Source organism: Alishewanella sp. HH-ZS, from assembly GCF_001704375.1.
GTDB classification, from domain to species: domain Bacteria; phylum Pseudomonadota; class Gammaproteobacteria; order Enterobacterales; family Alteromonadaceae; genus Alishewanella; species Alishewanella aestuarii.
The window spans coordinates 1-57,671 of sequence record NZ_LZEJ01000027.1; the positions used below are offsets into that span (position 1 = coordinate 1).

At 50.3% G+C, this 57,671-nt stretch carries 46 protein-coding genes and 4 tRNA genes (1 of these 50 running past the window's edge); 30 read left to right on the forward strand and 20 right to left on the reverse strand.

Features of this window, described 5'->3' with window-relative positions:
* Positions 1-367: 367 nt before the first annotated feature.
* A complete protein-coding gene (gene ltrA / locus A9165_RS11405; protein ID WP_176714623.1) occupies positions 368-1,729 on the forward strand; it encodes a group II intron reverse transcriptase/maturase in 1,362 nt (453 codons plus the stop codon).
* 101 nt (positions 1,730-1,830) lie between these two features.
* Here the strand turns inward: ltrA and A9165_RS17140 are convergent, their stop codons facing one another.
* Together A9165_RS17140 and prsT are read right to left on the reverse strand one after the other, a co-directional pair.
* Complete coding sequence (locus A9165_RS17140; RefSeq protein WP_065955960.1) at positions 1,831-2,634, reverse strand: PEP-CTERM sorting domain-containing protein; 804 nt, start codon at positions 2,632-2,634, stop codon at positions 1,831-1,833.
* A gap of 174 nt (positions 2,635-2,808) precedes the next feature.
* Positions 2,809-5,568 carry an XrtA/PEP-CTERM system TPR-repeat protein PrsT gene (gene prsT, locus A9165_RS11415; RefSeq protein WP_065955961.1) on the reverse strand — a complete coding sequence of 920 codons (2,760 nt, stop codon included), beginning with the start codon at positions 5,566-5,568 and terminating at the stop codon, positions 2,809-2,811.
* Between the two features lie 157 nt (positions 5,569-5,725).
* On the opposite strand from prsT, the gene A9165_RS11420 reads away from it, so the two are divergent.
* The 10 genes from A9165_RS11420 (at position 5,726) to A9165_RS11465 (ending at position 19,641) form a co-directional block, all read left to right on the forward strand.
* Positions 5,726-6,940, forward strand: a complete 1,215-nt coding sequence (locus A9165_RS11420; protein WP_083216271.1) for a GNAT family N-acetyltransferase — start codon at positions 5,726-5,728, stop codon at positions 6,938-6,940.
* Between the two features lie 13 nt (positions 6,941-6,953).
* Positions 6,954-8,006, forward strand: coding sequence for a GNAT family N-acetyltransferase (locus A9165_RS11425; protein WP_065955963.1), 1,053 nt, complete (start codon positions 6,954-6,956; stop codon positions 8,004-8,006).
* Positions 8,007-8,045: 39 nt separating this feature from the next.
* A complete protein-coding gene (locus A9165_RS11430; RefSeq protein WP_065955964.1) occupies positions 8,046-9,455 on the forward strand; it encodes an O-antigen ligase in 1,410 nt (469 codons plus the stop codon).
* 4 nt (positions 9,456-9,459) lie between these two features.
* Positions 9,460-11,370 (forward strand): asparagine synthase (glutamine-hydrolyzing), encoded by a 1,911-nt coding sequence (gene asnB / locus A9165_RS11435; RefSeq protein ID WP_065955965.1) that lies wholly within the window; start codon positions 9,460-9,462, stop codon positions 11,368-11,370.
* The gene (locus A9165_RS11440) at positions 11,367-12,491 is read left to right on the forward strand and encodes a glycosyltransferase family 4 protein (RefSeq protein ID WP_065955966.1); all 1,125 of its coding nucleotides are present in this window, start codon (positions 11,367-11,369) and stop codon (positions 12,489-12,491) included. The genes asnB and A9165_RS11440 overlap by 4 nt, the downstream gene beginning before the upstream one ends.
* A complete protein-coding gene (locus A9165_RS11445) occupies positions 12,484-14,142 on the forward strand; it encodes a hypothetical protein (RefSeq protein WP_065955967.1) in 1,659 nt (552 codons plus the stop codon). Before A9165_RS11440 ends, A9165_RS11445 begins: the two co-directional genes overlap by 8 nt.
* Positions 14,143-14,168: 26 nt before the next feature.
* Entirely contained in the window at positions 14,169-15,665 is a 1,497-nt protein-coding gene (locus tag A9165_RS11450; RefSeq protein WP_065955968.1) for a hypothetical protein, read from the forward strand.
* Positions 15,666-15,685: 20 nt separating this feature from the next.
* Positions 15,686-17,119, forward strand: a complete 1,434-nt coding sequence (locus A9165_RS11455) for an oligosaccharide flippase family protein (RefSeq protein WP_065955969.1) — start codon at positions 15,686-15,688, stop codon at positions 17,117-17,119.
* Between the two features lie 46 nt (positions 17,120-17,165).
* The gene (gene phbB / locus A9165_RS11460; protein ID WP_065956016.1) at positions 17,166-17,891 is read left to right on the forward strand and encodes an acetoacetyl-CoA reductase; all 726 of its coding nucleotides are present in this window, start codon (positions 17,166-17,168) and stop codon (positions 17,889-17,891) included.
* A 181-nt stretch (positions 17,892-18,072) separates the two neighbouring features.
* Positions 18,073-19,641 (forward strand): hypothetical protein, encoded by a 1,569-nt coding sequence (locus A9165_RS11465; RefSeq protein ID WP_141686158.1) that lies wholly within the window; start codon positions 18,073-18,075, stop codon positions 19,639-19,641.
* A 1-nt stretch (position 19,642) separates the two neighbouring features.
* On the opposite strand, the gene A9165_RS11470 is transcribed toward A9165_RS11465, so the two are convergent.
* The gene (locus tag A9165_RS11470; protein WP_065955971.1) at positions 19,643-20,569 is read right to left on the reverse strand and encodes an AAC(3) family N-acetyltransferase; all 927 of its coding nucleotides are present in this window, start codon (positions 20,567-20,569) and stop codon (positions 19,643-19,645) included.
* A 26-nt stretch (positions 20,570-20,595) separates the two neighbouring features.
* Entirely contained in the window at positions 20,596-21,423 is an 828-nt protein-coding gene (locus A9165_RS11475) for a hypothetical protein (protein WP_065955972.1), read from the reverse strand.
* 451 nt (positions 21,424-21,874) lie between these two features.
* Between A9165_RS11475 and A9165_RS11480 the strand changes: the two genes are divergently transcribed.
* From A9165_RS11480 to A9165_RS11515, 8 genes are all read left to right on the forward strand, one after another.
* Entirely contained in the window at positions 21,875-22,900 is a 1,026-nt protein-coding gene (locus A9165_RS11480; protein WP_141686159.1) for a phosphotransferase, read from the forward strand.
* A 69-nt stretch (positions 22,901-22,969) separates the two neighbouring features.
* Entirely contained in the window at positions 22,970-23,938 is a 969-nt protein-coding gene (locus A9165_RS11485) for a polysaccharide deacetylase family protein (RefSeq protein ID WP_065955974.1), read from the forward strand.
* Positions 23,925-25,199 carry a glycosyltransferase gene (locus A9165_RS11490; RefSeq protein ID WP_065955975.1) on the forward strand — a complete coding sequence of 425 codons (1,275 nt, stop codon included), beginning with the start codon at positions 23,925-23,927 and terminating at the stop codon, positions 25,197-25,199. The genes A9165_RS11485 and A9165_RS11490 overlap by 14 nt, the downstream gene beginning before the upstream one ends.
* Before the next feature lie 13 nt (positions 25,200-25,212).
* Positions 25,213-27,684: a CehA/McbA family metallohydrolase gene (locus tag A9165_RS11495; protein ID WP_176714624.1), complete on the forward strand. Its 2,472-nt coding sequence runs from the start codon at positions 25,213-25,215 to the stop codon at positions 27,682-27,684.
* 25 nt (positions 27,685-27,709) lie between these two features.
* The gene (locus A9165_RS11500) at positions 27,710-28,933 is read left to right on the forward strand and encodes a TIGR03087 family PEP-CTERM/XrtA system glycosyltransferase (protein WP_065956017.1); all 1,224 of its coding nucleotides are present in this window, start codon (positions 27,710-27,712) and stop codon (positions 28,931-28,933) included.
* A complete protein-coding gene (locus A9165_RS11505; RefSeq protein WP_065955977.1) occupies positions 28,933-29,523 on the forward strand; it encodes a DapH/DapD/GlmU-related protein in 591 nt (196 codons plus the stop codon). The genes A9165_RS11500 and A9165_RS11505 overlap by 1 nt, the downstream gene beginning before the upstream one ends.
* 91 nt (positions 29,524-29,614) lie before the next feature.
* Positions 29,615-30,553, forward strand: a complete 939-nt coding sequence (locus tag A9165_RS11510; RefSeq protein WP_065955978.1) for a glycosyltransferase family A protein — start codon at positions 29,615-29,617, stop codon at positions 30,551-30,553.
* 2 nt (positions 30,554-30,555) lie between these two features.
* A complete protein-coding gene (locus A9165_RS11515) occupies positions 30,556-31,683 on the forward strand; it encodes a glycosyltransferase (protein ID WP_065955979.1) in 1,128 nt (375 codons plus the stop codon).
* Here A9165_RS11515 and A9165_RS11520 read toward each other — a convergent pair.
* From A9165_RS11520 to A9165_RS11535, 4 genes are read right to left on the reverse strand one after another with little or no spacing between them, the layout of a single operon-like run.
* Positions 31,660-33,123 (reverse strand): oligosaccharide flippase family protein, encoded by a 1,464-nt coding sequence (locus A9165_RS11520; protein ID WP_065955980.1) that lies wholly within the window; start codon positions 33,121-33,123, stop codon positions 31,660-31,662. The two genes, A9165_RS11515 and A9165_RS11520, sit on opposite strands and share 24 nt — an antisense overlap.
* Positions 33,113-34,585 carry an exosortase A gene (gene xrtA, locus A9165_RS11525; RefSeq protein WP_083216272.1) on the reverse strand — a complete coding sequence of 491 codons (1,473 nt, stop codon included), beginning with the start codon at positions 34,583-34,585 and terminating at the stop codon, positions 33,113-33,115. The genes A9165_RS11520 and xrtA overlap by 11 nt, the downstream gene beginning before the upstream one ends.
* Before the next feature lie 18 nt (positions 34,586-34,603).
* Positions 34,604-35,437 (reverse strand): XrtA system polysaccharide deacetylase, encoded by an 834-nt coding sequence (locus A9165_RS11530; protein ID WP_065955982.1) that lies wholly within the window; start codon positions 35,435-35,437, stop codon positions 34,604-34,606.
* Between the two features lie 26 nt (positions 35,438-35,463).
* The gene (locus A9165_RS11535; protein WP_065955983.1) at positions 35,464-36,876 is read right to left on the reverse strand and encodes a TIGR03013 family XrtA/PEP-CTERM system glycosyltransferase; all 1,413 of its coding nucleotides are present in this window, start codon (positions 36,874-36,876) and stop codon (positions 35,464-35,466) included.
* A gap of 222 nt (positions 36,877-37,098) precedes the next feature.
* On the opposite strand from A9165_RS11535, the gene A9165_RS11540 reads away from it, so the two are divergent.
* Genes A9165_RS11540 through A9165_RS11555 form a run of 4 tightly spaced genes read left to right on the forward strand, consistent with a single transcriptional unit; the run spans position 37,099 to position 41,826 of the window.
* Positions 37,099-37,737, forward strand: a complete 639-nt coding sequence (locus A9165_RS11540) for an XrtA/PEP-CTERM system exopolysaccharide export protein (RefSeq protein WP_065955984.1) — start codon at positions 37,099-37,101, stop codon at positions 37,735-37,737.
* Positions 37,738-37,782: 45 nt separating this feature from the next.
* The gene (locus A9165_RS11545; RefSeq protein WP_065955985.1) at positions 37,783-39,360 is read left to right on the forward strand and encodes an XrtA system polysaccharide chain length determinant; all 1,578 of its coding nucleotides are present in this window, start codon (positions 37,783-37,785) and stop codon (positions 39,358-39,360) included.
* Entirely contained in the window at positions 39,357-40,217 is an 861-nt protein-coding gene (locus A9165_RS11550; RefSeq protein WP_065955986.1) for an XrtA-associated tyrosine autokinase, read from the forward strand. Before A9165_RS11545 ends, A9165_RS11550 begins: the two co-directional genes overlap by 4 nt.
* Positions 40,192-41,826 (forward strand): TIGR03016 family PEP-CTERM system-associated outer membrane protein, encoded by a 1,635-nt coding sequence (locus A9165_RS11555; protein WP_065955987.1) that lies wholly within the window; start codon positions 40,192-40,194, stop codon positions 41,824-41,826. Before A9165_RS11550 ends, A9165_RS11555 begins: the two co-directional genes overlap by 26 nt.
* 61 nt (positions 41,827-41,887) lie before the next feature.
* Here A9165_RS11555 and A9165_RS11560 read toward each other — a convergent pair whose 3' ends face one another.
* Positions 41,888-42,892: an ExeA family protein gene (locus A9165_RS11560; protein WP_065955988.1), complete on the reverse strand. Its 1,005-nt coding sequence runs from the start codon at positions 42,890-42,892 to the stop codon at positions 41,888-41,890.
* Positions 42,893-43,114: 222 nt separating this feature from the next.
* Between A9165_RS11560 and A9165_RS11565 the strand changes: the two genes are divergently transcribed.
* The 4 genes from A9165_RS11565 (at position 43,115) to A9165_RS11580 (ending at position 43,487) form a co-directional block, all read left to right on the forward strand.
* A tRNA-Ala gene (locus A9165_RS11565) sits at positions 43,115-43,190 on the forward strand.
* Positions 43,191-43,202: 12 nt separating this feature from the next.
* Positions 43,203-43,278 (forward strand) — tRNA-Glu (locus A9165_RS11570).
* 46 nt (positions 43,279-43,324) lie between these two features.
* Positions 43,325-43,400: transfer RNA gene (locus A9165_RS11575), tRNA-Ala, on the forward strand.
* Between the two features lie 11 nt (positions 43,401-43,411).
* Positions 43,412-43,487 (forward strand) — tRNA-Glu (locus tag A9165_RS11580).
* A 350-nt stretch (positions 43,488-43,837) separates the two neighbouring features.
* Here the strand turns inward: A9165_RS11580 and A9165_RS11585 are convergent.
* Positions 43,838-44,422 (reverse strand): arylesterase, encoded by a 585-nt coding sequence (locus A9165_RS11585; protein WP_065955989.1) that lies wholly within the window; start codon positions 44,420-44,422, stop codon positions 43,838-43,840.
* Here A9165_RS11585 and A9165_RS11590 point away from each other — a divergent pair.
* Both A9165_RS11590 and A9165_RS11595 read left to right on the forward strand, forming a co-directional pair.
* Positions 44,421-45,110 (forward strand): ABC transporter ATP-binding protein, encoded by a 690-nt coding sequence (locus tag A9165_RS11590; RefSeq protein WP_065955990.1) that lies wholly within the window; start codon positions 44,421-44,423, stop codon positions 45,108-45,110. The two genes, A9165_RS11585 and A9165_RS11590, sit on opposite strands and share 2 nt — an antisense overlap.
* A 1-nt stretch (position 45,111) precedes the next feature.
* The gene (locus tag A9165_RS11595) at positions 45,112-47,598 is read left to right on the forward strand and encodes an ABC transporter permease (RefSeq protein ID WP_065955991.1); all 2,487 of its coding nucleotides are present in this window, start codon (positions 45,112-45,114) and stop codon (positions 47,596-47,598) included.
* A gap of 63 nt (positions 47,599-47,661) precedes the next feature.
* Here A9165_RS11595 and A9165_RS11600 read toward each other — a convergent pair whose 3' ends face one another.
* The 6 genes from A9165_RS11600 to A9165_RS11625 all read right to left on the reverse strand — a co-directional run bounded on the left by A9165_RS11600 (position 47,662) and on the right by A9165_RS11625 (position 51,939).
* Positions 47,662-48,543, reverse strand: coding sequence for a TIGR01777 family oxidoreductase (locus A9165_RS11600; protein ID WP_065955992.1), 882 nt, complete (start codon positions 48,541-48,543; stop codon positions 47,662-47,664).
* A gap of 92 nt (positions 48,544-48,635) precedes the next feature.
* The gene (folX, locus tag A9165_RS11605; protein ID WP_065955993.1) at positions 48,636-49,001 is read right to left on the reverse strand and encodes a dihydroneopterin triphosphate 2'-epimerase; all 366 of its coding nucleotides are present in this window, start codon (positions 48,999-49,001) and stop codon (positions 48,636-48,638) included.
* A gap of 58 nt (positions 49,002-49,059) precedes the next feature.
* Positions 49,060-50,379 (reverse strand): ATP-binding protein, encoded by a 1,320-nt coding sequence (locus A9165_RS11610; RefSeq protein ID WP_083216273.1) that lies wholly within the window; start codon positions 50,377-50,379, stop codon positions 49,060-49,062.
* 1 nt (position 50,380) lies between these two features.
* Positions 50,381-51,058, reverse strand: coding sequence for a response regulator transcription factor (locus A9165_RS11615; RefSeq protein ID WP_065955995.1), 678 nt, complete (start codon positions 51,056-51,058; stop codon positions 50,381-50,383).
* Positions 51,059-51,060: 2 nt separating this feature from the next.
* On the reverse strand, positions 51,061-51,402 hold the full coding sequence (locus A9165_RS11620; protein WP_083216274.1) for a PepSY domain-containing protein: 342 nt from the start codon (positions 51,400-51,402) through the stop codon (positions 51,061-51,063).
* Positions 51,403-51,447: 45 nt separating this feature from the next.
* A complete protein-coding gene (locus A9165_RS11625) occupies positions 51,448-51,939 on the reverse strand; it encodes a glycine zipper 2TM domain-containing protein (RefSeq protein WP_065955996.1) in 492 nt (163 codons plus the stop codon).
* 271 nt (positions 51,940-52,210) lie between these two features.
* On the opposite strand from A9165_RS11625, the gene A9165_RS11630 reads away from it, so the two are divergent.
* Positions 52,211-52,516 (forward strand): helix-hairpin-helix domain-containing protein, encoded by a 306-nt coding sequence (locus A9165_RS11630; RefSeq protein WP_065956019.1) that lies wholly within the window; start codon positions 52,211-52,213, stop codon positions 52,514-52,516.
* A gap of 34 nt (positions 52,517-52,550) precedes the next feature.
* Here the strand turns inward: A9165_RS11630 and A9165_RS11635 are convergent, their stop codons facing one another.
* The 4 genes from A9165_RS11635 to A9165_RS11650 form a co-directional block, all read right to left on the reverse strand.
* Positions 52,551-53,777, reverse strand: coding sequence for an EAL and HDOD domain-containing protein (locus A9165_RS11635; protein WP_065956020.1), 1,227 nt, complete (start codon positions 53,775-53,777; stop codon positions 52,551-52,553).
* A gap of 97 nt (positions 53,778-53,874) precedes the next feature.
* A complete protein-coding gene (putP, locus tag A9165_RS11640) occupies positions 53,875-55,368 on the reverse strand; it encodes a sodium/proline symporter PutP (RefSeq protein ID WP_065955997.1) in 1,494 nt (497 codons plus the stop codon).
* A gap of 309 nt (positions 55,369-55,677) precedes the next feature.
* Positions 55,678-57,336: a BatD family protein gene (locus tag A9165_RS11645; protein ID WP_065955998.1), complete on the reverse strand. Its 1,659-nt coding sequence runs from the start codon at positions 57,334-57,336 to the stop codon at positions 55,678-55,680.
* A protein-coding gene (locus A9165_RS11650; protein WP_065955999.1) for a VWA domain-containing protein crosses the window boundary here: on the reverse strand, positions 57,330-57,671 show its 3' portion. 1,479 nt of this gene lie beyond the right edge of the window; the window shows 342 of its 1,821 coding nt (coding positions 1,480-1,821); its start codon lies beyond the right edge, outside the window; it ends in the stop codon at positions 57,330-57,332. The genes A9165_RS11645 and A9165_RS11650 overlap by 7 nt, the downstream gene beginning before the upstream one ends.

Consider the following 57,671-nt stretch of genomic DNA (forward strand, 5'->3'; position numbering starts at 1 on the left):
TGGGCGCATTCTTGGAGGTGCAAGTCCTCCCATAAGCTGGCTACAGCGAATGAAGTGAAGCGCAACTGCAGAACGGTGACGGACTGTGGGAAGGAAGCGTGGAGCGAAACTGCGAGCCGATGAACAAGAATCGGATATGAGGCGTGACTGAGCAGGGCGAGCAGGCACAAAACTGCGATGCTCTTGTAGCCAAAGCTTTGTAACGTAAATCCGGCGGTTGTGCAGTGAAGGAATGCGTTCTTACCTGGGGAGATCTCGCCTGATGCCTGAAAGGGCGACGTAGTGATACGGAGCGAGAAGTCAGCAGAGGCCGTAGTAGTGGATAACACGAAGGGCCGAACGAGAAGGAGTGTGAAACGCGTTGTTGATGAATGACGTCATGCATCAGATGTCCAAAGTGCTGGAGCGAGGTAAGCAAAAGCAAGGTGAAGCCTTGTCGGTGCCTACCCGTGATGAAACGGTATTCCCGCAACAACAGTTCAAACACACAGGGCAAGGCCTGCTTGAGCAGGCGCTTGCGCGAGAGAACATGCGCTTAGCGTGGCAACGCGTTAAAGCGAACAAAGGTAGCGCCGGAGTAGACGGTCTGACGATAGCACAGACGGCAGAACACCTTAAGGTGCAGTGGCCGGCTATCAAAGCGCAGCTGCTAAACGGCAGTTATCGTCCACAACCGGTACGCCGGGTCGGTATCCCGAAGAGCGATGGCACCGAGCGCGAGCTGGGTGTTCCAACGGTGACGGACCGGCTCATCCAGCAAGCGTTACTTCAGGTACTGCAACCGAAACTGGACCCGCAATTCAGTGAGCACAGTTACGGTTTCAGACCCGGCAGACGGGCCCAGAGCGCGGTATTAGCGGCTCAGCGCTATGTGCAGGAGGGGTATCAGATAGTCGTTGATGTTGACTTGTCGAAGTTCTTTGACCGAGTGAACCATGACATCCTGATGGACCGACTGCGCAAACGGCTGGATGATAAAGGTGTACTGAGCCTTATCCGGGCTTATCTGAATGCCGGTATCATGGCTAATGGCGTGGTGATAACGCGTCAAGAAGGCACACCACAAGGTGGACCGCTCTCGCCGTTGTTGGCGAATGTGCTATTGGATGAGGTTGATAAAGCTTTAGAGCAACGCGGCTATCGATTCGCCCGTTATGCAGACGACTGCAATGTGTATGTTCGCAGTCAGAAAGCGGGAGAGCGAGTGATGGCGTGGCTGCGCAGGCTTTATGCGAAACTGCGTTTGCAAGTGAATGAAAGCAAAAGTGCGGTAGGCAGTGTGTTTGGCCGGAAATTCTTAGGGTACAGCCTGTGGCGAACCCGACGAGGTGAGGTTAAGCGCGCGGTATCAGAAGCTGCGCTGACGCGTTTCAAAGCACGGATAAAGCAGTTAACGCGCCGCCAGACAGGACGAAGCCTAAGTGATGTCATTACTGGGTTACGTAGCTATATGCTGGGTTGGAAAGGCTACTTCGGGTTATCCCAAACGCCCTACATCTGGCGAAGGCTAGATGAATGGATAAGACATCGTCTGAGAGCTATTCAGCTAAAGCAGTGGCGGCATGGTAAACGCGCCTATGACATGGTACGAAAGCTTGGTGGCTCAGAAAGTGTCGCCAAGAGGATAGCCGGAAACTGCCGAAGCTGGTGGCGAAACAGCCAGATGCTACTCCATACAGTACTGACGATAAGCTACTTTGACAAACAAGGACTTATAAGACTCTCATGACCTCAACTTCTCGAACCGCCCGGTGCGGACCCGCATGCCGGGTGGTGTGGCAGGGGCCAGTCAGTTACACTGACTGCCCCTATGCCAATATCTATTGTCGATTAAGCTTTTTTAAAGCGGCGACCGCCGGCCAAGCCTAACAGGCCTAAACCAAGTAATGCGATTGAGGCTGGTGCAGGAATCAACTCAACACGACCTGAACCACCGCTGCTGTAAAGACCGTTTGAACCAAAGGCAGCTTGGCTCCAAATAGAAATGTCAGACATACCGTTTTGGCGATCTAACGCTGCAACTACGTCTGGCAAACCACCGGTTACACTCAGCATGGCTTCAAAGAAACCACCACTTCCTGACAAGCTTTGCGCTCTTAAAATTGCACTATCAAAAGAGAAAGAAGCCCACAAAGTGCCGGTTTGAACGTTTGCAAACTGATTTCTAAAGTTTGAATTGGCGGAGTTGTTTACGACAGATGCAACAGCTGGTGATTGAAAATAAACATTTAACCAAGCTGAAGATGTATCGAAGATAAACTCACCAGGTGTCAAGCTAGCTACTTTTAAACCGCCAAAAGCAAAGGTCAGTGCGCATGACACCGCACCTTCGCAATATTGGTTAGCAAACTGCTGACGGCCATCGTTTAAAGATGTAAACACACCAATACCAGTCAGGTAAGCATTTGGTGTCATAATTGGAACGGCTGAGTTTGAAGTAATGGTTTGCTGTCCTTGGCTACCAACACCATAGGCAGTAGTTGAATACCACTGTTGGAAGTTAAAGTTACCTAACACACCGCCATTTGCGACTTCATCCCAAACCACACCACCAGCACTAACAGTTGCCGCACTGACATTAAAGCTTGCTACAGCCAGTGCCGCAGCACCGATAAAGCTCGTTACATATTTCATCTTCTGCTCCTTGATAAATCTTCAAATACGAAGTTTCCTAAGAATATGCTGGAATCGTGCCACTTTTTATGTTATTGTAAGTGTTTGTTTTTAATTGTTTTTTTTTGCTGGTTTGCAGGTGGTGAATTTGGTGGTGTAAAGAATGCTGACAGCCGTAGCTGTCAGCATTAAGTATTATAAAGAGGCGGATAACTGTTGTTGGCGAGCTTTATGTTCTGCAGATTCCGCGTTGACGCTGCGCAAAACTTCGCGAGCTTTGGCTTTATTGCCAGTTTGAATTAACGATTCAGCATAATTTAGCTGCACCTCAGGGTGGTTGGGACGCACAGCCAGGGACTTTTCGAACTGGGCGATCGCTTCCTTATGTTGGCCCTGTAACTTCAGGATCTTGCCGTACGTATCCAGGATATCCGGATGCTGTGGTAGCTTGCTTAAGGCTTTTTCAGCATAGGGCTGCGCTTTCTTGGCTTCACCACTGGCGGCCAGGATCCAGGCGTAATTATTTAAAATCAGCGGATTTTCTGGGTCACTCTGGAAAATATCAAAGTAAATTGCTTTCGCTTTTTCAATATCATCCTGTAGTACCAAGCTACCGTAAAAACTATAGACTCTTGGATCCTGTCCGTGTTTAGCAAAATGCTCCTCCAAAAAGCGTATTGCCCGCCGGAAGGACACATCTTTGGCCAGGGCTTCTGCTATGGCAATCGCTGTCACAGGATCAGGAGCGGCATTATAAGATTCCTGCAACGTTGCCAACCCCGGCGTGATCTGGCCATTTAATAGTTGTAGCCGGCCTCGCTGGAATTGCATTTGTGGACTGGCCGTCAGTTCTTTGGGTAACTGCTCGAAAGCGGTTAGCGCATTAGCATAATCACCTGATTCAGCCAGCAGCACAAAACGAATAAAACGCAGGTCGTTATTATTTGGCGTACGGCGCAATAAGTTATCGATAATCTGCAACGCGTCTTTATGTTTGTTACTTAAAGCCAGGGCATTGGCGTAGGCCAGAGCCGCCTGCTGATTCCGTTCATCCTGCTTGTACCAGCGCTCGGTGATCGCCAGAGTTTCCGGCAGTTTACGCTGCACAGCATAGGCGGTTGCCAGTGCGCTCATCACAAAAGGCGTCAACTGCTCAGGTTTGCTAAGCATCGGTTCCAGCAGTTTTACTACCGCATCGTGGTTATTCTCAAACTGATACACATTTACCAGCAAACCTAAAACAGCCGGATTATTAGGGAATTTTTGCTGTGTGCTGCGAATTAGCTCAACCACTTTTGCCGTATCTTGCTGCTGCGCCCGCTGCAAACCATATAAACCTAAAAGTGCCGGTACATACTCAGGTTGATTGGTCACTGCTTTGGTTAGCAGGTTGATGGCTTTAGCAGAGTCTTGTTGCTGCTGGGCAATAGCGGCCTGCAGATAATGTGTAAAAGGACTCTTCGCATCAGCCTGTTCTGCACTGGCTAATAAGGTACTGGCTTCATCCTGCTTACCGGTTAACAGTGCAGCAAGAGCTTTGAGGTTATAACCGGCGTTGGCGGTATCCGGTTGTGTTAGCCATTCATCAGCTAAGGCTGACGCTTTGTCAAACTGTTGCTGCCGGATATAGCTGGCTGCCAGTGTCAGGCGCGCATCGTGCCGCGACGGGTCCAGTAACAAAGCTTGCTCTAAATCGCGGATACCGGCAGTCATCTGCTCCGGGATCCCCAGGCGTAACTGCCCCAGTGTCGACAGATTGGCACTGCTCTGATTCAGGCCCGCTTCTTCAATCCGTTTTAAAATATCATTTGCTAGGGTCGTCTCACCGGCTTTTAACAGCTCAAAGGCGGTAACGGCAGCGAGGTTAACATCCTGCTCAGTCAGTTCAACATTGCCGATAGAGCCAGCAGCCTGGGTTAGCTCACCCGCCTGTAACTGCAGCGCAGTAAGCAAGCGCTGAGCCGGCGGATAAACACCCAGCTGGGATTGCACACTGGCCAGATGCGCCAGCGCCTGGGTATTTAATCCCAGTTGATGGTGGATAAGCCCCGCCATAATCCGACTGGCTGTGGTGTTAAAACGACTACCGATAGCTTTATCGATATGCTCCTTGGCTTTGTTGAAGTCTTTATTTTCAAAGGCTACCAGTGCTCGTAAATAGTTGGTTAAACCATGCTCCGGAGCGAAGCGCAGGATCTGATCAAGCTCTGCCTGAGCTTTGTCTAAACGCTGGGCTTTTAATTCCAGCTGTGCGACCGTTAAACGGGTGCGCAGGGCAGTCGGTACTTGTTGCAGGTATTGATAAAAGCCGGCCAGGGCCGCTTCGTCATCGCCCAGTGCCAGCGCCAGTTGCGCTTTGTAGTAGTTAATTTCGAGGATAGCAGGGCTGTCCGCAGCGGTTTGTTGCAGGGTCGCGAGGGCTTCGGCTGGCGCATTATTTTTAATCTGTAGCATCGCCCGGGCAAAAGCCTGAATATCCGGTTGCGTTGACTCAACCAGACTATCGAATAGGGGCATCGCATTGTCAGCTGTGCCCATTTCGATTTCGGTCAGGGCCCGGTATAGGGCTGCATACTGCTGCCGGCTTTCATTTAAGCGGGCATCGTCTTTAAACAAGCCCAATACCTGCTGGTAGTTTTCGGCCCGGAAACTGGCTTGCAGTAAATCCAGTGCGACTTCATTTAAATCAGCACCATTTTCCAGGGCTCGGGCCAGCTCTTTCTCAGCCGAAAAATAATCACCGCTTTGCATATAGAGGCGCCCCAGCAATAAGCGGTAGTCCGCATTATCCGGTGCTGCAGCGACGGCAGACTTCAGCTCGATAATGGCTTCACCCAGTTTTTGTTGTGCGGCAAAGCTGGTGCCGGCATTAAAATGCTCTTCGGCAGATTTGCCGCCGCAACCACTAAGCAACAGGCTTAGGGCGATAGCGGCTGACAGGCAGGTCTTTTTCATGTGAACATTCTCCATTGCTCAGGATAGCCTGGCCAACATAAAGCCGGGCCGCAGAGTTTAAGTTTAGAACAAGCGGTGACAGGTATGACGAATTACACAACATCATATTGCCCGACGCATGAAAATCAAGCATCATATTAAATAAAGCGTCAGCAGAATGCTAACCGGGTTAGCCGAGATGTTAGATTGCAAGCTTGGCCCAAGGTTATCTCAGGAGTTAAAGAGTGTCATGGATGGCAGTAAAACCGACATTTCAGTCCGCACTTACCCCCTGAACAATCTGCCGCTGTTGCAGCAACATTGGCAGGCTTTAGAGCAAAAAAGTCAGGCCTCGTTTTTCCTAAGCTGGCACTGGATCGGTTGCTGGCTCAGGGTGTTTAAACCCACCGCTATTGTTGTCGAAGCCAGGCTGCATGACGAGCTGCTAGGGCTGGGTATTCTTTGTCAGCAAACAAGCAGACGCCGGCTATTTCGGAAAGAGCAATTATTGCTGCAACAAACCGGGCAGCCGGCACAGGACCAAATCTGGATTGAATACAACGATTTTCTGCTCAGTGAGCTGGCTCCTGAAGCAACCCGGGCCGCGATGATTGCTTGTATTAGTGCCGAGCTAACCGATTGGGATGAATGGCAGATCAATGGCTTGCCACAGCAACAATGCCCGGCCTGGCTCAACGCCAGTGGTCTTTCTTACCGGCTTGGCTGGGAAGCGCCTTGTTATGCTGTGGATTTAGTGGCGCTCAGAGCCAGTGGCAAAAACTATCTGGATACCCTATCTGGCAACAGCCGGTATCAGATCCGCCGTGCGATCAAGGTCAGTGAACAGCAGGGTAAATTGCAATTGGAACAGCCCGATTCCCTTGAGCAGGCTCTGGGGTGGTGGCAGGCGATCAAACCCTGGCATCTGCAGCGGTTCGGCGCCAATCTCGATGGCAGTGGTTTTGCTAATCCGGATTTTCTGGCCTTTCATCAGACATTGATTGCTGATAACTGGCCACAGGGCTCGTTGGAACTGCACTGTTTAAAAGCTGGCGAGCAAGTTCTTGGTTACTTTTATAATTTTATCTATCGGCAGCGCGTCTATTTTTATCTGGCCGGGTTAGCACCTGTTGCAGATAAGCTGCAAAAGCCGGGGCTGGTTGGTCACAGTTTGCTGATCGCGCATTATGCCGCCAGGGGCTTAGATTGTTACGACTTTATGGCCGGAGAAGCCCGCTATAAGGCACAGTTGGGACGTAACACTGGCAAGCTATGCCAATTGATTTTACAACGGGATCGTATCAATCTGAGGCTGGAACAGCTGGCGCGGCGAATAAAAGGCGCGTTAAAGCGCTCCCTGCCTTATCGCAGCCGGGGTGCGGAGCAAGGATAGTCAGGAAAATGTCATGACACAGTTACAGCTTGAAATAGTACAAGCGTCAGACAGTGAAGCTGACGATTTAGTAACAGCGACGGCTAATGCCAGCCCTTATTTTTTAAGTGGCTGGCGCCGTGCGGTGCAAAAAGTTTATGGTCATCAGGCGGGCTGTCTGCTGGCCAGAGAACGTGCGTCAAAGCAAAGTATCGCTTTGTTACCCTACTCGGTATTTAAACGTCCGTTACAAAGGCCGCGCGTGATTTCACAGCCGTTTGCCGATTACAGCGGTGTACTGGCGATAAATAGCGAACTAAACCATTTGCTTGAGGCTAGTTTCCGGGCGCAGTTGGGGCAGAACGCTGTTGAATTGCGGCATTCAGCGCAGGAAATCAGCCCGCAGCCGGAACAATTGGCGAAAGTCAGGATGATAACCCAACTGCTTGCCGGGCAGGATGCCTTACTGGCCAGTTATAAGCCTAAACTACGTAGCCAGATAAAGAAGGCGACTAAAAATGGTCTGACTGCCGAGCTGAGTACCGATAGTAGCGCAATACAGGCGTTTTATCAGATTTATGCCAGCAATATGCGCCGGCTCGGTTCACCAGCGCACCATCCCGACTGGTTTCAGTACCTGCTTGAATATTATCCGCCAGGCAGTTTGCAGGTGGTATTGGTGCGCTTGGCAGAGCAAGTGACGGGTGCCGCCATTGTACTGATCAACGGTAATCAGGCAGTAATTCCATGGGCTTCCACTCTGGCTGAGTATAATCATTTAGCACCAAACATGCTGTTATACTGGACCATACAAAGCTATTTGGCAGATCGGGGGGTTACCACCTTTGATATGGGGCGCTCCACGCCGGGGGAAGGCACTTATCGCTTTAAGCAGCAATGGGGCGCGCAACCCTATGCCCTGGACTGGCAGTTACATCAGCCCGGCGCTGCAGAGGGGAGTGCCTTATTGCAAAGCGATAAGGCTACCAGTGGCACCCGAAAAGTTCTGGAACAGCTCTGGCGGTGTCTGCCGCAGAGCCTGGCAAATCAGCTGGGTGGGCAGTTGCGCGGGTATATTTCATTATGAGTTTGCAACTAGCTAAGCTGCAGCTAACGGAACGACAGCATGTCTAAGTTTGCCATATTTTTTATTCTGCTCTACGCCGGTGGTCTGTTGGCTGTGCTGGCCTATAACGGTGCCGCCGCCTTTTTCCTGTACCAAATCGTTTATATGATGAACCCGGAAGACCGCTGGTGGGGGTCTGAAATTCCGGCGCTACGTTATTCTTTTATTACCTCGATAATGATGTTGCTGGCGCTTGCCTTCAAATATCAAGAGTACAGTAAGCTTAGCCCCTGGCGACAGCAACCGGTTTTCCGCTGGATGCTGGTGTTTTTGTTACTGCATTTTATTGCCTATTTTTATGCACTTGACCCCATTGCCCATGATCGCTTTACCGGCTATTTCTGGCGCCTGGTGGTGGTAATGTTTGTAGCCTATAAACTACTGAATACCGAGAAGTTATTAAATATTGCGATCTGGATGTACCTGCTTGGCGCGACCTATGTCGGCTACTATGGTCACTCTATGGGGCGGGATAACCGTGGCCGCTTATCGGGTATAGGTATGGTCGATACCAGTGGAGACTCAAATCTGGCGGCTGCTGCATTGGTCCCTGCAGTGGTGATCCTGATTTATTATGCCTGGCAGGGTAACTGGAAAACCCGGGCTCTGGTTTTTGTTTGCAGTGCCTTTGTCGTAAACGTGCTGGTGCTGGCCAATAGCCGAGGCGCCTTTTTGGGCGTACTAGCCGGCGCCTCTTTACTTGTTTGTTTTATGCTGTTCTCAAGGGTGCAAAAAGCCCGGCAGCGGTTAACAGCTGCAGCGATAGTTGTCGCCGGTCTGGCGGGTGCCGTATCGCTGACCGATGATACTTTCTGGCAGCGGATGCAAACTTTACAGGCAGATGAACAAGGGCAGCGTGGTGCAGATGGCCGCGGCCGGCTACATTTCTGGTTCGGCACCTTCGATATGGTTAAGGATTATCCGATGGGTATGGGGATAGGTGGCTATTCAGTAGTCAGTGGCGCCTATCTGGATCGCAGTAAAACCAACTACTCGATCGAGCGTCGTGTACCTCACTCCACCTGGTTTCAGGTGCTGGGAGATTTTGGCTGGCTTGGATTATTTGTTTTTGTTGGGATGTTGGTATCGGTATTCCGGATAAGCCATAAAGCCAAGCAATTTGTGATAAAACAGGGGCGGCCGGAAATTTATCACAAGATTGTCGCGCTGGAATGCGGCCTGGTTGGCTTTTTGGCGGCAGCGACCTTTATAGATCGGGCCCGGGCAGAAATTCTGTTTTGGATGATTTTATTTCTGGCCAGTAGTGCCAACGTTTATTACCTGCAACATCTGGCACGCGAAAAGCTAACCCAAGCAGAAAAAGCGTCGGACACAGGGCGGATCAGACCGCCGCGGCGTGGGGCTTTGGTGCCTGAACGACAACAAAGCGCAAAAACCATCAAGGAGTAGCACAATGTGTGGATTAGCTGGTTATCTGCGTTTTGCTGAGAGCGACAGCGCTGCACAGCAACTTGCTCAGCAAATGGGCGAGGCCATATGGCATCGTGGCCCTGATGCAGGCAGCAGCTGGCATGATGAGAAAATTATGCTGGTGCACCGTCGGCTGAGTATTCTGGATTTATCGGAAGCGGGTACGCAGCCGATGCATTCACCCTGTGGCCGCTACGTCATGGTATTTAATGGCGAGATTTATAATTTTCTTGATCTGAAAGCTGAACTTATCGCCGGCGGCGAGCAATTTAGTACCCATACCGACAGTGAGGTATTACTACGTTTATACCTGCTGCAAGGCCCTGCCGCACTCAATGCATTAAATGGTATGTTTGCGCTGGCTATTTGGGATAAAACCGAGCAAAAGTTGTTTTTAGCTCGTGATCGGCTGGGCAAAAAACCGCTCTATATTTACCAGGATGGCGACTACTTTGCTTTTGCGTCAGAGCTAAAAGCTTTATTGCCGTTGCCATTTTTTAAACGTGAGCTCTGCCTGGAGGCAGTACAGGATTTCTTCTTTTATCAATATGTGCCTGATCCTAAGAGTATCTTTAAACAAGCACGTAAACTTAAGCCGGCACATTATCTCGAGTATCAACATGGCAAGGTCTCTGAGCGCTGTTACTGGCAGCTGAGTTTTAACCACAGCAGCACAGCTCCGGCCGATGAGCTGGCTGCACAGTTACGCACGCTGCTGGACGATGCGGTGAAGATCCGGATGATTAGCGATGTGCCACTGGGTGCCTTTTTAAGCGGTGGTGTGGACTCCAGTGCGGTAGTGGCCAGTATGGCAAGGCAAAGTGCGACGCCGGTTACCACCTGTGCTATCGGATTTGCTGATAAGGACTATGACGAGGTGCACTATGCCCGTCAGATCGCAGCTCAATTCGCTACTGATCACCATGAGTTTACGGTAAAAGCCAGTGTCACGGCTAACTTTCTGCGCATTAGTCGTTATTTCGACGAACCCTTTGCCGATCCCTCTTTCGTTCCGACCTATTTTGTTGCTGAGCTGGCGCGAAAAAAGGTCACAGTAGCACTGGCCGGAGATGGTGGTGATGAAAACTTTGCTGGTTACAGCAAATATGTCATTGACCAAACCGAGCAGGCGCTGCGCGAACGCTTGCCCGCTGCTGTTAAACCTCTGGCCGCAGTCTTGGCTAAGTTGGCAGCTGCGTTACCTGGTACAGTCGCTCGCAAGGCCAATACCTTGTTACGCAGCCTTGCTCTGACGCCAGAGCAAGGCTTTTTTCTGACCAATAGTTTTTTCTGCCCCAGATTATGGCAGCAATTGTGTTTGCCAGAGTTTCAGCAGGCGTTAGCAGGGTACGACTCTGCCGCAGTGACGACCTCGGCTTATCAGGCTGCTGACAGTGATAACCATCTGTCCAGAGTGCTTTACACCGATATTAAAACCTACCTACCCGGCGATATTCTGGTTAAGGTGGATCGGATGACTATGGCGAACTCGCTGGAGGCGCGGGCGCCGTTACTGGATTATCGGATGGTGGAGTTCGCGGCTCGGGTGCCAGCGGCATTAAAGCTACACGGCAAAGAGAAAAAGCATTTGCTAAAACTCAGTCAGCAACAACGACTAAGCAATGATATTCTGTACCGCAAAAAAATGGGATTCTCAGTACCCTTGGCCAGCTGGCTGAACAAAGAATTAAAACCTATTGCCGATGACTTGTTTGCCGCCAAAGACTCAGGGTTAGCTAACTTCTTTAAGTTGTCACTGGTAACGCAATTGTGGCAGCAGCATCAGGCCGGCGATTTTCGTTACACCCAGGAGCTCTGGAGCTTACTGGTATTTGCCGCCTGGTGGCAACACTATATGCAGCCTGAAACCAGCGGGCAGGCACTGTGCTTATGAAGCGCGTTTTACATCTTACTTATGATATGGGCATTGGCGGTACCGAGCAGGTTATTAACCAGTTGGTGCGTGGGATGGACCCGGCGCAAGTATGCCATCGTATTTGTGTGATAGAAGGTTCAGTAGGTGCAATAGGTCGGGCCTTACAGCAACACGGAATTGGTATTGATGTGTTGCAACGGCAACCCGGCTTTGACTGGTGGCTAATCAAAGCCATTCGCGCATTAATCAAGCAACATAAAATAGATATTGTGCATTGTCATCAGTATACGCCCTGGGTATATGGCTGGTTTTCCGCTTTAGGTACAGAAGCCAAAGTGATCTTTACGGAACATGGTCGTTTTTATCCGGACCGCCACCGTTACAAGGCCTGGTTGATTAATAAACTGATGGCGGCGACCACTTATAAGATTACTGCCATCTCCAAGGCAACAAAGGCTGCGTTAGTCGAGTATGAGTTTATTCCGGAACATAAAATTGATGTTATCTACAATGGTATTGAGCCATTAGTTAGCACGGAAGAGGGCAGGGCCAAAGCCCGGCAAGAGCTTGGCCTCCAGCCCGGGCAGCGGGTGATTGGTACTGTCGCGCGTTTAGATCCAATAAAGAATCAGGCCATGCTGTTAGAAGCTTTTGCTGTAGTAGCACCAACCTTTCCAGAACTGCAGCTGTTGCTCGTCGGTGATGGGCCAAAGCGGCAGCATCTTGAGCAACTTACAAAGGATCTTCAACTTACGCAACGGGTTATTTTCGCTGGTTTTCAAAGCCCTGCCACCGATTATATGGCGGTAATGGAGTTGTTTTTATTACCTTCGTTAAGCGAAGGGACCTCTATGACCTTGTTAGAAGCGATGAGTTTGGGCATTCCTTGTATGGTGTCTGACGTTGGGGGAAATGCTGAGGTGGTCGCAAACGGGCAAACCGGCGTGGTGTTAGCAGAAAATAGCACGGCCTGCCTGGCTGAAACTTTAGCTGAGCTCTGGCAGTCGGCGCAACGGCTTATGCAATACAGCGAGAACAGCAAGGTTGCCTTTGCCAAACGTTTTTCGGTTGGGCGTATGACAGAGAGCTTTTTCAATTTTTATTCGGTAGATCAAAGGGACAGGCAGCACTATGAGTAAAATGGTGATTAAGCTCGGCACGGCACAGAGCGGAAAATTAACAGCAAAAGCGGCTGTAGCACTGCAGCCAGTCTCGCCTGGCAGTTTATTAAGTATTGATACCAGTGTCCCGGTGTTACGTTCAGGGGACAATTTGCTTTACGTTCTTGGTTCCCCCTTGCCGCTGGTGACGACAGTGCCGGAAAACTGGCAGCAAGCGGTAGCAAAGTTTACCTCCTATGAAGGTGATTTCCTGCTGCTTTATTGGGATAACGCCGCCGGCAAGCTGGTTGTGTGTAACGACTTCCTCGGCTTTCAACCTTTGTATTGGGTTAAAGAGGCCGCTGCGATCTGTTTCTCGAACAAAACCAGTGTTTTTCAGGGAGAAGCCGACCTGGCTGGTTGGGGCGCCTTTATTGCGATGGGACATACGCTGGCGAATGATACGCTGACTGAGGGGGTGACCCGGATCCCTCCAGCCAGTTTGCTGGTTATTGATGCCGGTACATTCGAGGTTACGGAGCGCTGTTACTGGCGGTTTCAGCCACTGAGTCGTGCACCCTCTGTAGCCGAAGTGCTCGATAACTATGGCGCAGCCATTGATTTAGCGTTAACAGCTTATAGTGGCCAAGCACAAGGGATCCTGTTAAGTGGTGGCTATGATTCCCGCTTGTTGGCTTATATGCTACATGCCCGGCAAATACCGTTAGCGGCATCGATCATCTCACATCATGATGAAAATCTGGATGCGGATGCCCGTTCAGCAATGGCGATCGCCAGACAATTGGGATTTCCGTTTCAGTTGCACGAGCCGGATAAGGCCTTTTTCTCCAGTAGCGATTATTTGCAGTATTTGCAGGTATCGGATTCTGAGGTACAAAGCCTGTACCTTTTTATTAGCCAGTTACTGCAATTTATCCAACCGGGTTTATATTGGGAGGGACTACTGCCTGGCTTTACTATGAAATCGGAGTTTACCAGCTTGTCCAAAATGCAATCGATAACGATTAAACCTTTTTCACATCCGCTGTGGCGTGCGGCAGAGTCTGCCTTTGGCAAGGAGCTGGCCACAGAGATGTGGCAGGCCTTTTCGCAACGACTCGATACCGAAAGTGCTCGTTATCCGGATTCGGGAGAGGGCGCCGACCTGTTCCGCCTGGCAAACCGGGCCCGTAATCGCATTGCCGTTAACCCCTTTAAGGTGTTTCAGCATCAGGCCCGGATCCTGACGCCAGGCATGACGAAAGATTTTGTCCAGACCGTGATGTCGGTGCCGACTGCGGCCAAATGCAACGAGCAGCTGTATAAAGCGATTTTTAAACAGTATTTCCCTGCTGCACTGAGAGTGCCGCTGGTGCACGGCACGCAAATTGACCTGGCGAATTCAAGCCGACCTGCCGATTATCTATTCCGGCTACGGGTGTTTATCCACAACCAATGCCAACAGAGACCCCGGCTGGCGAAACTGTTGCTGCAATCAACAAAACGTAGCGGCTTTCTGCCCTCGGCGTTTTTAAACGCCACTGAGCTTTTATCTGCAACTGGTTCGTTGCCTGAGCTGACTGCTTCTGCTGATACTGATGAAAAAGTGTTGCGTCTGCGTTTTTATTGGTACATCTGGCAGGCATTACGTGATCCTAACGGGATCCAGATCGCAGGCAAATCGCTGTGAACCTGGCAATGCCGGAGTGGCTGTAAATGACCGCAACCTTGAAATGTGGCACGCCGGGTGATTTTATCATCAAGGTAAGTGTCCTAAACGGCCATGTTGAATTTACAGGTCTGCCTGATGGCTTTTATGGCTACAGTCTGGGTGACGATGCTGATGCGGACGGTGTTTTTGTCCGCTGGGCCTTTCAGAATAACAGACTGCAGTTAAGCACGGATCGGCTGGGGCTGTATCCAATTTACTATTTGCAGCACGAAAATCAGCTGATGTTATCTAACTCGATTGAGCTGATTCGGCAACATCAGCCGCTGACTCTGGATACCGAGGCAGTTGCAATATTTTTTCGCTTAGGCTTTTATCTTGGTCAGCGTACGGCCTTTAAGGGGCTATGCCGGCCCAATGGTCAACTGCAGGTCAGCGTCTCTGCCGGGGGGCTCGAGCTTAGCATTAGCAGACCGACGCAGTCTCAAGTGGACAATAGCGACTTTGAGCAACAGTACTGTGATTTGATGCATCACGCATTACAACCGCTGGTGGGGCAGACCGCGGCGCTATATATGCCACTGACCGGCGGCAAAGACTCCAGACATATTTTTCTCAGTTTGCATCAAGCCGGGCTTAAGCCCGACTGCTGCTATACGGTCAGCGTCTTGGCGCCACATTATAATGATGACCAGCAGGTTGCCCAGCAATTGTGTCAACGTACTGCTTTGATGCATCAGGCGCTGGCCGCAGAAACCAAGCTCATCAGCAGTGAGCAGCGGAAGAATCTGCTGACCAATTTTGAAACCCGTGACCATAGCTGGGCAACACCCGTCGCCAGGTATCTGGATACCCGGCCAGCCGGTATTGTTCTCGATGGCTTTGGTGGTGATGTGTTAAGCCAATCTTCTATCGTCACACCTGAGATGCACAGCGCCTATCACGCCGAAGACTGGGAGCGTCTGGTCAAACTTATCGCCAGGCCAAACCAGTATAATAATAGCTGGCTTACGGAGGCTTATCAGGACTTTATTATTGATGAACGAGTACTGGCCGAGCAGCTGCTTGCTGAGCTAAAAAGCTTCACCGGCACGGTTAATCCAGTTGCCCAATTCTATTTTTGGAACAGAAGCAGAAGAACCATTGCCATTAGTTCCATTCGTTTTATGACTGGGCGCAGTCTGGCTTACTTTCCTTTTATGCAACAACAGCTGGTTGACTTTTTATTTAGCTTACCGCCGGCGCTTTATTTTTCAGGCAGTTTTCATTCGCGGGTGTTACAGCGGCTTGCCGGCGACCTGGCGACCGTTCCTTTTGCAGCTAGCGAGCAGCCAGGTGACACTCTGAGCTGGTGGCAGTGGAGCCGTTTAGTGCTGGCGGTAAGTTGGGAGCTGCTAAACAATAGGGTGATTCGGCCCCGGCTGCGCATAAAAGGCGTGCTGCAGGCCTTAGCCTCGATAACAGATAGAAAACAGCTGGTCAGTTTTGTGCATTTTTACAGGAAACTTAGCTACCTCGGTCAGTTGGTTAGGTATGTTGATTAATCCTTATGCGGTAGCGATCTATGAATAAAGTTAAGAGTGCCATCATCAATTCCTCTGTAACGTCGTTTCTGATGCAGGTAATGGCGCTGCTGACTTCAGTGATTGTTGCACGTTTGCTGACCCCCGGTGAAATTGGTACCTATGCTGTCGTTAGCGCTTCGGTCATGATTCTCTCCGAATTTAAAGCGCTTGGGGCCGGAGTTTATCTTGTCCGGGAGGCGGAAATCAGTGTCGCTAAAATACGCTCTGCCCTTGGTGTGACAATTCTGATGTCGTGGGGATTAGCGGCAATTATTATGCTTGCTGCCCAACCCATAGCGATTTTCTACGATCTGCCTGACGCCCCCTTAATTATGCTTATTTTGTGTTCAACCTTTATTATTTCTCCTTATGTAAGTATTCCATATGCGTTGCTGGTCAGAGAAATGGATTTTGGTATTTTGCGCAATGTTAAGTTAACGTGCGCATTGATTACATTGGTGTCAACGGTAGTATTTATCATATTGGGCTTGAGTTATTATTCTCTGGCATTAGGCTATTCACTCGGTTTTTTCGCAAGATTTATTCTGCTGAATACACTCTATCGAGTAAAGTTGATGGAATATAAACCCTCGTTTTCGCACCTGGCAGAAATCACTAAGCTTGGTGTCAGTACAACGGCAGCAGAGTTTCTTAAAAAAGCCTATAACGTCATGCCTGACATGGTAATAGGACGCCAGGGCACGACTTATGACGTTGGTATTTTTTCTCGGGGCTATGGGTTTGTGCAGTTTATCTCTGACGGTTTGCGAATGGGTGTCGGTATGGTGTCTCTACCCTATGTCGCGTCTGTTAAACGCAGCGGTGGCGATTTATCTGAAGCATACATCAAGGGCAGTTACTTATTTAATGCCTTGGCGCTACCCGTGTTAGCCGTAGCGTCAGTAAGCAGTTTGCCGGTAATTCGTTTTCTATTTGGTGAACAGTGGGATGCGGCTGCGCCAATTGCCAGTATCCTGATGTTATGGTCAGCATTGCGGATCATACACTTTCAATTTCAGAGTTTTATGATTGCAATGGGTTTACCGAATATCGTCGTTATTCGTGAGGCACTTAACGTCATTGCGGCAATGATAGTTTGTTTTATACTCTACCCAGCAGGTTTGGTTGCTATTGCCTGGGGTTTTGTTGTTATAGCCTTGATAGAGTTTTTGCTACTAATTGTCGTGATGAAGAAACTGGTAAGTTTGAGCATCCGTCAGTTTGGAACAGCGACACTGAAGAACCTGCTGATGACTGTACTGTGTTTGTTACCGGTACTGCTGTTTAATTATTACTATGATTTTACTTTGGGTAATGCGTTCGTGATTGTATTGTCAATTGCTGCTTTTATGCCATTTTGGTGGCTGATGTGGCTTTGGTTAACGAAACACGGCTTATTTAAAGAGATATTTAGCAGCAGAGCAAGCAGCTAGAGCTGGTAGTTTGAAGTATAACATTTAGTGAATAATGGATAAAAATATGCGAAGAATTGCGATAGTCACCGGCGGAACCCGTGGCATAGGGCGGGCGATAGCGGAAGCTCTGCATGCTGAAGGCTATAAGGTTGCGGCGGTGTATGCCAGTAACCAGGCTGCCGCCGAAGCCTTTCAGCTGCAAACCGGTATCCCTGTTTATCAGTGGGATGTCAGCGATTTTGCTGCCTGCCAGCAAGGTATTGCCAGGGTGGAAGCTGAGCTTGGTCCTGTTGCTGTGCTGGTTAATAACGCCGGGATCACCCGCGATGTGATGCTACATAAAATGACGCTGGAGCAGTGGCAAGCCGTGATCAATACCAATTTAAGTTCGCTGTTTAATATGTGCCGCCCCGTTATCGAGGGGATGCGCGAGCGCGGTTTTGGCCGGATCATTAATATCTCGTCGGTAAATGGTCAGAAAGGGCAAGCTGGGCAAACAAATTACAGTGCAGCTAAAGCGGGAGAGCTGGGATTTACCAGGGCGCTGGCGATGGAGAATGCCCGCAAAGGGATCACCGTTAATGCGATCTGTCCGGGTTATATTGAAACTGATATGGTTAAGGCGATGCCGGCGGAAATCGTGAATGAGCGGATCTTACCGCAAATCCTAAGTGGCCGCCTGGGGCAGCCCGAAGAGATCGCACGCTGCGCACTTTTTCTTGCCTCTGAGCAAGCCGGGTACATCACCGGCGCGACCTTGTCAGTCAATGGTGGCCAATATATGGTTTAAGTAGGTATAACCAGACGCATACAGAGCGGCTCAGGCCGCTTTTTTAGTATTTCATTTCTGTAATCAAACCGTAACCTAACGACAGTAAGCTCAGCTCAAACTGGGTTTGGTCGCTGCAACATGCTGCAGTGGAGAGCAGCACGCCTTAGCCAAGATCCAGACATTAACGCGGAGTGAAACGATGTCGATATCTGCAGCTATGCAGCTGGGTGCCCTGCGAGACTTTTTAATTCGTTTACGTTGTCATGACGGTCCAGTGCTGTTGGAAGGAGATAGCGCGGGCTTTATTGGCTACCGGCTTGGTAGCGGCGATGACGGTGCTTTTGTCGAGTGGGCACTAAAAGACGGTAGTTTCACGCTAAGTACCGACCGCCTTGGTCTCTTCCCGTTATATTATCTGCAAGATGGCGCTGAACTGCTGATTAGTAATTCGGTGTCACTGCTGCAGCAACATTGCAAATTAAGCCTGGATCAGCAGGCGATCGCACTCTTCTTACGGCTGGGTTTTTATTTGGGGAGCGACACGGCCTTTAAGGGTGTGTTAAGGCCGCAGGGGCAACTCAAATTACTGGTTAATGCGGCAGAGCAGCGGCTTACGGTAACCAAGCCAAGCTTTGAACCCTCTCTTCATCAGCATACACCGGCGCGGTACCAGGAACTCTTTAGCCAGGCGTTGGCACAGCTTAAATCGGTATCACTGCCACTTTATGTCCCGGTGACAGGAGGCAAAGACTCGCGGCATATTCTGTTGACTACCCGGCAGTTAGAGCTGGAGCTGGCCAGCTGTTATACCGTTAGAGTGCTGTCGCCGCATAGCAATCAGGATGTCAGTATTGCCCGTGCGCTCTGTCAGCAGCTGGGGATACCACATCAGACACTGGATTCAGAGCAGCAGTTGGTGCAGGCCGAGCGGGACAAAAATACCCGGACAAATTTTGAAACCTATGATCATTTCTGGATCAATCCGGCCGGGCAGTATCTGGCCAGTCAGGTGCCAGGCCTGGTGTTAGACGGCTTTGGTGGTGATGTACTGGGGCAGTCTAAAATTGTGACGGCACAGATGTATCAATTGTATCAGGCACGTAACTGGTCAGCATTATTGCAACAAATCGCGCCCGCTAATGCTTACTATCAGGCATATTTTGCAGCCAAACCCGAGTGGTTGTCGAACGAACGCCAGTTACTGCAGCGGCTACAGCATGAAATGGAAAAATACGCCGCTGATGTCAATCCGGTGAAAAGCTTTTATTTCTGGAACCGCAGCCGCCGCGCTATCGCAATTAGCAGTTTCCGCTTTCTGAACGGCCACAGTCTGCCTTTTTTACCCTTTATGCAATCACAAGTGTTTGAGTTTCTGATGACCTTACCAAATGACTTGTACTATTCCGGGCAATTCCACAGTCAATGTATCGCCCAGGCTTTTCCAGAGTTTACTGCAGTGCCTTTTGCGACTGGTGAAGAGAGTGGGGATATTCTGAATCTGCCGACTAAGTTCAATAATTATCAGTGCTTGCTGGGCGAGATCCTGCAGGCGGATTTTATTACAGTATCGATGCGTCCGCGGGCGCTGCTCTCTTGTTTACGTTCGCATCTTAGCAAAGATCGGGCTATCGATTTTTTCTATTTTTTCCGGCCAATGATCTACCTGAATCAGCTGCAGCAAATGACTAGTCACCCCAAGCCGCAACGGTTACGCCGCCATTCAACGTCGGGCGCAGTTGCAAAGCCACCGCTGAGTGCTGAGGCTTAGCTCAAGGCAAGTTGGCCGCTTTTTGCGCTAACTCCGCTTCAGGGGTATAAACGGTAATACCATGCTCAGCCAGCCACTGCAGATGTGTCAGAAAGCCTGCCGCTGGGAGCAACCAGCTTTGGCTGTCTCCAACCTGAGCCTGCTGCAAGAGACCGGCTTGCTGCAGACTCTGCCTGAAAAACTCCCGTAAATCTGCTCTGGAAGGATGATCGATCCGCTGCTGTGTTAGTTCAGGCTTGTAGGATTTAACCGGCACCTGCCAGATTTGGTTATCCTGATCGATACAGGGTAAACGGTACTCCTGATGCCAGACATTGAGCGGAAAGGTGTCGCCAAGCTGATCTTCAAGCAGGTGGTAAAAGGTAACAGGGCCCATACTAATGCCAAGGCCTAATACCTTGGCTTGTGGCAAGGTGGTAAAACGTTGCCAGGGAGAGCCTTCCCCGAAGACCAAAGGAGCTTGATGATGGCCATTGGTCAGATAGTCTGCCAGATCTCCCCAAACCGCCACCGAATGAGTTGGATGCAGGCTGCGTTTTACGCCCGGCAGTTGCAGAAAAGTCTCCGGCAACCGTCCCATATGAGTGCCATGGATCCTGGGATCGAACTGATAGTCTGTCAGTTGACAGGTGGCTTCAATGGTGCCCCCTGGCAGGTAGTAGGCCGGTAGCAGGATATTGCCTTGTTCACCCACCAGCTGCTGCAGTACCTTAATCACAGTAGCCGGGCCGCCAACCACATAACCCAGACTTTTCAGTGATGAGTGTAAAAACAGGGTATCGCCTTGTTGCACGCCCAGTTGCTGTAAGTCATGTTGAAGTTGTTCAGCACTGATATGGTTGGCCTGCTGCTTAAGCTTTTCCGCAGCCCTGTTGCGTTGCAGTCGTTGCAAAATACGTTTTAGCTGCTGTTTTAGCGAATTTAACATCGTGCTTCCTTGTATCGTTAATAGGTTTAGCTGTTGCAGTTCAGGCTATAGCATGCCAGATGGTGCTGGCTACAGTTTAGTGTGGTAAAGAGTAACTGCTTGGCCGGCACAGTACCGGCAGGCAAGTACAGCATGCCATAGCGGCTGACTGTTGGCATCTGACTGTCCCGGTAATCCAGAGCCAGTACTTGTTGCCAGTGGCCATCAGGGCTGCGATACCAAAGCGCAGCCTGCTCTGGAGTGTCCTGTAACCTGCCGGGTTCATAGGTGGTAGCCAGAAAGGCGCCGCCATCTGCACACTGAACTGCCGCATAGGCCGGGTTACCGATAGTTGCTACCTGTACTCTTTGCTGGCTGGCAAACTCGTAGCGATAGATATGATTGATCGCTTTTGCCGGGGCATCTTTACCAGCATCCATCCCCCATTCAATCGCATCGGGAAAGAACAGCAGGCTGATCGCCCGCCAGCTCTGATCACCGCCGGCAAATTTATGCACGGTTTGAAATTCGTCGTCGGTGTAGTAAAGGGCGGATTCATGGTCCGCATCGCCAGTCGTGATCCAAAGCCGGTTGCGGTAAGGATCATAGCTGATGGCATGGATATGTTTTATATCCGAACGGGGGAAAGCCCAGCACACCGTCGCGACATGTTGCTGGCTATCAATTCGAAGCACCCGGATATCGGACTGATGGTTATTCAGATATTCACCAAAATACACCATATCTGAGCCCGGATGCAGCGCCATGCCACCGCGTAAGGGGCCGGCAAAGCTAGTCAGGCCTTGTAGTTTGCAGACATTGGCATAACGGCCAGCAGTGGAGTTTGAGTAGATATAAATTTGGTCATAGACCATTACTAGGTTCTGCTTCGTCGTTACGACCAGATGTTCTATACCTAAATGCGGTTTAAACCATTGCCTGATACTACTTCGGGCAATCTTGTGTTTGATGACAGACAGCAATCCGCCGGGTTTAGCAGGTAGTTCGCAGATAAACTTACGCTTGCCGCTCGCATAGTGGTACTCATAAAGGGAATGGTCGCGGCTACAGAACAATCCGTGCTCAGAAGAGAAGTGAACGATAAGTTGCCTGTCAACTAATGATGCTAAGTTCACATGTTCGTCCTTGTTTTGATTAAGCTTAGGATAGCGCTATACACAGCAACTGTCAGCAGTTTCTGGTAGCGGGAAGCTGTACTTTACTGGTATCAGTTGCAATAAAAATGTAAAGTAACGCCAATGTTTACTCAATTATGAGTGCTTCGGATGTTAGACACAATATATAAGCTTTTAGGGTTTTAAGGGCATGCACCAATTTTGTTGCGAGAAGGACGCGCTTGCAGTCGTCGTAAAGGATGCCACGTTAGCCCAATATTACGGTATAGATTTCTGTGTTTTAAGTTATCAGAAACTTAATACGCCTTTTTCTGCTGTCTACAAGCTGCTTTGCAAAGCTTCAGACCGTACGTTCACTCTGTATTTAAAGACCTTATGTCAGCATCCTATACCAGAGAAGGCTATGCTTGGCCTAAAGTCAGAGTTTGAAGTCATGCGGCAGCTTAATCAGCTATTTGCAGATTCACCGCGTTTAAACGTTCCCAACCCTGTTAAATTCTACCCCGAAACATTAAGTCTGTTAACAGAAGAGGTTATTGGGGGCGAGCTTGAAACGTTATTCTCTGGAGCCGCGCTGTTAATAAGACGAGCACCACTTAAAAAAGCACTTGAGATGGCAGAGCTGGCGGGGATGTGGTTGAAGCAGTTCCAGCTTATGACAAAAAATTTAGATATGGCTGTTTCACATATCGCATTGGCTGACTACTGCCAGGAAAGACTGGATTCTTTAATAGCCAAACAGGTACCTGGTGTTACAAAAGATATGACAGACCAGCTCTATAGCTTGGCTGAAATGGCCGATAGGCAAATTATTCCGGAACATATTTTTTACTGTGGCTGTCACGGAGATTTTGCACCACACAATATTATCACTGATCGACAGAGTCTATCAGTGCTTGACTTTACTGATTATCGGCTCGACATCAACTTGTTTGATCCGATTAACTTTATGGAAAAAGTGGGGCGAATGCACGGTTATTTCCGTTACCGGCATGCAGTAGTGGAACAGTTAAATCATCATTTCCTGCAAGGTTATGGCTTGTTGTCAGAAGATGTTGTTGACAGTGCCAGCTATCGGCTGATTCGGGCCAGATGTGTACTGTTGCGCATATTTAATATTGTGTTATCTGATCAGAAATACTCGCCTCAAAAACGCTATAACAGTAAGATGTATTCAGAATCTCTGGCAGAGTTCAAAAAACTACTTGACTGTTAAAATAAATAGCTAGCTACCGACCAAGGATGAGGTAAAGATTATGATTTCTGTAGTTCAAAAGCGTGGTCGATGATGGGAACTGTTATATTCCGCATTGTCCAGCGTATTTTGGCGACACTTTCTAAAAACCGCCTGACCATTCTGACCTACCATCGTGTGGCACCTGAAGGGCAGGTTACGTTTCAGCCCGCTCTGACCACAGAGCAGTTTGAGCAGCAGCTAATCTGGATCAAGCGTTATTATACGGTGCTCACGCTGGCTCAGGCGGGGCAACTGGCAGCGCAGGGGACTTTGCCGGCCAATGCTGCGGTGATTACTATTGATGACGGTTACAGTGATTGCTACGAGCATATCTATCCGTTACTGCTAAAACATAACCTGACAGCGAGTTTTTTTATTACTACTGCTGGTTTAGCGGAAGGGCAGCTGTGGGAAGAAAGTATTGCTCAGGCGGTGATTGATGCTCCATTAGCCCGCAGTGAGTTGGTGTTTCGCAACCAGAGGTATCCGCTGCAAACCTATCAGCAGCGCTTGTACTGTAGTCAGCAGGTTATTGAAACTCTGAAATATTTGCCACTTGCTGAGCGACAAACCGAGCTTAAGCAGTTATGGCAGTTAGCCGGTGCCCCCTCAGCGGCCCAGCAGTTTCTGACCCAGGCGCAGATCCGGGAAATGGCTTTACAGGGTATGGAGTTTGGTGCGCATACAGTAAATCATCCGATCCTGGCGTTGGAGCAGGACGATGTTGCCTTAGCTGAAATCGTGCAGAGTAAGCAGCAACTGGAGGCTATCCTGCAGCAGCAGGTGGTTAGCTTCGCTTATCCTAATGGCCAGTATGGCCGTGATTTTTCAGAGCGTCATCAGGCCATGGTGGCGGCAGCGGGCTTTCATTATGCGGTATCAACAAATGCCGGCAGCAACACTGACCTTAAACAGCAGGCGCATCGTTTGTGCCGGATCTCGCCGTGGCCAACGTCGGAAGGCCGGTTTCTCTATAGTTTATTAAATGGCAGTGGAAAGCATTATGATGCCAGCTGAAACACGCAAAACCTTGCTGATGGTGGCGCTGGATTATCCTCCTTGTCAGAGCGCCGGCGTGCAGCGCACCTATAAGTTTGCCCAGTACCTGCAGAGCTATGGTTGGGATGTGGTGGTATTAACGGTTAAAGAGCAGGTTTACGAGCGCTGTGATCATTCTGCCGGCACGCCTGAGGTATTGCATGTTGAACGCTGCGCCGCTATTGATGCCGCCCGTGATCTGGCCTGGCGCGGCAAGTACCTCGGGTTTAGTTGTGTGCCCGATCGCTGGTGGAGCTGGGCATTAACTGCGATCCCAGCCGGTAAAAAACTGATTGCCCGTTTTAAACCCGATGTTATTTGGAGCACCTACCCGGTATCGACCGCACATTTTATTGCCTACCGGTTACAGCAAAGCAGTGGTTTACCCTGGATAGCTGATTATCGGGATCCGCTGCAGTGTCGTTATGACCCTAGCGCCCGGCGCTACAGCGGCCTGGCGAAATGGATTGAAAAACAAACGATTAAACACTGTAGCCTGGCGGTATTTACCACAGACAATGCTGCCAAGTTATATCAACGCTTATATCCACAACAGCTACTGCGCAAGTTCCGGGTGATTGAAAACGGTTTTGATGAGGAGAATTTCCGGCAGTTAGCAGCGGGTGAACCGGTTAGCGCTGAGCGGTTCCGGTTATTACATAGTGGTGCCTTGTATGGCGATGGCCGGGATCCAACACCGATTTTCAGAGCATTATCGCTGTTAAAACAGCAAGGTAAGATAAATGCTCAAAACTTTGTGCTGAGTTTCCGTGGTTGTCAGGCACAGCCGGGGATTATGGCTCTGCTGTCAGAGCTGGCGATTACCGAGCTGGTTGAGTTTTTACCAGGCGTGAGTTATCTCGATTCGTTAACAGAAATGCTCAGTGCGGATGCGCTATTGTTGTTACAGGGGCCTTTGTTTAACAATCAGATCCCGAGTAAGTTATACGACTATATCCGTGCTGGCCGCCCGATCCTGGCGATGACGCCCGCACAAAGCGCCACGGCCCGGGCGCTGGCTGCTTATCCGCAGCAATACTGTGCCATGGTAGCGGATGAGCTTGCTGCTGCGCTGGCGAGCTTGCTGGATGAAAGAACTCCGGCTGCGCTGGTCACTCCGGCTCAGGCTGCGGAGTATTCGCGCTATTCCCGCACGGCAGAGTTAGCTGCCTTACTTGCTGAGGTCTGCGCTGCAAGTACCTCTGTCACCCTGTCTGAAGGCGGACAGGGTGTGGCCTAGCAAGGAGACGATGGTGTTGAAACGTCTTGGGTACTGGTTGCTGTTACCGCTGTTGCTGGTAGCGATACTGTTTTACAGTCTAACCATTAAGGGCAGTGTACAACCCCGGAAGATCAGTAGTCAGGATGTGCGGGAATCTCACCAGTTATTGAAAAGTAGCTGGCAACGCCTGGTGGCAGATGATCAAACCCAGGTGTTGGCGTTAGACGAAAAACATCTGGATGCACTGCTTAACGTTGCCACGCAAAGCCTGCGTCCTATTACCTTTCACGGTAGTTTGACTGACTTTGGCTTAGTGATCCATGGCGCCCGCAGTTTGCCGGCACCGTTCTCCGGACGGATCTTCTATTTTTCCTGCGTGCTGGCGGAGCAGCCCGCCGGTTTTGCGATTGAGTCCTGCAAACTGGGTAAATTGCCGTTATCGGGGCGCTTAATGATGCAGCTAATGCGGTTCTCCTTGTGGGCCTTTATCCAGGCACCGGAGGACAAACTGATTTATGAACTGTTTCAAAGCGGCCGGGTACAGCAGCAGACGCTCAGTTTTCATAAACAACAGGCGATGCGTATCCGTCCCGAACTCGCCGCTGTGGTGTCGGGCGGGATTAATCTGGGAGTGGGTACGTTACAGGGTAGGGGCGCACCTTTGCCGCTGGAGCCCTATTTTGAAGTATTAACTGAGCTGGCAAAAGCGCATCCCGAGCAACGTCAATTGGCGTTCTATCTGCAGCAGATGCTGCGTGAAGCCATGCACAGAGGCGGAGATAGTTTTGAGCGCGAAGCATCAACCGCGCTGTGGGCCCTTGCCATTAGTGCCGCAGATCGACGTTTTCTGCGTTTTAGTAACGGTACGGTGAGTGCGGAGCAGGTCCCGGAATTGCCGCCATTGCTGCTGAGTGGGCGCCGCGATCTGGCATTGCACTTTCTCTACTCTGCTGTGATTAAAATGGTTGGTAATCAGCAATTAGCCATACAAATTGGTGCCTTAAAAGAGTTATCGGATGCCGGTTCGGGGGGCAGCGGTTTTAGCTTTGTGGACATGGCCGCCAACAAAGCTGGCATTTGGATGGTGCAGCAGCTTGGTAATATTGACCGGAAGCAGGTTTTTACACTGGATACGGATGACTTTGAGGCCGCTTTTATGCCGATTTGGCATGACTTGCCAGAGGGGCTATCCGAGCGGCAGTTAAATCAAGCGCTTGGCGGGCCTGACGGCCCCGGGACCCAGGCCTTATTAACCCGCATTGAAGAACGGTTAGCCGCGTTATCTTTGTATCGTGCTGATGCTAAGCCGGTTGCACGGTTCACAAACAGCGACATTGAAAGGTTACCGCCGCCAAAGCTGACACTGATCGCAGATTTGCATTTACATAGTCGTTTCTCTGATGGTTCGCGTGATATTGATTGGCTGGCACAGCAAAGCCGGCAATTTGGTTGCGATGTGATTGCCCTTACCGATCATACCGATTTAAGTAACAAGCGGTTTAATGAGCAGGCATATCTGGATGCCATTCGTAATGCGCGACAAAAACATGCCCCCCTAAAAGTATTGAGTGGCCTGGAATGGAATATTCCGCCGCTGGGTGGACGGGAACATGTATCGGTATTGTTGCCACAGCTGACGGAAAACGCTGAATTGCTGAAGAGCTTCCGCCAGCGATACGATAATGAGCGTAATCTCAGTGGTGAAGATGCATTGCAGGCTATGGCTTGGTTAGAGCAGAATTTCCCCGGTGTATTGTTGTTCTATAATCATCCGAGCCGTAAGGACTTCTCGGCCAAAGAAAATCTTTGGGATGTCAAACTCTGGCGGCAACAGCAACAGCTGTTGGCCGGATTTGAGGGCGGGCCAGGGCACCAAAGAGCCGGCGCCTCATACAATTGGTTGTATCGTACGGTACACGGCTGGGATCCGGCAGTTGCGGTTGTCGGAGGACAGTGGGATCGTCTGCTGCAACAGGGCGAACGTTTTTGGGGCGCCAGTTCGAATTCAGATTACCATACAGAAAAACTCGACTACCGGCCATGTCAGTTCTCTCGTACCCACTTACTTGTTAGCGATAATTCAGAGCAGAGTATTTTTCAGGCACTGCGCCAAGGCCGCTTTTATGGCTCTCAGGGCAACTTTATCCGTGAACTGGATTTCAGACTGCAACTCCCTGATGCGCAGACGCTATATAGCGGCGATGACGCCAGCGTCGCAGCGCGGCAAGCTTATCAGGTTAAAATTGACCTGAGTTTGCATGAGCGCGACTTTTCAGGTCATCCGGCCTGGCTGGATAAGTTAGAGCTGATCCTGATCACGCCGGATGCGATCAGAACCGTACCGCTCTATCCAGAGCGCAGTGGTCAGCAGTATCAGGTAAGCTGGCAGGGGCAGTTGGACGGTGACTTCGTTGTTGTGCGCGCCCGCGGTGCCATGCAAACTGCCGAAGGTCAGTGGCATTATTTTTATACTAATCCGATCAGGCTGCTGCGCAGCCGTTAGCCGGATGACTTTGGAATTTCAGAACATGGATATTATGATCGTTGCACACCGGGTGCCTTATCCGGCAGATAAGGGTGAAAAAATACGCACCTTTCATCAGCTTAAATATCTGGTGGAGCAGGGCTTTCAGCTAACCGTTTTTGCCCCTGTCGAGCGGCCGCAAGAGTTGGAATACGCCAACCAACTGGCGAAAGTGCTGTCAATTAAGGTTATCACCACCCCGTTACCTGCTGCTTGGTGGCGCAAGCTAAAGGCGCTGTGTTGCAACAAAGCGATGTCAGAAATGCATTTTTATAGTCAGGCGTTGCAACAGCAACTCAGCACCGCCGTACAGGCATCGGCACCACGGGCGGTGCTGGCTACCAGCTCGGCGATGGCACCTTATATCAGCAAAGCAGTCAGCCAGTCGGGATCAGCCAAGCGTCCACTGTTGTTGATGGATTTTATGGACCTGGATTCTGACAAATGGCGACAATACAGTGTGACGGCCGGTTGGCCGATGCGTTGGGTATACCGGCGCGAAGCTAAATTGGTGGCACAGCTGGAGCAACAGATTTACCGTAATTTTGATCACAGCTTCTTCATCTCAGCCAATGAGGTTGAACTCTTTGGCCAGCAACTGAGCGATACTACTAAGGTCAGTGTGCTGGCAAATGGCCTGGATACGCAGGCATTTTATCCGGCAGAGCCAAAAGCCGCTGACCAGGTCGCAGCGGCGCCAGTGTTTCTGTTTACCGGCGTGATGGACTATCTGCCGAATGAAGATGCCGTGCTCTGGTTTGTAGAGACCATGTGGCCTTTGATCAGGCAGCGTTATCCGCAGGCAAAGTTTTATATTGCCGGTATGCAGCCAAGTAAGCGCATTCAGCAACTGGAAAAGCAGCCCGGGGTCATTGTGACCGGCTATGTCGATTCTATCCTGCCGTACTATCAACAAGCTGATATTTTTGTCGGGCCTTTTCGGCTGGCGCGCGGGGTGCAAAACAAGATCCTGCAGGCAATGGCGTGCGGTCTGCCCATTGTTACGACGCCATTGGGCGCTGAAGGCATCGCCTGCCACGCTGAGCAACACCTGTTATTGGCAGCGACTGAATCGGAGTTTGTTGCAGCTATTTTTCGCCTGCTGGATGACCAGGCGCTGCGCTTAGCGTTACGCCAGCAGGCAGTTACTTTGATCCGAGAACATTATAGCTGGGATGGCGTGTTGCAGCCATTAAGCAAGCTGTTAAAAGAACCGGGAGAGGCGTAATGAAAAGCCTGTTAAAACAGCTGCTGTTATGGCTGATGACCCTGCTGCTACTGCCTTTTTTGCTGGTTTATTGGTTATTAAAACCTTTTTGTCACCGCGACACGCTCTTTGCCGGCTTTTCACAGCTATTGTCGTTGGTGCCCGGGCTGACGGGCAGTTATCTGAGGGTAGCGGCATATCGCCTGCTAATGCAGCATTGTGGTCAAGACTGCTATATCGGGTTTGGAGTGCTGTTTTCGCAGCAGGGCACCGAGCTTGGTGATGGGGTTTATCTGGGGCCACAGTGTAATATCGGCTTGTGTCAAATCGGCGCTGATACCCTGTTAGGCAGCGGCGTACATATACTAAGTGGCAAAAACCAGCACCAGTTCGCTGATCCTACTCTGCCTTTTAAAGAGCAGGGCGGGGTGTTTGAAAAAGTCAGCATTGGCGCTAACTGCTGGATAGGTAACGGCGCCATTGTGATGGCATCGATTGGTCAGGGCTGCATTGTCGGCGCCGGCGCCGTGGTCACTCAGCCTTTGCCGCCCGGTGTGATTGCCGCGGGTAATCCGGCCAAAGTATTAAGAGCAGTCTATCCGGACGCTTGATAGTACGACACTTAACTTGTTGCCAGTGCTACAGCTGGTTATAATCCTGTCACTTTGTTACCGCACTGTGATTTAGTCAGGGAAGCGCCAGATGGCAACAGTGAATTTTGTGATCCCCCACCTTGGGCGCATTGAAATGCTGGATGCAACCATTGCCTCCATTTTAGCGCAAACTGCGGCTGAACAGATTGCGCAGATTATTGTGGTTACCAAGAATAGTACGCCACTGCTATTGCCTGAACATCCCAAACTACAGATCCTGTACCACCCGGAGGCAAAAACGATTTCTGAGCAGCGCAATATCGGTGCTGACATCGGCGACAGTGAGTACCTGGCATTTCTTGATGCCGATATTGGTCTGGCGCCGGACTGGCTCGCGACCTGTTTGCTGTTGCTCAATACCCGGCCTGAGCTGGCGGTGGTCAGTGCCTGTCAGGCGTTACCTGCCAATCCGGGTAAGGTTGAAAAGTTGCGCACGGCACTGAGTAATGCCGCTCTTGATTGCACAGTGAGTTTTTTGCCCGGTCGTAATTTATTGCTCCGTCGTAGCAGCCATCGGCAGGTCGGCGGTTTCCCTGAACAGCTGCAAACCTGCGAAGATTATTACTACACTGAGCAATTGAGTCATTTAGGTGGCTTATTCTATACCTCGGCAACTTGCTACGTGCATTTGGGCGAGGATCAAAGCTTGCGGCAAACCTTTCAGAAAGAAATCTGGCGTTCCGAATATAACCTTAAATCACTGCAAGGCAGAACCGTCCCATTACGGGAATGGCCAAGTATCTTACTGCCGTTCTGGGTATTGCTGGCTATGCTGATGTTAGGGCTCAGTATCTGGCAACCAGCATTGTTGTTACCTGCCGCCGTATTGGCCATGTTACCTGCTTTGGCGTATAGCGCCCGCTTATTTATGTTGCCCGGACATGGCTTAAATTTTGGTTTTATCTTTGTATTTTATATGGTGTATTTTTCCGCACGGTCGTTAGGCACGCTGGCCGGGATCCGTTTTTTACTACCCGGTAGAGGTTAATAATGACAATCAGGGTATTACAGTTAATTTGTCCCAGTGGCTACTATGGTGCTGAACGTTGGGTCAACGCCTTGCTTTCAGTGCCAGCAGCTGAAGGCATCGAACAATATCTGGCGATTACCGATGAACCCGGTGCCTGTGACGAGGTATTAAAACGCAGCCCGCTAGCGTCGGAGCGCCAGTTTAAAGTACCGATGTCGTCAAAATTTGATTTACGGGCGATCTGGCAGCTGGTTAGATTAATCCGGCAGTTAGAGATCAATATTATTCATACCCATGGCTACAAGTCAGATATTCTCGGCTTGCTGGCAGCGAAATGGGCCGGTATCAAATCTATCTGCACCCCCCATGGTTTTGAAAACGCGACTGATAAGAAGTTGCGCGCCTATATGTGGGCTGGCGGTAAAGCCTTCCATGGTTTTGATTATGTTTGCCCGTTATCGCCGGATATTGAACGCACGGTAATCGAGCACTACAAGGTTAAGCCGGCCAGGGTACGTCTGATTAATAACGGGGTGGACCTGCAGGAAGTGGAGCAGTGTCTGGCGCAGATCAGTGCCAAACCCTCTGCGTCTGATCAGGTCTTCACAATAGGTTATATCGGACAGCTTATTAGCCGGAAAAATCTGCCGGCGACGTTGCAGGCCTTTGCTAAGCTGTATCAGCAGTATCCGCATTGCCGCTTACAGTTGCTCGGGGACGGTGCAGAACGTCAGGCGTTAGAACAACTTGCTACTGAACTTGGTATAGCCAAGGCCACTGAGTTCCTGGGGTTTCGCGATGATCGGTTGGCGTTTTTGCCGCACTTTGATTGTTTTGTAATGACATCCAGCCTGGAAGGGATCCCGCGTTGTTTAATGGAAGCGATGGCGGCCAAGGTGTGCGTGACGGCCTTTAATATTCCTGGCGTTGATCAGTTAATTACGCACGGAGAAACCGGATTGCTGGCTGAGTATGGCGATACGGCAGCCTTGTGTCAGCATTGGTTGGATCTGCTGGCCGCGCCTGAGCGCAAGGAGCAGCTGGCGGAAGCTGGCCAACACTACGTTTATCAACACTTCTCAGCGCAGGCAATGGAGCAGGCTTACAGCAAGCTTTATAAGGAGTTAGTGTTCGAGCCTCTGTCTTAACCAACGCAACCCGTGCTGCAACGGCTGGGCTAACTGCTGACATTCCAGAATGCGATGCCGTAGCGCCAGCGTAAGCAAGATCAGAGTAATCGCATAAGCACTAAAATAGCAGCTGATGCGCAGCGTCAGTTCCATTAATGGCTGTGCCGGTCGCTCTGCTATCAATAGCTCAGTAAGCTGCCAACTCCCTAGCGCCAGCAAAAGATAGGGTAGGGTTAGCCCTGATAAACGTATCAAGTCAAACTGACAGTGGCGCTGTAACAGCAGCAGCAGTGCCAGCGTTGTCAGGATGGCGATTAGGGCTCTGAGCCAGGCCATTTCAAGCAGTGCCGCAGTTGGGATCAGCACTAACACTGCTACCACCAGCAGCGTCGACCAGAGATCAAACCAGAACAGTAATTTGCTGCGCCCGGTAGCTAGCGTTGCATTACTGAGTAAATCGAACAGACAAAATGTCAGAAAAAAGCAAGCAAAAGGCACCAGTAACCCGCTATAGCTTAGCCACTGCGATCCCAGCAAAGTGCTGACTATTAAGTCCGGATAGGCCATGGCGAAGAGGGTGATCGGCAGCAGTAATAACAACAGCAGTAGCAAACTGAGTCGCAAACGGTAGCCTTCCGCGGTTTTATCGCGTGCTATTGCGGCCTGTAACGGTTGGCTACAGGGAATGATCAGAGCAATTGCTGGCAGGATACTCAGTTCACGCAACAGATTGTAACCGCCCAGGGCTGCGGTATCGAAACGGCGGGAAACCAGGATATTGTCGGCCTGGAAGCGACAAAAACCGATAAAACCCCGTAACATGATCCATTTTGAAAAATGCCATTGTGCGTTCAGCTGCTGTAGCTGCCAGCGCGGCTTAAAGTGACATACCAGATAACTGCCGCCGGAATAAACCAAAGCCGAAACCAGCGCCCCGATGATCACCGGCCAGGCGCTGGGATATAACCACGCCAGGGTAACGGTAACCAAAAACGCCAGTAGCTTTTGGATCAGACTAAGCAGCAATACCGGCCGGTAGTTTAGTTCCCGCGCGAATTGCAGCAGTTGTGGGTTTTGCAGGGCTTTTATCGGGAGTACCAGGCTGGCGACCTGCAACGTTTGCTGCAGTTCTGGCATGCGAAAATAGTCAGCCAGTAGTGGTGATAATAATATCAATAGCAGACAAGCGCCGCTCTTTAGCAGCAAATCGAAGCTCCAGGCGGTATGCAAATCCTCTGCGGTAAGCTCACGTTTTTGCAGGGTGTAATGCTCGTTACCGGCGTCGGCAATATTTTCAAACAACATCAGGCAAATCATCACCATGGCAACCACGCCAAAGTGCTCTGGCAGTAACAGCCGCGCCAGGATCAAGGTGGAAACAAAGCCTAAGCTTTTTTGAAACAGCTGGATCAACGCCAGGATGGCGGAACTTTGTAAGACACCACGGCTAACGCTCATTGGCGATGGTCTGCTGCAAAGTATGGCGCGCCTGTTCGAGTTGCTGCTGCCGGCTTAGCGGTTCCGGTTGCATGCTGGAAACCGCAAAGACTTCAGCTGCCTCAGGCCGTTGCAACCATAAGAATTTCAGTTGTAACAGTTTGAACATCACTCTGCTATTAGTTTGATAGCTACCCAACTGATACCAGAACTGGACTTCCCGGACCTGTCCTTGCGGATTAACCAACTCCAGTACACCGTAACTTTGCAGTAAGGCTCCTTCCCGGCGGGCATGCCGGATGGACCAATGCTCCAGATTGAATAGGGTATTGTGCCAGGTGATCAGGTCGCCTTGCTGCTGACGATTGGCGTAGGTGGCGTAGAAAAACTCTACGCCCTCAGAGCTCTGCCAATGATCCCGGCTTAAGCCATCGTAGAATTGGATGCCCCAGGGCGCTCTGGTATCTGGCGGGGTCATGCTGCTAAACAAGCGTGCTGCTGTCTCCGGCGTGGCTTCCGCAGGCAGGGTTTTACTTAGCAGTCCTGCCAGGCTAAGTGGCAGTACCAGAGCGATAGCAGCAAGCTTAAAAGAGCGGCTGGTTGCTGGCGGTACCTCAGCAGCCTGCGCTGGATTATCGTCACTGAATTTAGCGCCTAACCAGAACGAGCAGAACATAACAATAAAGAATACCAGCCAGCCATAGTAGTAATGATCAGCGCCAAAGCCATAGGCCATTTGAGATTTTTCGCCAATCACTACCAATAAGAAAGCACGGATACCGTTCGCCAGAATTGAAAGTAGCAGTACCAGCACAATAAAAAGCACTGCCTTATACAGCCGCTGATAATGCAGATAGGCGAATAAACAGGACAGCACTAAACTGCTGAGTAGAAAGTTCAGGCCAGAGCAGGCCACGGCGACCTCAAATACGGCAGAAGCTGTGTGTAAATACAGACCGTCGCGATAGACTGGCATATTGATCAGTTGCAACATGGCGACCACCAGGTCAGCAGTGATTTGTTGCAGAACAGGATTGGCAGCTTCGCCGAACGGGACCAGAAAGATTAAAAAACCGATCGGAAACCAGCAATAGCGCATAAAGCGATGTCCGAGCAGGCTCCAGATCAGCAGTTGCAGGTAGAACACCGCGGCAAACTGGCTGACAAAATTAATATTGATACTGTAGGCGAGTAACCAAATCAGCAACAAAGGTAGTGCCAGGATCGCAGGTAATACCGTCGGTTCAGGTTGTAGCCGGCTTAACTGCTGACGCTGGCGATACAACAACCATAAACTGATCGGCGCTATCAGATAGCCATGCATATAGGTTTCGGAATGACGCCAGATCAACTCCATACTTTGCAGGGTAGGCCAGAACACCAGTAAATATAGCGCGGTAAGGCTTGTTAACAGCAACGTAAAAGGCAGGATTGGCCTTTGCTGGGTCAGGGACGTGCTAAGCGGCATTCCATGCTGGGTCATCGCGTAGTCCGAACGTTATTAGAGTTGTTGGTGATAGCGGTCAAAAACCTGCTTTACAGTATTCCATTGATAATCTTGTAACAGGGCGGTTAGCTTGGCTTCCATTTTCCCCAGATTGACATAGTGGCGGAATTTGGACTTTGCGCTGGCATCCCGGATCCGGGGTTGTCCCGGATCAATTTCCCAGGGGTGGAAATAAAACATGTAAGGCGAGCTGCTGCTCTTAAGATAGCGATTAATCAGACGTTTACTAAGCCAATAGGGCAGCAACCTGAAATACCCACCACCGGCGACCGGTAACTGTTTGCCTGCCAGATTCAGGATTGGCATCGGACATTCCCAAATCCCTTCAGGCCGCATATAGGGTTGTTGCGGCCAATCCGGCGTACCGTACAAATCATGTTTTACCGGGTAAGTACTGGAGCTGTAGAGGTAACCGGCAGCTTTGAGCTCTGCAAACGCCCACTCGTTGGTCTTATCAATAGAGAAACTTGGCGCCCGATAACCGTAGACAGCGGCGCCGGTAATATCTTCGAGTAACTTTTTGGTGTCGGTAACATCAGCAGCGAACTCACTGCGGCTTTGCTGCGTTGCTTTAGTATGGTTGTAACCGTGACTGGCCACTTCATGGCCTGCCTCGTGGATAGCTCTGACTAACTGTGGATAGCGCTCGGCAACCCAACCCAGCAAAAAGAATGTCGCCTGCGCCTGCTGCTCGGCAAACATTTCCAACAAGCGGTAGGTATTTTGTTCAACCCGCACCGGCATCTTAGGCCAGTCACTACTTTTAATATTATTCTCAAAGGCTGCAACGTGAAAATAATCTTCTACGTCTACGGTAAGAGCGCTCATCTGGTGCGCCACGCGGTTAGTCACTGTTAGCGCCCTTTTCCAAAGATTACGATTTCAACAGTTCGAATTAAAATAGTCAGATCCAGCAACAAACTGCGGTGTTTGATGTAATACAGATCAAACTTTAGCTTTTCCAGCGCATCTTCAGCAGTAGAACCATAGGGATACTTTAACTGCGCCCAGCCGGTTAAACCCGGACGTACATTATGGCGCTGTGCGTAGTAAGGGATATCTTTTGCCAGCTGGCTGACAAATTCAGGACGTTCAGGCCTTGGGCCAACAAATCCCATTTCGCCTTTAAGCACATTAAACAGCTGTGGTAACTCGTCAATGCGGTACTTGCGGATCACCCGTCCTACCCGGGTTACCCGGTCATCATTAGTACTAGCCCACTGAGCGCCGTTTTTCTCAGCATCAACCCGCATACTACGGAATTTAATAATTTGAAACGGCTGGCCGTCAAAGCCAACCCGGGTTTGCCGGTATAAGATAGGTGCGCCGGTGCGTCGGCCATCTTCAAGATAAATTAGCAGGGCGGTGATCAACATAATGGGCCAGGCTAATAGCAGCGTAAATAACGCCAAGAGAGCATTTAGGCGATAATCCAGATTGGTCTTAAAACGTTGGCTTCGGGCCAGGCCGTTTGAATAAATAACCCAGCTGGGATAGATAAGATTTACCGCGATTTGCCCCGTCTCACTTTCGATAAAATCCAGGATGTCGGTAACGTCTATGCCGCGGGTTTTACATTTAAATAACAGGTCAACCGGCAACATATTGCGACGTTCGTCACAGGCGATTACCAGTTGGTGAATGTTATTGCGCTCGGCGTAATCAAACAAATTTTGTAAATAGTCAACTTCCACTAATTTATCATCTGGAATGAAACCGGGTTTATCCCCTTCGATTTTGACAAAACCAACCAGATTAAAATAACGGCGATCTACGGTGCGACGCATGCGGCGTTCGATAATGGCTGCCCGCTCACCCGCACCCAGGATTAGCACGTTGCGACGACTGAGTTGTGATAAGTCATGGTATTGAAAAAATGCTCTGAACGCTGAGACTAAAACCACTGACAACAGACAGCTGAACAGCAAGGCGAAAACGCCTGGGCTCAGAGCGCTGAAAAGATTAAAAATGATGACTTCAAGTAGCAAGAAATTAAAACATTGGGTTAACAATACCCGTTTCAGTACACCAGAATGCGACTCGCGAAGTTTCTGGTCGTACAAACCTAATGACAGCGAGCACAGCATGGTTCCGCAGATAAAAATAGCAGTTACCAGCAATTGCCATTCGAGCGCAAGCGGGTTGGCGAGTCCTGATAAATCGGCAAGTTTATAACCAAGGTGGCAGGCGAGAATAATAAGACTAAGCTCACCGAAAATCAAAATCTTATCTGAGACTTTTGAACGGTGACTCCTTGCGTTGAGCATAAAACTTCCTTGGACCTTAACAACCTACAGCCTGTTTGATAAATTCGGCCAGCTTTTTCTGATCTAAACATACTTGACAGTTAGCCTCAGCTGCCTGATGCTTAATTTAGCTGAATTACAGCTTAATTTCTAGTCGGGAATTTAAATAAAATATATAAAAAGTGCAGCCAAACGACTATCTTTTGGTTATATTGTCTGCGCATCAGACAAAAGGATTCGTTTATGACCAATTTCACTCCGCTAAAAACCACTTTATGCCTGGCGGTAGGCGCAGTGCTTACCCTTTCCGGATGTGCTAACAACAACACGCTGCCTCGGGCGACGGTTCAGAGTTCGCTTACTACTACTGTTGACAATTACCAGTATCTGATTGGCCCGGCGGATACATTAAGTATCTTCGTTTGGCGTAACCCGGAACTGTCCGGCACCTTTATCGTGCGTCCAGATGGCATGATTTCAACTTCGTTGGTTGAAGATGTGCCGGTTAGTGGTAAAACACCGACCCAGCTGGCGCGGGATATGGAGCAAATTCTGGCGAAATATATCCGGGATCCGGTGGTAACGGTTTCTGTTAACAACTTTGTTGGCCCTTACAGCGAGCAAGTGCGGGTAATTGGCCAGGCAACTAATCCCCAGGCTGTGAATTACCGGCAATATATGACCCTGCTGGATTTGATGATTGCAGTTGGTGGCTTAACAGAGTTTGCTGCGGGTAATAAAGCCAAGCTGGTTCGCACTACAAATGGCTCGCAGCGTACGTATGATATCAGACTGGATGAGTTAATCCGCGACGGTAATATTTCCGCTAATGTCGATATCTTACCTGGCGATATCATCATTATTCCTGAAGCCTGGTTCTAACGCGATCTTGTATTACGCAATTTTCGGATCTTTCAGGGAGGAGTAATGAGAGAGATTCAACAGGCGCTGGAGTTGGTCAGTACCTACTTGCAGGGTATTTGGCTACGGCGCCGTTATTTTATTATCACAGCCTGGTTGGTATGCCCGGCAGGCTGGCTTTATGTTTACAAAATGCCTCCCACCTATGAAGCGAGCGCTCGTCTCTATGTGGAAAGCAGTACTTTTCTCGAGCCGATACTGCGTGGTTTGACGATTAATACCAGTCAGCGCGACGAAATCAATCTGATGGCACGAACCTTACTTAGCCGCACTAACTTGCAAAAAATTGCCCGTCAGGCGGATCTGGATTTACAGACCCGAACCGACAAGGAATTTGAGCTTATCATTGATAAGCTACAGAAAGAGATTAAGGTGTCGGGTACCAGTCGTGAGAATATCTATTCCATATCTTACAGTAATCCGCAGCCGCAAATCGCATTGAAAGTGGTTCAGGAAACGCTGAATACCTTTATGGAAAACCGCATTGGTTCCAGCCGCGCAGATTCGCAAGCGGCGCAGGAGTTTTTGGATCGCGAAATTGCTGATTATGAGCGACGTTTAGCCGAAGCTGAGCATAAGCTTTCGGAGTTTAAGAAGCAGCGGATGAATATTCTGCCAGGCTCAGAATCCAACTACTACAGCCAGCTGGCTGCAGAACAACAACGTTTGGAAGGTGCCCGGCTTGAGTTAGCTGAGTTGGAAACCCGTCTGGCTGCGGCCAGAGGTCAGTTATCGGGCATTAATCCTGCTGACGGAGGTTCTACCAATATTAGTACCCAGTTTGATGAACGAATCAGACAGCTCCAGTCACAATTAGATACTGCCCTGATCCGCTTTACTGATAACCACCCTGACGTGTTGGAAATTCGTCGCCTGCTGGATAGCTTAGTTAAGCAACGAGAAGATGAATTAGCAGCATTGGCAAATGCAGCATCTGGTAGTACAGCGTCAGGATTTGTCGCTACTCAAAACTCACTTTATCATGAGTTGCAACTCAATGTAGCAAGGCTGGAAACCGAAGTTGCCTCAAATAAGGTCCGTGTACAGGCCTTTGCGAATCGAGTGCGTGAGCTGGAAGCGCGGATGAATTTGATTCCAGAAATTGAAGCGGAGTTTAGTGGTTTAAACCGTGATTACAATGTAACCCGTTCTAAGTATGAAGCCTTGCTGGCAAGGCGTGAAGCTTCTGAGCTGGCGCGACGGGCTGATGCATCGGAACAGGATGTACAATTCAGAATTATCGAGCCACCACGGGTACCTTTTGAGCCGTCCGGGCCAAATCGTCGTCTACTGTATTCATTGGTGTTATTGTTGGGGCTTGGTGCAGGTGTTGCTATTGCCTTCCTACGCAGTTTAATTTCACCGGTACTAAGCCGGGCGTCACAGCTGGCGATGATCAGCGATTACCCGGTGTTTGGCGTGATTTCTCATACCAATAAAGCGAAAATTTTACGCCAGGTTAGGTTGCACTTCGTATATTTTACCGCTCTCACCGCGTCTTTGCTGATGTTTTACCTGATACTTGTGAGTAACGATTTAATTTTCGGCCGCTCAGCCGAGTTGTTGATGAGGATGGTGCGGTGAGTATTATTGAAAAAGCTTTGGCACGCCGTGCCGATCAGCAAGGCAACCAGCCCCATTCAAGAACTGAACCTGTTGTAGATGGTACCGATCATACAGATGATGCAGTGACAACAGCGGTTAGTGGCCGGCATCAGGTTGAGCTAGATTTGAAACATCTTGAACAACAAGGTTTTGTGTCACTTAGTACTCAGCGTCGCCTAATCAATGAAGAGTACCGGGTTATTAAGCGTAAGCTGATTAATAATGCCTTTGGCCCGCTGGCAGAGACTTTGCACCACCCGAACCTGATCCTGGTATCCAGCTCCCGGCCGGGTGAGGGCAAGACTTTTTCGTCGATTAACCTGGCGCTAAGCATTGCCTTAGAACAGGATAAGACGGTATTGCTGGTCGATGCAGATGTACTGCGACCTAAGATCGCTAAAACCCTCAATGTACAGCATGAAGTTGGCTTAACGGACTATCTGCTTTCGAGCGAGATCAGCGTATCGGATATTTTGCTAAATACCAATGTTCCGCGCTTAAAGTTAGTGACGGCTGGTACACCGCATCACCTTTCTACCGAGTTACTGGCAAGTGATCGTATGCTGAAGCTGGCCGCTGAGTTTGCCAACCGCTACGCCGATCGCATTGTGATTTTTGATGCGCCACCTTTGCTTGGGGTTAATGAAACTTCTGTTATGGCCAGTATGTGCGGACAGGGGGTGTTAGTGGTGGAAGAAAATAAGACCCGACTAAATGAGATCGAGCAATCAGTCGCGTTGTTACCCAGTGAGATGGCAGTAGGTTTTCTGATCAATAAAGCGCATCGTAATCAGGGAAAAGGATACGGCTATGGATATTACTATGGCGCCGAATAACGGCCGCAAATTGCGCACCAAGCTGGCTTACTGCGCCAGTTTGGTAACCCTGGCTTGTACTGCTGCAACCCTACCAGCGACCGCCGCTCAAACAAGATTAAGCCCTGAAATCCGGACTGCTTTTTATGGCTATCAGCTTAACTTGCCAGAACAACCGGACAAAGATAAAGGTGCCGCCTGGGAGTTAGAACCCTCTATTAGCTGGACACGGCAGTCAGCGGGGATGCAAACCCGTCTCCGTTGGCAACACAACACCGTACTCTATAAAGACGAGCAACGTGAAGATCGTCACTTTAATGATCTCTCGCTAGCCAATCGCATGACTTTCCTGCGTGACCGTATTAGTTGGGATCTTAATGCCAGTCAAAGTTATCAGCTGCGCAATAGCCGGCTCGGCATTTTCTCTGACAAAATTACCGGCGGCGAAAATTTAAGCCGGGTACAGCGCTATGGTAGTGGTTTAAGTTATCGTAGTTTACCCAGTTCACCTTATCGGGTTGAAGCGGCGTTAAATTATGGTACTACCGATAGCCAGAGCCCATTACTTGATGATGGTCTGTTTGAGTATAAAACGGATGCTTACAGCGGTAGCTGGTTATTAGGTACCAGTCAGCGCGCGTTGAATTTCTTCTGGCAGTACAATGGTCAATTGCAGGAAATCGAACGCAGCAGCGGGCCTGATGTGTCGATACGTAATCATGGGCTGGTTGTTGGTGTTCCTTTTGCACCCAATTTTTCGGTGATTGGTCGCGCCGGAGCCGAGCGGGTGGATAATGGCAGTGCCGTTGACAATAAATTTGATTACTTCGGGGCGGGCGTTGAATATCGCTTTGGTGCGCGCTCACGTGTCAACGTCACGATGAATCGCAGTGACTCCAGCGTTTTTGGTGTGGAAAAAGATACCGACACCTATATTGCATCGGAGTTTGTCATAGCGCCAACCCGCCGCACCAGTTTAGAAGGCAATTTTGACCGGCGATATTTCGGCCGTACTACAAGTTTGCAAGGGCGTTATGATTTAAGGTTCTTATCTATGCGTTTACGGATGAGTGATAATATCCGTACTCAGAACCAGTTTGACCGCGAACAGGAAGAGTTGGGGATTTTTGTTTGTCCTGATACGGCGGCAGATTTTAACGACTGTTACCGGCCACCCAGCAATCAGTATGTGCCGGTATTTGGTGAGTCATTACAAGAGTTGTCAATCATTAATGCGGAGTTGCGCGAAGAGCTGGTACAAACCCGTAATATTGGTTTTAGCCTAGGCTACAGCAAGAATCGCCTGAATCTTAATTTGACACTCAGTTCCCGTAAAACTGACTATCTGGAAACAAACGAATTTAACCGCAGTAATAATGTCAGTTTGGACAGCAGTTGGCGTTTAGATCAACTTAACCGGCTGACCGCCGCCATAAATTATTATGATATCGATTATCGTAACGAAGTCCGGCAAGATAAAAACCTCTCATTATCGGTTGGTTATATCCGTACGCTCGGTGAGCGCTCTGACTTACGCTTAACAGCGCGGCGTCTGAACCGGAATTCTACGTTGGAACAGTTTGATAACAGCGAAAACCGGGTTTGGTTAGAATATAAATACCGTTTCTAGTGCAAGGCTAGACGGTTCTTAATCAGAAAACGCCGGAGGCATTTAAACCTCCGGCGTTTTTCTATTCAGATTTAGTACTTTGCTGGCGTTGTAGGATGAGTTCGTCCAGTTCTTTTAATAGCCGGATTTTTTGCTCCAGCGTTTCGGTTAAAAGTTGTTGTACCGGTTGGGACTGGGCCACGGTTTGCTCTGAGACCGTTGGTGGTGGGGGCTCTGCGACCGGCACTACGGGTATGGGGGCCGCCGCTACCTGATGTGCGACCTCGCCACTGATTTCTTCAATGACTTTCGCTGCGTGCTCTGCGGTCAGCTCGCTAAGCTGCTCCAGAAAGCCCAGTAGCAGCATGCGGTCCATCAGTAAGTTAATCTTGCGCGGAATACCCCGGCTAAAGCGCTGTACCAGTGGATAGACATCAGGTAGCACCAAAGGTCGTTTCATACCCGCAGCCTGCAGCCGGAATTCGACATACTCTCGGGTTTCCTCTTCCTGTAATGGCGTCAAATTAGAGGAGGCAATGATCCGCTGTCTGAACTGTTCCATGTTCGGAGCCTGAATAATCGCATTCAGTTCATTTTGACCCAGTAAAAAACTTTGTAATAGCGGAGCACCGTTTACCTGGAAATTAGACAGCATTCTCAGCTCTTCAATGGACTCCAGCGGCAAGTTTTGCGCTTCGTCTACCAATAGCAGCGCGCGTCTTTGTTGGGTGTGTAAACGCTTCAAATACAGGTAAATCGCATCCAGGTAACTGGCCTTACTATGTTCAGTCACCACCAGATTAAAGGTGCTGGCGATCATTCGGATCAGATCATCCGGTGCCAGTTTAGAGGTAACGATCTGGCGGGCGACAATCTCATCAGGACTTAACTGAGCTAACAATTGATTAGCGATGGTGGTCTTACCGGTACCGACATCGCCGGTAATCACAATAAAACCCTCGCCCTGTGATAAACCATATTGCAAATAGGCGAGGGCTTTCTTATGTAACTTGCCGGCATAAAAGCAACTGGCACTGGGGGTTAGCTGGAAAGGGCGTTCAGAGAACCCATAATACGACTCGTACATATCACTCCTTTAGTCAACACTAAAGCGTCCTGTTTCGGGATCAATTTAATACCTAATGCTACGCCAAGCCGCGCTATTTAACCACTTTTTTGCAGCAGAGTCTAAATTTTACCCGAACAATCCAGCCCTTATAAAAAATTGTTGACAGGGATCAGCGGTCAACCTAGAATGCGCCCCGTGTTCAGCGATAACGCTTGCGTGTCGATGAGTGCAGAAAAGTGTGGGGCTATAGCTCAGCTGGGAGAGCGCTTGCATGGCATGCAAGAGGTCAGCGGTTCGATCCCGCTTAGCTCCACCAAGATTTTATTGCGTCCCCTTCGTCTAGAGGCCTAGGACACCGCCCTTTCACGGCGGTAACAGGGGTTCGAATCCCCTAGGGGACGCCACTTCTTAAGGTGGTATTTTCCTGGACTAACAGTTCCAACCCGATTCGGGGCTATAGCTCAGCTGGGAGAGCGCTTGCATGGCATGCAAGAGGTCAGCGGTTCGATCCCGCTTAGCTCCACCAATTTCCAGTGCGTCCCCTTCGTCTAGAGGCCTAGGACACCGCCCTTTCACGGCGGTAACAGGGGTTCGAATCCCCTAGGGGACGCCATATTAATTTCTCGCATTAGGACACCGCGCTGTCCAATTTCCACGGCATTAACAGATGTTGGAATCCCCTAGGGGACGCCATATTAATTTCTCGCATTAGGACACCGCGCTGTCCAATTTCCACGGCATTAACAGATGTTGGAATCCCCTAGGGGACGCCATTTTAGTTTCTCGCATTAGGACACCGCGCTGTCCAATTTCCACGGCATTAACAGATGTTCGAATCCCCTAGGGGACGCCATCTATCATATCTTCTACTTTATTTATCTAGCTCATCGTATCGCCGTGAGGGCGGTGTGACACCGCGCCAGCGTTGTTAAAGCGCGCCTGAGTATCGGCGCGCTATTCAACTTACTCTGCCAACTGCTGCACTAAAGGTAACATCAGGTCCCGGATCAAAGGCTGTGCCTGAGCGTTCGGGTGGATGCCATCCGGCATCATCAATTCCGGGCGGATCGCGATTTCATCCATAAAAAATGGCCAAAGCGGTATCTGATGTGCTGCGGCAAGTTGTGGATAAATATCGGTAAAGCGCGCCACATAGCGTGGTCCATAGTTCGGTGGGATCCGTATTTGCATTAACAATGGCTGGGCATTATGCTGTTTCACCAGTTCAATCATTTGTTGCAGATTATTTGCGATTAATTGTGGGTCAAAACCACGCAGGCCATCATTGCCGCCAAGCTCAATTAATACCCAGCGTGGCTGATGTTGTTGCAATAATGCCGGTAAGCGGGCCAGGCCACCACCGGTGGTTTCGCCACTGATGCTGGCGTTAACCAGTTGTACCGGACTTTTCGCGGCCAGCAGGGCAGGCCAGCCTTCATGCTCTTGCAAGCCATAAGCTGCACTTAGGCTATCGCCCATAATCAGTAGTTTGTCGGCGGTAGCAGACCAACTTATTAAACAGAACAATATAACGAAGATAATGCGCATGACGACAGCACCTGAAATTCATATTAAAGCCAATCATCTGGCTAAACGGGTCAACCTGAATGAAGGATCACTGACTATCCTGCATGATATCAGCCTGACAATCAATCGTGGGGAGTCGGTGGCCATAGTAGGGGCGTCCGGCTCCGGTAAATCGACGTTATTAAGCTTACTCGCCGGCTTAGATCTACCCAGTAGCGGTGAAGTTCAACTGGCTGGTCATCCACTGCATCAGCTATCAGAAGATCAGCGCGCCGGGGTGCGCGCCAGTCATGTCGGTTTTGTATTTCAGTCGTTTTTACTATTACCGGCACTAACGGCATTGGAGAACGTCACCTTACCTGCGGAATTAGCCGGCGATCGCCGCGCCCGCTCCCGCGGTCTGGAGTTATTGCAGTTGGTCGGGCTAAGTGAGCGGGCTGACTTTTATCCGTCACAGCTCTCTGGTGGCGAACAACAGCGGGTGGCTATTGCCCGGGCTTTTATTACCCGCCCGGCAATTTTATTTGCCGATGAACCGTCCGCCAATCTGGATGCAGTGACAGGCCAAAGGATCGAAGACTTATTGTTTGAGTTGAATGAGCAGCAGGGTACCACCCTGGTGTTGGTCACGCACAGTGAGGCGCTGGCGAAACGCTGTCAGCGACAACTGAAAATGCAGGCCGGCCGCTTTGTCCAAGAGGAGCAATGAGATGGCCACTGCTATTGCCTGGCGTCTGTTCTGGCGTGAACTGAAACGCGGCGAACTCTGGGTTATCGCCTTTGCGCTTTTTTTGGCAGTATTCTCAGTGGTGAGTTTAAGTGGCATTACGCAAAGCGTTAAATCAGCGCTGGAGCAACGCAGTGCCCACTTTATCGCCGCTGATCGGGTGTTAGGCTCCAGCCAGCCCTTCGACTCTCGCATCCTCGCTTTAGCAAAAGAGATGGGTTTAGGCGTGGCGCAACAAATGCAATTTGATTCCATGCTATTTAGTAGCAGTCAGATGCAGCTTGCGACTATCAAGGCGGTAAGTGGCGACTATCCTCTGCGCGGAGAGCTGATCCTGCATCGTTCGCAAAGTGTCACTACTGGCCCTACGACTGAACTGCGCCCGGGCGAGCTCTATCTGGAAGCCCGCTTATTTGATTTGTTGCAGGTATCGCTGGGTGAGCAGCTGGAGCTGGGGAATAGCCGCTTAACGGTGGCTGGAGTCATCGTCAATGAGCCGGATGCACCGCTAAGTGTGTTCGGTGGTAATCCGCGGGTGCTGATGCATTTAGATGACGTGGCCGCCACTGACATAGTGCAGCCCGGCAGCCGCATCGGCTACCGCTACCTGTTTGCGGGCACTAATAGTCAGCTCGAGCGGTTTCAACAAGAGGTTAGCCCACTGCTGACGGTGCATCAACGCTGGCGCGATCGTGATGAGCAATCGGCGCTAGGCAGTGCCCTGGATCGGGCCGAGCGTTTTTTATTACTTGCCGGTTTACTGGGCATAGTGCTGGCAGCCTGTGCGGCGGCGGTTGCCGCCGGTCGTTATAGTCAGCGTCATGCTCAGGCGGTGGCTATTATTAAGGCGCTGGGCGCGACAACAGCGCAGGTAAGATTGATTTACTTTAGCCATCTAATCCTGGTCGTACTCTTTAGCCTGCTGTTAGGCTTAGTCGCCGGCCAACTGATATTAGTTGCTGTGGAGCAGGGGATCCGCTTTTATATTGGTGATTTCAGACCAGAATTCAGTTTTCGGCCGCTGTGGCTGGGGGCTCTGACCTGTATTGCTTGTGCGTTGCTATTCGCGGCCCGACCCCTGTGGCGCTTAACGGTGACACCAGCTATTCAGGTGCTAAAACAACCGCTGACGCCACTGACTATCGATAAGTTACAGCTGGTTACCGGTGCTGTCGCGGTATATGGCCTGATGTGGCTGTTTGCTGCCGACTGGTTTATCAGTCTGGGCTTGTTCCTGATCTGCGCGGTCTTTGTGGCGGTACTGCTTGGTATTGCCGTGTTAATGGTTAAAGCAGCCAAACCCGTTGCCGCTGGCCAAAGTAGCGCAGGTAAGCTGGCACTGGCCAATTTGCGGCGCCGACTCTGGGCCAATAGCTTCCAACTGATTACCTTTACGCTGGCATTGTTCTTAGCCTTGTTACTGTATTTTGTGCGGGCTGAGTTAATTGGTCAGTGGCAACAGCAGATCCCGCCCGGCGCGCCAAACCACTTTCTGGTCAATCTGAGCGAGGCGCAGCGTACTGAGCTGTCTGAGTTTGCGGCCGAGCATCAGTTGCAAACGGATACGTTTTACCCAGTGGTACGGGGCCGGCTGGTCCAGCTCAATGAACAGGTGTTTCGCGAAGAAGCCACCAAAGATGATCGCAGCCAGCAGCGCACCGGTATCGGCCGCGAGTTGAATCTGACCTGGCTGGAACAGCTACCCCCGGCCAATAAAGTGATAGCTGGCCAGTGGTTTAGCCAGCAGGCAAAGGCAGAGGTGTCGGTAGAGTCGGAGCTGTCGGAGCGTTTGGGATTGAAACTGGGTGATACCCTGCATTTTTCCATTGGTGGCCAGCCGGTGCGTGCTGAAGTGACCAGTATCCGTCAGGTCGACTGGAATAGCTTACAACCGAACTTTTATATGATTCTAAGTCCTGATCTGCTGGCCGGTTTTCCTGCCAGCTATATCACGGCGTTCTATCTGGAGCCGGAGCGGTATACCGTAATCAATCAGCTATCACGGCTGATGCCAACGGTGACAGTGATCAGTGTTGAGGCCATTATCCGTCAGGTGCAGGATATTATTGCTCAGGTAACCCTGGCCTTAAGCTTTATCCTGATTATTATTGGTTTATCGGCAATATTGGTATTGGTTGCTCAGGTGCAGGCTACGCTGGAACAGCGGGAGCAGGAGTTGGCTATTTTGCGCACTCTGGGCGCCCGTTATCCCTTTTTGCGCAATGCTTTGTTGCTGGAGTTTACCTTTCTCGGTGCTTTGGCTGGGATCCTGGCCACGGTGCTGGCTGAAGTCTTATTATTGACCTTACAGCAGCGCCTGTTTGATTTGCCGTTTAGTCCGCACTATGCACTGTGGTGGCTAGGGCCATTGAGCGGCGCTATTCTGGTGTCATTACTGGGCTGGTGGCAATTGCGTAAATTGTTAAATATTCCCGGTGCCGTCTTGATCCGACGGGTGATTCAAAGTTGATAACAACGCGCCCGGCTCAGAGCCGGGCGCTGCGTATCTCACTGCGACTAAAGCGGTGTTAACTCAAAGCGCCAGGGCATTAAGTGCCTGAGACAATTGTGGATAGCGAAACTGAAAGCCGGCCTCGAGCAAGCGTTTTGGCACGACCCGTTGGCCGTACAGCAAGATATCCGACATTTCCCCAAACAACAGCTTTAGCACAGGTGCCGGCATCGGCAGCAGTGCTGGGCGGTGCAGACGTTTTGCCAGCTCGGCACTAAATACCGCATTGGTCACTGGTTTGGGGGCAACGGCGTTAACCGGGCCGCTGAGATTGTCGTTATGCAGAATAAAATCAATTAACGCCACCATATCATCCAGATGGATCCACGACATATATTGCTCGCCGGAGCCAATTTTGCCACCCAACCCCAGCTTAAAGGGCGGCAACATTTTCTTCAGTGCGCCACCTTTTGCCGCTAATACTACGCCTGTTCTGAGCAGGCATACCCGGGTTTGCGGACTACTGGCCTGCATCGCCAGATTTTCCCAGCGGGCACAGATGTCATGGCTGAACTCCGGGAAAAACGCCTGATAGTCTTCGTCGATTTCCTGCTCCCCCTGGCGACCATAAAAGCCAATGGCGGAGCCGCTGATCAGTATTTTGGGAGGATGGCTTACCGAGTTGAGCGCCTGCACCAGTTGTTCAGTCAGTTGCCAGCGGCTATCACAGATCCGGCCTTTCTGCGCGGCAGACCATCTTTTGTCGGCGATAGGTTCACCGGCCAGATTAACAATGGCATCAATCTGGTTCAGATCAATATCGGAGAGCTGTTGGCGATAGCGTACCTGCTCTGTGTCAGTGCGCGCGGTACGGCTTAGTATTGTCAGCTGATGCTGAGCTTGCCAGTGCTTAACTAAGGCAGTGCCGATCAGACCGGTGCCGCCGGTAATTAGGATCCGCATCGTCAAGCCTCCTGTCGGGTCAAGTGGTGCAGTATCTGAATAGTGTAGCCCCTGCGGGCTGGATATGACAGTTGCCGGCTGTACGCCCCAGCTTATGCCTTGTTGACGGAAAGCATCAGCGATACCGAGTCAGCAAAACGTAGCGCATGAGGTTTATCGACTTCGACTTCGGCAAAGACCACGCTGCTATGGGCACTGGCCAGCGCCAGCACTTCGGCAGTGAGTTTTTCCAGCAGATAAAAGCGGTTGGATTCAACCAGACTGATAATTTGTTTGGTAATAGTACGATAATTCAGAGCATTATCCATCTGATCGCTACTGGCGGCGGCATCAGCATGATATTGGATCCGCACATTGACCACGACATCCTGCTTATTCTTAATCTCGTCATCATTAATGCCTATATAGGTGCGTAGCCGCAGATTTTTAATACGAATGGTGGCAGGGTTAAGCGCCATAACAAATTCCTTCAGTTAATTTGCAAAGCTTTACGTACGGCTCACACTTTTCGATCAGCTAGCTGTCCGCCGGAAAGCTTAGGGTAAAGGATGCGCCACCAAGCGAACTTTCGCCGACCTTGATCATGCCGGAATAGGAATTCACCAGCTCAGCGACAATCGACAGCCCTACACCATGTCCTTCCTGATAAGTATCCAGCCGGATCCCGCGCTGAAACAACTCTTTTCGACGTTCCGGCGCTATACCCGGGCCATCGTCTTCGATGGTCAGGCTAAAGGGGTGTGGTTGCACCGTCAGCTTAACCTGGCGCCGACAGGCTTTACAGGCGTTATCGAGCAGGTTGCCCAACATTTCCATTAAATCTGTTTCATCACCCCGGAAGAAGGTGGTTGGTTCACATTGGATATCAATCTGACAGTCTTTATCGCGATAGATTTTTCGCAGCGCATTACTGACTTTATCTGCCAGCGGTAACACCGGTGTTTGTTTTTTCCAGATATCCTGGCCCGAACTGCTGGCTTTTTTCAATTGGTGTTCGATCATGGCGGTGATACGATCGATCTGCTCTTTTAATTCCGGCTGTTGCGCTAATGGCGAAGTACGTAATACAGCAACCGGCGTTTTTAGCGCATGCGCCAGATCACTTAAGTGATTACGGTAACGCTGTTTCTGGCGGTTCTGGTTGGCCAGCAACAGGTTAAGATCTTCTTTGATACCGCGCAGCTCAGACGGGTAATTTCCGGTCAGATGATCCTGGCGACCTTTTTCCAATTGCCGGATCTCAAAATCCAACCGGGTTAGCGGCCGTGTCGTCCAATAATAGGCCAGGATACTGAGCAGGGATAAACCAGCACCAATGCCGATAAACCATTTTAGCAAGGTGTTACGAAAACTGATGTGGGGTGCCAGCAGCAACTGTTCATCCTGCACGATATGAATCGCCAGCGGCTTGGCACTGTCTCCGGTGTCAAACAAAAAGGCAATACTCAGGATCTGATATTTCTGTTGCTGTTGCTCTGAGGTATAAAAAATATGCTGGCCCGGAACCAGTTCGATGACCGGTAACTCGAAATCCTGATTCAGCGAGGAATCTGACTGCCATAACAGCAGCTGATCTTCGCTGACATAAGCAGTTAAGCCCGAATCTGGCCGGTAAAAATCCGGCGCCAGGGTATTGTTATTGAGTTCAATTTTACCGTTGATCAGATTAAGTTCTGACAAGATGGAGTACATATGTACTTCCATTTTTTGCTCAGCATTGGTCAACAGTTGCCGATAGAAAGCTTGCTCAATGGCCAGAAATGAACTGGGTAGTAGCAACAGCAAGAGTACAGCACTGACCAGGCCCTGGCGTAACTTTAGCGGTAATACCAGCATGCTATTCAACAGCTAGATTAAAGCGATAACCACGTCCGCGCAGCGTCTCTATGGGTTTCAGCTCGCCCTCAGGGTCGAGTTTTTTCCGCAGTCTGAGGACAAAAACCTCAATCACGTTACTGTCCAGATCGAAATCCTGATCATAGATATGTTCCGTCAGTTCTGTTTTGGAAATGACTTTGGCTGGGTTCAGCATAAAATATTCCAGCACTTTGTATTCGTATGCGGTCAGACTGACTTCATCATCAGCCAGCCAAACTTGCTGGGTACGGCTATTCAGGGAAATAGGGCCAGAGCGCAAGAGTGGGTCGGGTTGCCCGGCTGCGCGGCGGATCAACGCATTACAACGCGCCAGTAATTCTTCATTATGAAAAGGTTTGGTCAGATAATCATCGGCACCGGCATCCAGGCCTTCTACCTTTTCCTGCCAGCTGCCGCGGGCGGTTAAAATGATAATGGGGGTCTTAATTTCCTGCTTACGCGCTTTACGGATTAAGGATAGGCCATCCAGTTTTGGCAAACCGAGGTCAATGATAGCGAGATCATAAGGGTACTCTGACAGCTTGAACCAACCATCGGCGCCATCTCCAGCGAGATCAACGCTAAACTGTTGTTGTAACAGCTGACTTTTAATTTGGTCGGCCAATAGGCTCTCGTCTTCTACTACTAATACCCGCATGCTTATTCTTCCCTTTGCACCCGGCCATTCTGACCGTCTACCAATACATTAACCACCCGACCATCCGATTGCATTACCCTGACCCGGTAATGACGGTTGTCAGCTTGTACTTTTAATACCCGGCCCGGATAGCGCTGTTGCGCCAGTCGCGTAGCCTGCTCTTTTGACACTTCACGGCTTGCCGGTTGTGCCGCTTGCCGGTTCTGCTCTTTCCTGAGTTCAGTTTGCCGGAACTGCTCTTTTCGCAGCTCAGTCTGCCGGTTCTGTTCCTTTCTAGGTTCTGTCTGGCCGTAGCAGGACAAACTGAACAGACCAAGCAAGAATAGGGTTATATAAAATTTCATTTCACTCTCCAACAACAAGCCGATACCTGGCGCATAGCAACAACATTAATAGCGATAGGCCGGCCTGGCACTGACTACCAGAGGAATGGTTCTGCCGGGGTGTTGCTCGGTAAAGGTTTGATAATACCGCCCCCGATATTTATAGGTGACTTGATAGCCTTCCAGTACCTGTCTGTAATGTACTGAATTATGACGCGTACGGCAATCTTCGTAATAGTGATCACGTTTTGACATATCATGACCGACACTGCCGCCAAGGGCTGCACCGGCAACCAGACCGATTCTCTTATTGGTTTTGTTACTGCCAACAGCATGACCGAGCGCACCTCCGACAATAGCACCAACAATTGCCGGCGTTGCCGAATCGCGTTGCTCGCGATAGACAGGGGTGCAATGCGTACTGGCTTGTCGAACCGGAACCTGACTATATACCGGCACCACCTCGGTGACCCGTCCATACTCGTGCCGGCCGTGCGCTTGCGTAGCTGCTGACCACAATAGGGTACTGGTCAGCGCAAAATAACAGAGTTTTTTCATCGGCCACCTCCGATTTCAGCTTTACCCATAGCTTAGAGGGGGGTGTCTTAATTGTTGCTGAATGTTTCAAAACTTATTTTGTGTATTTTTTATTAAAAATTTGCCAATTTTATTTTGCGTGCTAGTTTTATTTTTGGTTGGTATCTTTGTGTCAGGTAAGCAGGTGTGTCGCCCGGGTAGCTGTGCGGTGTCCGCCAACCCCGCAGGTTTACTCAACGGCTGTAGCGAGCAAGTCAGCCGCGTGCCTGACTGTTTCGGGAGGAAACATCAGATGAAAAAGCTTGTGCTCTCTGCCATGCTGGCAGCATTAGTACTGGGTGCCAATTATACGCTGGCCAATACAAGTGGACAGACGTTGACCAGAGCGACGGCTGAAGCTTCAACTAAGTTAAAGCTGAATCAGGCCAGTGTTGAACAACTCACTGCTATCCCCGGTTTGGGTAAGGTTAAGGCTCAGGCCATCCTGGACCATATCAGTGAGCATGGCGAGATTAAAAGCCAGGCCGAGCTAACCAAAGTTAAGGGGATCGGCGACAAACTGGCTGCGAAGGTGGCTGAATACGTCAGTTTTGAGTAAGCAGCTCAGGGCGTGTTTAACACACGCCCTAACTTTAGGCGATTTCGCCTAAAGCTTTCATTTGTTCGTTCGCCCATTGCACCGCTTGATGGTAGACATCCGGGATCTTATCCGCAGGCAGCCTGAGCTTTTCAATGAGGATTGTTGCCTGTGGCCAGCTGGCATTCTCATAACATTCAATCAGGCGGATAAAGCCGGCCAGTTCACCGGTTTTTTCGATCAGTGCAGCTTTGATCTCATTAGCCAGTGGCAGCTTTTCCATCACACTGCTGATCGGCTCATCCAGGATCGCATCCATCAGTGACATCATGCCGGTTAAATAGGCTTTGTCCTGTGACACCCGACCAGACAGACCGGCCAAACCTTCAGCAAAATTTGCCCGCGTCATAGATAGGCGCATTAACTCGGCGGGCTTATCACTACTGATTTGCGCGGTAAACAACAGCGACAGGAACTTCTTTAACTCGGCCTGACCCAATACAATCAGCGCTTGTTTGATGGTTTCGACTTCTGCCCGGCGCCGGAAAATCGCCGAGTTACTGTATCGTAGTAATTTATAGGACAGGGTTACATCCCGTTTAAAGATTTCGGTGATCCTGGCAAGGTCCATATCAGCTTGAGAGGTTTCATATAACAGTTCCGCCAGCGCCAATTGCGAGGGGGAAAGCGCCCGGGTTTGCAGCATTTCTGGCTTGGAAAAAAAGTAGCCCTGAAAGTAGCTAAAGCCCTGAGCCAGCGCCTGCTGAAATTCGGCGTTGGTTTCGACTTTTTCTGCCAGTAACTTAATGTGCGGAAAATCTGCAATTGCCTGTTTAATCTCTTCGATTTGCTCGGCATTGGTACTGCGGATATCGATTTTAATAATATCAATATAAGGGTAAAAGTGCCGCCAGACATTTTTATGTTCGTAATCATCCAGCGCCAGGGTATAGCCTTGTTCTTTTAAGTGCTGACATTCGGCCAGTAAGCGTTTGCCGGGCTGAATGGTTTCCAGCACTTCGACCACCACCTGTTCTTTGGGTAGCATGCTGGGGTATTTTTTTAGCAAGGTTTCCAGCGTGAAATTGATAAAACCGGGTTTGTCGCCAAGAAAGTCATCCAGACCAAAACTGAGTTGGCTACCTTCTACCATCTTGGAGGTGGCTTCGTCGCCGTCAATATTCGGGAAAGCATTTTCTACACCATCCCGGAATAACAGTTCGTATCCAAACAGTACTTTATTGCGATCTAAGATAGGTTGGCGCGCGGCGTAAAAATACATAGGCAACACTTCTCCGGCAAACATCAGCAAGGGCCTGAAATTTTATCAGGCCCGTCAGATTGATAACCGGTATTCTAGCAGCTGTTAATATACCCTGTTAGCGCTTTTTGACTTCCTGCTGCATTTTGGCAAAGAGTTGCAGAATTGACGGTGCCGGGGTCTTTGTCAGCAAACTAACCAGCACAATCGCCAGCGTACTGAAGATGACGCCAGGCACAATCTCATACAGCCATTGACTCAGTGGCAAACCATTGATGGTGAGTGGTGCATAGATCCAGAACAAGACCGTTAGGGCGCCAACCACAATACCACTGAGGGCGCCGGCAAATGTCATCCGTTGCCAGTACAGGCTCAGGATAATCAGCGGGCCAAAGGCAGCACCAAACCCTGCCCAGGCATTGCTGACCAGTTGCAGCACTGAGCTGTTACGATCAAATGCCAGCACGATGGCGACGATGGCGACGGCCAGCACTGATAAGCGGCCAATCACCACCAGCTCTGCCTGTGACGCATCACGTTTGACAAAGGTTTTATAGAAATCTTCGGTCAGTGAGCTGGAAGTAACCAGCAACTGGGAGGAGATGGTACTCATAATCGCGGCCAGGATCGCCGCCAGTAAGAAGCCGCTGATCAGCGGGTGAAACAAAAATTGGGAGAAGATAATAAAGATTGTTTCCGGGTCTTGCAGTGTCATCTCGGTTTTTGCAACATAGGCAATACCGACAAAACCGGTCATCACGGCACCAACGATGGTTACCAGCATCCAGCTCATACCGATGCGCCGCGCCACTTTAATATCTTTTACTGAGCGAATGGCCATAAAACGGACAATAATATGCGGCTGGCCGAAATAACCCAGGCCCCAGGACAGCGCCGAGATAATCGCCAGTGCTGAGCTGGCGCCAACCCAACTTAACAGATCCGGATTGATGGTACTGACAATCTGATTGACTTCGCCAAGGCCACCCAGATGATCAATCGCTACCACCGGTACTAACACCAGCGCGATAAACATCAGACAGCCTTGCACAAAATCGGTCAAACTTACCGCCAGAAAGCCGCCAATCAGGGTGTAGATCACGACCACGCCGGCAGTAACGAACAGCCCCAGCTCATAATCAAAGCCAAAAGAGCTTTCAAACAGCTTACCGCCGCCCACGACGCCGGATGAGGTGTAGAGTGTAAAGAACACAATAATCACCAGCGATGAGACTAAACGCAGCAAACGGGTGCGATCTTCAAAGCGTTTTTCAAAATAATCCGGAATGGTAATGGCATCCTGCGCCAGCTCGGTGTAAACCCGCAGCCGCGGTGCCACTATTAAATAGTTAAGATAGGCGCCAATCAATAACCCGACGGCGATCCAGGTACTGCTTAAACCGGACAGGTACATAGCACCAGGCAGGCCCATCAGCATCCAGCCGCTCATATCAGAGGCGCCGGCCGAAAGGGCGGTGACACTGGGGCTTAACTTACGTCCACCCAGCATATAGCCTGAGACATCATTATCGGTGGTACGGTAGGCATAAAGCCCGATTGCGATCATCGCCAGAAAATAGAGGGCGAGCGAAAAGAGAGTGGCAGTTTCCAAACGAAGCTCCTGTTATTGTACGTTGTTATAAAACGAGCTGACCTTTGCTGACGTCTATAACTATGGCTGACTTCGGCCAGAACGCGTCAGCAAAGGTCAAATCATAATAAATTCAGCCAGACTAAGACTGAGAGCGGTAACTGCAGCCTTTAGTCTTAGTTCAGCTTAGGGTAAATGCTAACAAGATGACGGCGGGCTGGCTAGTGCTTTGCTACCAGCCCGCCTTGTTGATTGTGGGATCTGCCGAATCCGTGCTGTTATTCCGGCCTTTTAACCAGGCCTTTTAAGCGCAATGTTTGATCAGGCCTTTTAATCAGGGTATAGCGGCTGTAGCTGAACCGCACGCTGCGAAGTATGGCTAGCTTTGCGCTTTAACCAGGCCTGATACAGCGCCTCACCTTGCCAACTCTCGGGTTGCAGACTGTACAACGCCTGTTCCAGCTTTCGAATCTCTGCTTTTAATGCCGGATCACTCACTTTAGCGGCAAGCTGACCCAGCGAGCGGCATGCCGGCGGATAGGCGCCGGCGGCCAGACGCAGTAATGTCTGCTCTGCCTTTTTCGGGGAATTATTGTTACAGGCCTGTTTAAAGGCATGCTTACCGGCATCGACCGCGACGGTATTGGGGTTGTCCGTTTGATTGCCAGCTTGATTGTTAGCGCGCAGCATACGGCGTTCAAGCCACAGCCAGCATAATGCCACAGTGCTCAGCAGCCAGGCGGCTAACAATACCGTGCTCGGATAATTCCATTGCCAGGGGCTGTTGGCAGCTGTTACTGGCAGCAATTCTGGGCTGCTTAGCGTTGGCAGCGACATCGTCGGTTGGGCATTCCCGGTTACCTGCAGCGCACGGGCTGGCAACACCGCATATTCCAGCCGGTTGGTCTGGCTATTCCACCATGGCAGACGCACTTCAGGTAAGACTAACTCGCCTTCATTACTGGCAATCAGGGCACTGGTAAAGACTTTTTGCGCCACCTGCCGGCCGCTACGCTCAGCACCGCGGCTTTGTGGCTGTTCCTGATAGGCCCGCAATGAGGCGGGCAGTTGCTGGTCCAGATCCGGCAGCTGATTCGCGGCGACATCGACGGCCGAAAGGGTAATAATCCGGGTCACAGGCTCACCGGCTTTTAGCTGTTGACTATCCGGTTGCCATTCTTCGGTTAGCGTTACCAGGCCGGCTATCAGCCAGCGACCCGGGAAGTTTTCCGGTTGTGGTTTCACTTCCAGCTGCACTGGCTCCGCTTCGGCCATTACGGTTTTACTGCGCGAGAAGTAGTTAAAACGCTCTGGATTACGCTCTATCATTTCACCGGTAAACAGTGGCGGCGCTATAACAAAGTCACCGCTGCGCTGTGGGATCAATGAATAGCGGCGGGTAATGGTGCGGTAACGTACGCCGTCAATCAGGGCTGTGCCTTCGGTATCCGGGCCCAGGCGCTGAATTTCGGCGCCTTCCAGTGCCGGCTCCGTCAGATTGCCACGTTGCAAGTCGCCACTAAAGTAGATCACCACGTCGTAATACAGCATTTGCTGTACATAGGCGGAGGGGTAACCGACTAATTTCGCTTCCAGAAACAGGTCGCGCCGGTTTTGCGCCTGACTGCTTTCGATAATGGTCAGTTCAATTGGCTCGGAACGCACGCCGTTTAATTCAAAGGCCGGGATCCGGTAACTACCGGTATTACTGGCAAATAATGACACACTCCAGCTGGTGTTATGCTGTGTTACACCATTGATCACCTGGGTACTTTGACTTACCGACGGCAGCATAACCCTGAAGTTTTGCTCCAGCACCCGAAAATCTATGGCATCGGCGGCAAAACGCCCATCAGCGCTTACTGTCAGGGTAATGGCTTCCCCCAGCATGGCCGGGTTTTTGTCGACACTGCTGCTCAGGCTGCTAAAGGCCTGCGCGGCCGACAGCGGCAGTAATAACAGCAGCAAACTAAGAAAACGGCTTACCATTCTTGTTGAGCTCCTTGCGGGGGTAGGCTGTGACGACGTTTTTGATATTCGAGCAGCATGCGGTTTCTAAGCAGGACGCCGGGATCGTCCTGTACTTTGCGCAGCAGATTTTCCAGCTCTTGTTGTTGTTCCGGTGTCGCATTAGGCCAGGGCTCATTAATAACAGCTTGTGCCGCAGTATCCTGCGTATCAGCTTGTGCTGGCTCTAACTGAGCCTCAGCCTGTTGCGCCCTGTTAGCATCCGTTTGCTGTGGCTCGGACTCGTCCGGGGGGCCTTGCTCAGCACTTTGAGCCGATTGCTGTGCATTATCTGTTTGTTCTTCAGCATTCTCTTT

Bases quoted from the DNA above. Each gene is read 5' to 3' on its own strand.
- A9165_RS11535 (WP_065955983.1), bottom strand. From the start codon at position 36,876: ATGCTCAACGCAAGGAGTCACCGTTCAAAAGTCTCAGATAAGATTTTG.
- A9165_RS11480 (WP_141686159.1), top strand. From the start codon at position 21,875: ATGCACCAATTTTGTTGCGAGAAGGACGCGCTTGCAGTCGTCGTAAAG.
- A9165_RS11625 (WP_065955996.1), bottom strand. From the start codon at position 51,939: ATGAAAAAACTCTGTTATTTTGCGCTGACCAGTACCCTATTGTGGTCA.
- A9165_RS11560 (WP_065955988.1), bottom strand. From the start codon at position 42,892: ATGTACGAGTCGTATTATGGGTTCTCTGAACGCCCTTTCCAGCTAACC.
- A9165_RS11555 (WP_065955987.1), top strand. From the start codon at position 40,192: ATGGATATTACTATGGCGCCGAATAACGGCCGCAAATTGCGCACCAAG.
- A9165_RS11615 (WP_065955995.1), bottom strand. From the start codon at position 51,058: ATGCGGGTATTAGTAGTAGAAGACGAGAGCCTATTGGCCGACCAAATT.
- A9165_RS11620 (WP_083216274.1), bottom strand. From the start codon at position 51,402: ATGAAATTTTATATAACCCTATTCTTGCTTGGTCTGTTCAGTTTGTCC.
- A9165_RS11630 (WP_065956019.1), top strand. From the start codon at position 52,211: ATGAAAAAGCTTGTGCTCTCTGCCATGCTGGCAGCATTAGTACTGGGT.
- A9165_RS11610 (WP_083216273.1), bottom strand. From the start codon at position 50,379: ATGCTGGTATTACCGCTAAAGTTACGCCAGGGCCTGGTCAGTGCTGTA.
- xrtA (WP_083216272.1), bottom strand. From the start codon at position 34,585: ATGACCCAGCATGGAATGCCGCTTAGCACGTCCCTGACCCAGCAAAGG.
- A9165_RS11600 (WP_065955992.1), bottom strand. From the start codon at position 48,543: ATGCGGATCCTAATTACCGGCGGCACCGGTCTGATCGGCACTGCCTTA.
- A9165_RS11475 (WP_065955972.1), bottom strand. From the start codon at position 21,423: ATGGTCTATGACCAAATTTATATCTACTCAAACTCCACTGCTGGCCGT.
- ltrA (WP_176714623.1), top strand. From the start codon at position 368: ATGAATGACGTCATGCATCAGATGTCCAAAGTGCTGGAGCGAGGTAAG.
- A9165_RS11490 (WP_065955975.1), top strand. From the start codon at position 23,925: ATGATGCCAGCTGAAACACGCAAAACCTTGCTGATGGTGGCGCTGGAT.
- A9165_RS11595 (WP_065955991.1), top strand. From the start codon at position 45,112: ATGGCCACTGCTATTGCCTGGCGTCTGTTCTGGCGTGAACTGAAACGC.
- A9165_RS11430 (WP_065955964.1), top strand. From the start codon at position 8,046: ATGTCTAAGTTTGCCATATTTTTTATTCTGCTCTACGCCGGTGGTCTG.
- A9165_RS11540 (WP_065955984.1), top strand. From the start codon at position 37,099: ATGACCAATTTCACTCCGCTAAAAACCACTTTATGCCTGGCGGTAGGC.
- A9165_RS11485 (WP_065955974.1), top strand. From the start codon at position 22,970: ATGATGGGAACTGTTATATTCCGCATTGTCCAGCGTATTTTGGCGACA.
- A9165_RS11505 (WP_065955977.1), top strand. From the start codon at position 28,933: ATGAAAAGCCTGTTAAAACAGCTGCTGTTATGGCTGATGACCCTGCTG.
- A9165_RS11530 (WP_065955982.1), bottom strand. From the start codon at position 35,437: ATGAGCGCTCTTACCGTAGACGTAGAAGATTATTTTCACGTTGCAGCC.
- phbB (WP_065956016.1), top strand. From the start codon at position 17,166: ATGCGAAGAATTGCGATAGTCACCGGCGGAACCCGTGGCATAGGGCGG.
- A9165_RS11520 (WP_065955980.1), bottom strand. From the start codon at position 33,123: ATGAGCGTTAGCCGTGGTGTCTTACAAAGTTCCGCCATCCTGGCGTTG.
- A9165_RS11645 (WP_065955998.1), bottom strand. From the start codon at position 57,336: ATGGTAAGCCGTTTTCTTAGTTTGCTGCTGTTATTACTGCCGCTGTCG.
- A9165_RS11450 (WP_065955968.1), top strand. From the start codon at position 14,169: ATGACCGCAACCTTGAAATGTGGCACGCCGGGTGATTTTATCATCAAG.
- A9165_RS11585 (WP_065955989.1), bottom strand. From the start codon at position 44,422: ATGCGCATTATCTTCGTTATATTGTTCTGTTTAATAAGTTGGTCTGCT.
- A9165_RS11545 (WP_065955985.1), top strand. From the start codon at position 37,783: ATGAGAGAGATTCAACAGGCGCTGGAGTTGGTCAGTACCTACTTGCAG.
- A9165_RS11590 (WP_065955990.1), top strand. From the start codon at position 44,421: ATGACGACAGCACCTGAAATTCATATTAAAGCCAATCATCTGGCTAAA.
- A9165_RS11500 (WP_065956017.1), top strand. From the start codon at position 27,710: ATGGATATTATGATCGTTGCACACCGGGTGCCTTATCCGGCAGATAAG.
- A9165_RS11455 (WP_065955969.1), top strand. From the start codon at position 15,686: ATGAATAAAGTTAAGAGTGCCATCATCAATTCCTCTGTAACGTCGTTT.
- folX (WP_065955993.1), bottom strand. From the start codon at position 49,001: ATGGCGCTTAACCCTGCCACCATTCGTATTAAAAATCTGCGGCTACGC.
- A9165_RS17140 (WP_065955960.1), bottom strand. From the start codon at position 2,634: ATGAAATATGTAACGAGCTTTATCGGTGCTGCGGCACTGGCTGTAGCA.
- A9165_RS11465 (WP_141686158.1), top strand. From the start codon at position 18,073: ATGTCGATATCTGCAGCTATGCAGCTGGGTGCCCTGCGAGACTTTTTA.
- asnB (WP_065955965.1), top strand. From the start codon at position 9,460: ATGTGTGGATTAGCTGGTTATCTGCGTTTTGCTGAGAGCGACAGCGCT.
- A9165_RS11425 (WP_065955963.1), top strand. From the start codon at position 6,954: ATGACACAGTTACAGCTTGAAATAGTACAAGCGTCAGACAGTGAAGCT.
- A9165_RS11510 (WP_065955978.1), top strand. From the start codon at position 29,615: ATGGCAACAGTGAATTTTGTGATCCCCCACCTTGGGCGCATTGAAATG.
- A9165_RS11445 (WP_065955967.1), top strand. From the start codon at position 12,484: ATGAGTAAAATGGTGATTAAGCTCGGCACGGCACAGAGCGGAAAATTA.
- A9165_RS11440 (WP_065955966.1), top strand. From the start codon at position 11,367: ATGAAGCGCGTTTTACATCTTACTTATGATATGGGCATTGGCGGTACC.
- A9165_RS11420 (WP_083216271.1), top strand. From the start codon at position 5,726: ATGCTAACCGGGTTAGCCGAGATGTTAGATTGCAAGCTTGGCCCAAGG.
- A9165_RS11515 (WP_065955979.1), top strand. From the start codon at position 30,556: ATGACAATCAGGGTATTACAGTTAATTTGTCCCAGTGGCTACTATGGT.
- prsT (WP_065955961.1), bottom strand. From the start codon at position 5,568: ATGAAAAAGACCTGCCTGTCAGCCGCTATCGCCCTAAGCCTGTTGCTT.
- A9165_RS11635 (WP_065956020.1), bottom strand. From the start codon at position 53,777: ATGTATTTTTACGCCGCGCGCCAACCTATCTTAGATCGCAATAAAGTA.
- A9165_RS11470 (WP_065955971.1), bottom strand. From the start codon at position 20,569: ATGTTAAATTCGCTAAAACAGCAGCTAAAACGTATTTTGCAACGACTG.